This is a genomic window from Kordia sp. (assembly GCF_022447245.1).
Classification (GTDB): domain Bacteria; phylum Bacteroidota; class Bacteroidia; order Flavobacteriales; family Flavobacteriaceae; genus Kordia.
Map to the genome: position 1 here is coordinate 1 of NZ_JAKVBC010000016.1, position 57,671 is coordinate 57,671.

The 57,671-nt window shown below is 33.1% G+C and carries 58 protein-coding genes and 2 pseudogenes (1 of these 60 running past the window's edge); 29 read left to right on the plus strand and 31 right to left on the minus strand.

The features are described 5' to 3' along the window. The 3 genes and pseudogenes from MK119_RS12170 to MK119_RS12180 all read right to left on the minus strand — a co-directional run. A pseudogene (locus tag MK119_RS12170) lies at positions 1-3,580 on the minus strand (CUB protein); the annotation flags it as partial. 306 nt (positions 3,581-3,886) lie between these two features. Next, entirely contained in the window at positions 3,887-4,717 is an 831-nt protein-coding gene (locus MK119_RS12175; RefSeq protein WP_290679039.1) for an ABC transporter permease subunit, read from the minus strand. A gap of 18 nt (positions 4,718-4,735) precedes the next feature. Beyond that, entirely contained in the window at positions 4,736-5,647 is a 912-nt protein-coding gene (locus tag MK119_RS12180) for an ATP-binding cassette domain-containing protein (protein ID WP_290679042.1), read from the minus strand. Between the two features lie 293 nt (positions 5,648-5,940). Between MK119_RS12180 and MK119_RS12185 the strand changes: the two genes are divergently transcribed. The 3 genes from MK119_RS12185 to MK119_RS12195 all read left to right on the plus strand — a co-directional run bounded on the left by MK119_RS12185 (position 5,941) and on the right by MK119_RS12195 (position 7,744). Continuing rightward, positions 5,941-6,129, plus strand: coding sequence for a hypothetical protein (locus MK119_RS12185; RefSeq protein ID WP_290679045.1), 189 nt, complete (start codon positions 5,941-5,943; stop codon positions 6,127-6,129). Positions 6,130-6,282: 153 nt separating this feature from the next. Continuing rightward, the gene (locus MK119_RS12190) at positions 6,283-7,332 is read left to right on the plus strand and encodes a hypothetical protein (RefSeq protein WP_290679048.1); all 1,050 of its coding nucleotides are present in this window, start codon (positions 6,283-6,285) and stop codon (positions 7,330-7,332) included. A gap of 169 nt (positions 7,333-7,501) precedes the next feature. Beyond that, positions 7,502-7,744: a hypothetical protein gene (locus MK119_RS12195; RefSeq protein ID WP_290679051.1), complete on the plus strand. Its 243-nt coding sequence runs from the start codon at positions 7,502-7,504 to the stop codon at positions 7,742-7,744. A gap of 42 nt (positions 7,745-7,786) precedes the next feature. Here MK119_RS12195 and MK119_RS12200 read toward each other — a convergent pair whose 3' ends face one another. Beyond that, positions 7,787-8,845, minus strand: coding sequence for a nucleoid-associated protein (locus MK119_RS12200; RefSeq protein ID WP_290679054.1), 1,059 nt, complete (start codon positions 8,843-8,845; stop codon positions 7,787-7,789). A gap of 257 nt (positions 8,846-9,102) precedes the next feature. Here MK119_RS12200 and MK119_RS12205 point away from each other — a divergent pair, with 257 nt between their 5' ends. Together MK119_RS12205 and MK119_RS12210 are read left to right on the plus strand one after the other, a co-directional pair. After that, complete coding sequence (locus MK119_RS12205; RefSeq protein ID WP_290679056.1) at positions 9,103-10,065, plus strand: hypothetical protein; 963 nt, start codon at positions 9,103-9,105, stop codon at positions 10,063-10,065. Continuing rightward, positions 10,065-11,228, plus strand: coding sequence for a radical SAM protein (locus MK119_RS12210; protein ID WP_290679059.1), 1,164 nt, complete (start codon positions 10,065-10,067; stop codon positions 11,226-11,228). The genes MK119_RS12205 and MK119_RS12210 overlap by 1 nt, the downstream gene beginning before the upstream one ends. Before the next feature lie 44 nt (positions 11,229-11,272). Here the strand turns inward: MK119_RS12210 and MK119_RS12215 are convergent. Beyond that, positions 11,273-11,781, minus strand: a pseudogene (locus MK119_RS12215) (hypothetical protein). A gap of 309 nt (positions 11,782-12,090) precedes the next feature. Between MK119_RS12215 and MK119_RS12220 the strand changes: the two are divergent. Further along, complete coding sequence (locus MK119_RS12220; protein ID WP_290679062.1) at positions 12,091-12,366, plus strand: hypothetical protein; 276 nt, start codon at positions 12,091-12,093, stop codon at positions 12,364-12,366. Here the strand turns inward: MK119_RS12220 and MK119_RS12225 are convergent. Continuing rightward, positions 12,363-13,403: a COX15/CtaA family protein gene (locus MK119_RS12225; protein ID WP_290679065.1), complete on the minus strand. Its 1,041-nt coding sequence runs from the start codon at positions 13,401-13,403 to the stop codon at positions 12,363-12,365. The two genes, MK119_RS12220 and MK119_RS12225, sit on opposite strands and share 4 nt — an antisense overlap. Then, a complete protein-coding gene (locus tag MK119_RS12230; protein ID WP_290679067.1) occupies positions 13,404-14,828 on the minus strand; it encodes an HD domain-containing protein in 1,425 nt (474 codons plus the stop codon). Between the two features lie 356 nt (positions 14,829-15,184). Between MK119_RS12230 and MK119_RS12235 the strand changes: the two genes are divergently transcribed. After that, the gene (locus MK119_RS12235) at positions 15,185-15,703 is read left to right on the plus strand and encodes a hypothetical protein (RefSeq protein ID WP_290679069.1); all 519 of its coding nucleotides are present in this window, start codon (positions 15,185-15,187) and stop codon (positions 15,701-15,703) included. A gap of 71 nt (positions 15,704-15,774) precedes the next feature. On the opposite strand, the gene MK119_RS12240 is transcribed toward MK119_RS12235, so the two are convergent. Together MK119_RS12240 and MK119_RS12245 are read right to left on the minus strand one after the other, a co-directional pair. Then, positions 15,775-16,269 (minus strand): L-threonylcarbamoyladenylate synthase, encoded by a 495-nt coding sequence (locus tag MK119_RS12240; protein ID WP_366512806.1) that lies wholly within the window; start codon positions 16,267-16,269, stop codon positions 15,775-15,777. Further along, the gene (locus tag MK119_RS12245) at positions 16,266-17,174 is read right to left on the minus strand and encodes a glycosyltransferase family 2 protein (RefSeq protein ID WP_290679072.1); all 909 of its coding nucleotides are present in this window, start codon (positions 17,172-17,174) and stop codon (positions 16,266-16,268) included. Before MK119_RS12245 ends, MK119_RS12240 begins: the two co-directional genes overlap by 4 nt. A 126-nt stretch (positions 17,175-17,300) precedes the next feature. Here MK119_RS12245 and MK119_RS12250 point away from each other — a divergent pair, with 126 nt between their 5' ends. Continuing rightward, positions 17,301-17,846 carry a class I SAM-dependent methyltransferase gene (locus MK119_RS12250; RefSeq protein ID WP_290679075.1) on the plus strand — a complete coding sequence of 182 codons (546 nt, stop codon included), beginning with the start codon at positions 17,301-17,303 and terminating at the stop codon, positions 17,844-17,846. Positions 17,847-17,852: 6 nt separating this feature from the next. Then, positions 17,853-18,803, plus strand: coding sequence for a hypothetical protein (locus MK119_RS12255; RefSeq protein ID WP_290679078.1), 951 nt, complete (start codon positions 17,853-17,855; stop codon positions 18,801-18,803). Between the two features lie 52 nt (positions 18,804-18,855). Here the strand turns inward: MK119_RS12255 and MK119_RS12260 are convergent, their stop codons facing one another. The 5 genes from MK119_RS12260 to MK119_RS12280 form a co-directional block, all read right to left on the minus strand. Next, complete coding sequence (locus tag MK119_RS12260; RefSeq protein WP_290679081.1) at positions 18,856-19,242, minus strand: hypothetical protein; 387 nt, start codon at positions 19,240-19,242, stop codon at positions 18,856-18,858. A 201-nt stretch (positions 19,243-19,443) separates the two neighbouring features. Further along, on the minus strand, positions 19,444-19,605 hold the full coding sequence (locus tag MK119_RS12265; RefSeq protein WP_290679085.1) for a hypothetical protein: 162 nt from the start codon (positions 19,603-19,605) through the stop codon (positions 19,444-19,446). Positions 19,606-19,858: 253 nt separating this feature from the next. Beyond that, positions 19,859-20,461, minus strand: coding sequence for a hypothetical protein (locus tag MK119_RS12270; RefSeq protein WP_290679088.1), 603 nt, complete (start codon positions 20,459-20,461; stop codon positions 19,859-19,861). 139 nt (positions 20,462-20,600) lie between these two features. Further along, positions 20,601-21,668: a glycosyltransferase family 1 protein gene (locus MK119_RS12275; RefSeq protein ID WP_290679091.1), complete on the minus strand. Its 1,068-nt coding sequence runs from the start codon at positions 21,666-21,668 to the stop codon at positions 20,601-20,603. 99 nt (positions 21,669-21,767) lie between these two features. Next, complete coding sequence (locus MK119_RS12280) at positions 21,768-22,523, minus strand: glycosyltransferase family 2 protein (RefSeq protein WP_290679095.1); 756 nt, start codon at positions 22,521-22,523, stop codon at positions 21,768-21,770. 254 nt (positions 22,524-22,777) lie between these two features. On the opposite strand from MK119_RS12280, the gene MK119_RS12285 reads away from it, so the two are divergent. From MK119_RS12285 to MK119_RS12305, 5 genes are all read left to right on the plus strand, one after another. Continuing rightward, the gene (locus tag MK119_RS12285; protein ID WP_290679098.1) at positions 22,778-22,921 is read left to right on the plus strand and encodes a hypothetical protein; all 144 of its coding nucleotides are present in this window, start codon (positions 22,778-22,780) and stop codon (positions 22,919-22,921) included. A 164-nt stretch (positions 22,922-23,085) separates the two neighbouring features. Beyond that, positions 23,086-23,400, plus strand: coding sequence for a linear amide C-N hydrolase (locus tag MK119_RS12290; protein WP_290679101.1), 315 nt, complete (start codon positions 23,086-23,088; stop codon positions 23,398-23,400). Between the two features lie 45 nt (positions 23,401-23,445). Further along, a complete protein-coding gene (locus tag MK119_RS12295; RefSeq protein ID WP_290679104.1) occupies positions 23,446-23,724 on the plus strand; it encodes a hypothetical protein in 279 nt (92 codons plus the stop codon). 216 nt (positions 23,725-23,940) lie between these two features. Then, positions 23,941-24,663, plus strand: a complete 723-nt coding sequence (locus MK119_RS12300; protein ID WP_290679107.1) for a polysaccharide deacetylase family protein — start codon at positions 23,941-23,943, stop codon at positions 24,661-24,663. A gap of 10 nt (positions 24,664-24,673) precedes the next feature. After that, entirely contained in the window at positions 24,674-25,390 is a 717-nt protein-coding gene (locus tag MK119_RS12305; protein ID WP_290679110.1) for a hypothetical protein, read from the plus strand. Between the two features lie 354 nt (positions 25,391-25,744). On the opposite strand, the gene MK119_RS12310 is transcribed toward MK119_RS12305, so the two are convergent. Continuing rightward, positions 25,745-26,482 carry a glycosyltransferase family 2 protein gene (locus tag MK119_RS12310; RefSeq protein ID WP_290679113.1) on the minus strand — a complete coding sequence of 246 codons (738 nt, stop codon included), beginning with the start codon at positions 26,480-26,482 and terminating at the stop codon, positions 25,745-25,747. Positions 26,483-26,546: 64 nt separating this feature from the next. Here MK119_RS12310 and MK119_RS12315 point away from each other — a divergent pair, with 64 nt between their 5' ends. Continuing rightward, positions 26,547-27,368 (plus strand): glycosyltransferase family 2 protein, encoded by an 822-nt coding sequence (locus MK119_RS12315; RefSeq protein ID WP_290679364.1) that lies wholly within the window; start codon positions 26,547-26,549, stop codon positions 27,366-27,368. 240 nt (positions 27,369-27,608) lie between these two features. Here the strand turns inward: MK119_RS12315 and MK119_RS12320 are convergent, their stop codons facing one another. Both MK119_RS12320 and MK119_RS12325 read right to left on the minus strand, forming a co-directional pair. Beyond that, positions 27,609-28,199 (minus strand): class I SAM-dependent methyltransferase, encoded by a 591-nt coding sequence (locus tag MK119_RS12320; protein WP_290679116.1) that lies wholly within the window; start codon positions 28,197-28,199, stop codon positions 27,609-27,611. Position 28,200: 1 nt separating this feature from the next. Continuing rightward, positions 28,201-29,265: a glycosyltransferase family 9 protein gene (locus tag MK119_RS12325; RefSeq protein WP_290679119.1), complete on the minus strand. Its 1,065-nt coding sequence runs from the start codon at positions 29,263-29,265 to the stop codon at positions 28,201-28,203. A 99-nt stretch (positions 29,266-29,364) separates the two neighbouring features. Between MK119_RS12325 and MK119_RS12330 the strand changes: the two genes are divergently transcribed. Beyond that, positions 29,365-30,126 (plus strand): lipopolysaccharide kinase InaA family protein, encoded by a 762-nt coding sequence (locus MK119_RS12330; RefSeq protein ID WP_290679122.1) that lies wholly within the window; start codon positions 29,365-29,367, stop codon positions 30,124-30,126. 213 nt (positions 30,127-30,339) lie between these two features. Here MK119_RS12330 and MK119_RS12335 read toward each other — a convergent pair whose 3' ends face one another. The 5 genes from MK119_RS12335 to MK119_RS12355 form a co-directional block, all read right to left on the minus strand. Then, on the minus strand, positions 30,340-31,155 hold the full coding sequence (locus MK119_RS12335; RefSeq protein WP_290679125.1) for a 2,3,4,5-tetrahydropyridine-2,6-dicarboxylate N-succinyltransferase: 816 nt from the start codon (positions 31,153-31,155) through the stop codon (positions 30,340-30,342). Between the two features lie 104 nt (positions 31,156-31,259). Further along, a complete protein-coding gene (locus MK119_RS12340) occupies positions 31,260-32,039 on the minus strand; it encodes an SDR family oxidoreductase (protein ID WP_290679128.1) in 780 nt (259 codons plus the stop codon). Between the two features lie 74 nt (positions 32,040-32,113). After that, positions 32,114-32,635, minus strand: a complete 522-nt coding sequence (locus MK119_RS12345) for a helix-turn-helix domain-containing protein (protein WP_290679131.1) — start codon at positions 32,633-32,635, stop codon at positions 32,114-32,116. A gap of 84 nt (positions 32,636-32,719) precedes the next feature. Then, complete coding sequence (locus MK119_RS12350) at positions 32,720-33,886, minus strand: acyltransferase family protein (RefSeq protein ID WP_290679134.1); 1,167 nt, start codon at positions 33,884-33,886, stop codon at positions 32,720-32,722. A gap of 208 nt (positions 33,887-34,094) precedes the next feature. Next, complete coding sequence (locus tag MK119_RS12355; RefSeq protein ID WP_290679137.1) at positions 34,095-34,451, minus strand: hypothetical protein; 357 nt, start codon at positions 34,449-34,451, stop codon at positions 34,095-34,097. A gap of 126 nt (positions 34,452-34,577) precedes the next feature. On the opposite strand from MK119_RS12355, the gene ruvX reads away from it, so the two are divergent. From ruvX to MK119_RS12370, 3 genes are all read left to right on the plus strand, one after another. Continuing rightward, positions 34,578-34,985, plus strand: a complete 408-nt coding sequence (gene ruvX, locus MK119_RS12360) for a Holliday junction resolvase RuvX (RefSeq protein ID WP_290679140.1) — start codon at positions 34,578-34,580, stop codon at positions 34,983-34,985. Between the two features lie 8 nt (positions 34,986-34,993). Further along, entirely contained in the window at positions 34,994-35,584 is a 591-nt protein-coding gene (def, locus tag MK119_RS12365; protein ID WP_290679143.1) for a peptide deformylase, read from the plus strand. A 132-nt stretch (positions 35,585-35,716) separates the two neighbouring features. Continuing rightward, a complete protein-coding gene (locus tag MK119_RS12370; RefSeq protein ID WP_290679146.1) occupies positions 35,717-36,130 on the plus strand; it encodes a DUF5606 domain-containing protein in 414 nt (137 codons plus the stop codon). Positions 36,131-36,211: 81 nt separating this feature from the next. Here MK119_RS12370 and MK119_RS12375 read toward each other — a convergent pair whose 3' ends face one another. Both MK119_RS12375 and MK119_RS12380 read right to left on the minus strand, forming a co-directional pair. Continuing rightward, positions 36,212-36,697 carry a hypothetical protein gene (locus MK119_RS12375; RefSeq protein WP_290679149.1) on the minus strand — a complete coding sequence of 162 codons (486 nt, stop codon included), beginning with the start codon at positions 36,695-36,697 and terminating at the stop codon, positions 36,212-36,214. A gap of 197 nt (positions 36,698-36,894) precedes the next feature. Continuing rightward, positions 36,895-37,338 carry a DUF1572 family protein gene (locus MK119_RS12380; protein WP_290679152.1) on the minus strand — a complete coding sequence of 148 codons (444 nt, stop codon included), beginning with the start codon at positions 37,336-37,338 and terminating at the stop codon, positions 36,895-36,897. A 144-nt stretch (positions 37,339-37,482) separates the two neighbouring features. On the opposite strand from MK119_RS12380, the gene MK119_RS12385 reads away from it, so the two are divergent. Continuing rightward, complete coding sequence (locus MK119_RS12385; protein WP_290679154.1) at positions 37,483-37,797, plus strand: hypothetical protein; 315 nt, start codon at positions 37,483-37,485, stop codon at positions 37,795-37,797. 69 nt (positions 37,798-37,866) lie between these two features. Further along, a complete protein-coding gene (gene mazG, locus MK119_RS12390) occupies positions 37,867-38,640 on the plus strand; it encodes a nucleoside triphosphate pyrophosphohydrolase (protein WP_290679157.1) in 774 nt (257 codons plus the stop codon). A 147-nt stretch (positions 38,641-38,787) separates the two neighbouring features. Here the strand turns inward: mazG and MK119_RS12395 are convergent, their stop codons facing one another. The 7 genes from MK119_RS12395 to MK119_RS12425 all read right to left on the minus strand — a co-directional run bounded on the left by MK119_RS12395 (position 38,788) and on the right by MK119_RS12425 (position 48,907). Further along, positions 38,788-40,860, minus strand: coding sequence for a DUF349 domain-containing protein (locus MK119_RS12395; RefSeq protein ID WP_290679160.1), 2,073 nt, complete (start codon positions 40,858-40,860; stop codon positions 38,788-38,790). Positions 40,861-40,981: 121 nt separating this feature from the next. Beyond that, positions 40,982-41,743: a shikimate dehydrogenase gene (locus tag MK119_RS12400; RefSeq protein ID WP_290679163.1), complete on the minus strand. Its 762-nt coding sequence runs from the start codon at positions 41,741-41,743 to the stop codon at positions 40,982-40,984. Beyond that, a complete protein-coding gene (locus MK119_RS12405; RefSeq protein WP_290679166.1) occupies positions 41,733-42,734 on the minus strand; it encodes a DUF368 domain-containing protein in 1,002 nt (333 codons plus the stop codon). Before MK119_RS12405 ends, MK119_RS12400 begins: the two co-directional genes overlap by 11 nt. A gap of 18 nt (positions 42,735-42,752) precedes the next feature. After that, positions 42,753-43,700, minus strand: coding sequence for a DUF368 domain-containing protein (locus tag MK119_RS12410; RefSeq protein ID WP_290679169.1), 948 nt, complete (start codon positions 43,698-43,700; stop codon positions 42,753-42,755). A 78-nt stretch (positions 43,701-43,778) separates the two neighbouring features. After that, the gene (locus tag MK119_RS12415; protein ID WP_290679172.1) at positions 43,779-45,179 is read right to left on the minus strand and encodes a tetratricopeptide repeat protein; all 1,401 of its coding nucleotides are present in this window, start codon (positions 45,177-45,179) and stop codon (positions 43,779-43,781) included. A gap of 188 nt (positions 45,180-45,367) precedes the next feature. After that, entirely contained in the window at positions 45,368-46,549 is a 1,182-nt protein-coding gene (locus MK119_RS12420) for an aspartate aminotransferase family protein (RefSeq protein ID WP_290679175.1), read from the minus strand. A gap of 618 nt (positions 46,550-47,167) precedes the next feature. Then, complete coding sequence (locus MK119_RS12425; RefSeq protein ID WP_290679178.1) at positions 47,168-48,907, minus strand: OstA-like protein; 1,740 nt, start codon at positions 48,905-48,907, stop codon at positions 47,168-47,170. 276 nt (positions 48,908-49,183) lie between these two features. On the opposite strand from MK119_RS12425, the gene MK119_RS12430 reads away from it, so the two are divergent. The 8 genes from MK119_RS12430 to MK119_RS12465 all read left to right on the plus strand — a co-directional run. Further along, positions 49,184-52,033, plus strand: a complete 2,850-nt coding sequence (locus tag MK119_RS12430; RefSeq protein ID WP_290679181.1) for a pitrilysin family protein — start codon at positions 49,184-49,186, stop codon at positions 52,031-52,033. A 161-nt stretch (positions 52,034-52,194) separates the two neighbouring features. Then, positions 52,195-52,965 carry an AAA family ATPase gene (locus MK119_RS12435; RefSeq protein ID WP_290679184.1) on the plus strand — a complete coding sequence of 257 codons (771 nt, stop codon included), beginning with the start codon at positions 52,195-52,197 and terminating at the stop codon, positions 52,963-52,965. A gap of 5 nt (positions 52,966-52,970) precedes the next feature. Continuing rightward, positions 52,971-53,876, plus strand: a complete 906-nt coding sequence (locus MK119_RS12440) for a ParB/RepB/Spo0J family partition protein (protein ID WP_290679187.1) — start codon at positions 52,971-52,973, stop codon at positions 53,874-53,876. Next, a complete protein-coding gene (locus tag MK119_RS12445) occupies positions 53,866-54,501 on the plus strand; it encodes a DUF5683 domain-containing protein (RefSeq protein ID WP_290679190.1) in 636 nt (211 codons plus the stop codon). Before MK119_RS12440 ends, MK119_RS12445 begins: the two co-directional genes overlap by 11 nt. A 28-nt stretch (positions 54,502-54,529) precedes the next feature. Then, a complete protein-coding gene (dapB, locus tag MK119_RS12450; RefSeq protein ID WP_290679193.1) occupies positions 54,530-55,231 on the plus strand; it encodes a 4-hydroxy-tetrahydrodipicolinate reductase in 702 nt (233 codons plus the stop codon). An 89-nt stretch (positions 55,232-55,320) separates the two neighbouring features. Further along, positions 55,321-56,892, plus strand: coding sequence for a signal peptidase I (gene lepB / locus MK119_RS12455; RefSeq protein WP_290679196.1), 1,572 nt, complete (start codon positions 55,321-55,323; stop codon positions 56,890-56,892). Positions 56,893-56,962: 70 nt separating this feature from the next. After that, entirely contained in the window at positions 56,963-57,583 is a 621-nt protein-coding gene (locus MK119_RS12460) for a WbqC family protein (RefSeq protein WP_290679199.1), read from the plus strand. Beyond that, positions 57,583-57,671, plus strand: the start of a protein-coding gene (locus MK119_RS12465) for a DUF6122 family protein (protein WP_290679202.1). The gene runs 220 nt beyond the window's last position; only the first 89 of its 309 coding nucleotides appear in the window; the start codon lies at positions 57,583-57,585; its stop codon lies off the right edge, out of view. Before MK119_RS12460 ends, MK119_RS12465 begins: the two co-directional genes overlap by 1 nt.

Sequence of the window (57,671 nt, forward strand, 5' to 3'; positions counted from 1 at the left end):
TGAAACATCCTGTAAGTACATTTTCTACACGTACATAGATCGTTTGGTTGTGTGGGTTAATGTTTCCATAAGCTGTTGCATTTGGAATTTCGTTCACATCATTATCAGCATCTTCTGGTGTTTCGTGATAAGTAACTGTTACCTGTCCTGGCAATACACCTCCTGTAATCTCACTCTCTGCATTGGTTAAATCAAAGATTCCGATTCCGTCATTGTCCGTATCACAGTATTCTAATGAAGTAGGAGCGTTTGAAATAGGAGCTTCACTCACAACGATATTAAAATTTGTTGTACTGAAACAACCAGTAATTCCATGCTCTACACGTACATATATGGTTTGTGGATTACTTGTATTTGAAAAAGGAACAGCTAATGGATTTGTATTATTATCCGCATCCGCTTGACTAAGGAAGTATTGTACAGAGACATCCGTTTGAGTTCCTGAGATAGCAGCTGACTGAGCGTTTAAATCTACAGAAGTAAGGCCATCAAAAGGTGTTTCATCACAGACAATTAAATCTGCAGGCATAATGGCTACAGGATTTTCATTGATGATTAAATCAAAGTTCATTGCAGTATTCACACAGCCAGTAATTGTATTGACTGCACGTACATATATGGTTCTTGGAAATGTAGTATATGGACTCACAATAGCAGCTGTATTTGTATCAGCATCTGCTTGTGATTCATGATAGGTGACATCAATATTGGCTTGTCCGTTGATTACTTCTGGATCTTTGGTTGTTAAATCGAAAGTAAATTGGCTCGCAATGTCACTACAAACCACATAGTTAGTCACAGGATTTAGGTCTGGTAAAGGATTTACGGTGAGCGTAATATGTTCTCCTAAACCTAAACAAGCATTGTTAGCGTCGCTATCCACACGAACAACAATATTTTGAACATTTGGAGAAGCATCATTTCTGTGATTACTAATATCTACAATGGCATTTTCTTCAGCTAAAGCATCTGCAAAGTTTTCGTAATAAGTGATTGTAAGTGTTTGACCTGAGGCCGTAAATAAAGCATTGATTTGTGCATCAGCATCGCTAAAGTCAAATGCAGCTATTCCATTGGTGTTGTCTCCATCGACTACATCATCATCACAAATTTCATAATTCACTTGAAAAGTATCTGGAATTTGTGTTGCTGCAACAATTAAGTTTACTTCCGCAGTACGGAAACAACCATTTACAGTTTCAATTCTTGCAAAAACTTGTCCGCCATTACCACTATTATACGCAGTGTCATTTGCAATTGGACTCGTAGCATTTTCGGCATTTGTTAAACTTGTGTAGTAAGTAAATGTTTCGTTGGCTGCATCTGCTGAAAGTAAAGTATTTGCTTCTGTAAGGTTGAAATCAGACAAACCATCCGTATCATCATCACATTGACTTAAAGCAACAGGTTGCATGATTACAGGAAGTGGATGTGCAATTACATTAAAAGTTACGGTATCAAAACAGTTTGGATTTTCAATATTTTCTATACGGGCTACAATTGAATTTCCTCCAGCAGTAGTATTTACATACATAGTTGGTAATACATTCATAGAATCGTTTGCATCTGCTTGATTGGCATAATAGGTAATATTGAATTGCATATTGTCTTGTCCACCAAGAACTTCTGTATCTATTGTAGAAAGATCGAAAGTAGTAAAACCATTGGTATCGTCTCCATCAGCGGTATCATCACATAATTCATAATTCATTACCGTATTAGCTGTTGGTTGATCAAACACGTCAAAATCAAATGAAGTTGTATCAAAACAAACAGTGTTATCATTATTTTCAATACGAATGAAAATAGTTTCCAATCCATAAGCAACTTGATTTGTATATGGAGTAGTTAGAGGATTCATGTTCATGTCTGCATCCGCTTGATTTCCATGATAGGTTACTGTAAATTGCATCCCATCTTGTCCGTTTAGTACAGTTGAAGTAAACGAGTCTAAGTCTAAAGTCCACGAACCATCATTGTCATCATCACAGATTAGCTGATCTTCAATTGGATTTGCTGTAGGTGATGTAAATATCATAACATTGGCTTCTCCCATCAAAGGACATTCACCATTATTTTGTTCAATTTGAACTTCATACAATCCTGCATCAGCTAAAGTTACATTCGTTAAATCTAATTGAAAAGTAGTTTCCGCCAAAGGATTTCCATTGAGAGTCCAAGTGTAAGTAGCTCCTGGAATATCATCGGCCATCAATGTATAACTTTGCGTTGTACATAAGGATAGTTCTGTGGAAGAGACTCCATTTCGTATAATATCAACTGGCGTTGCAAATAGTGATTGGATAAAAGGAGGTAATCCAATTCTAGACAGATTTGTGTTTGTATTGGTTATATCTAGCAATATACCATTTTCATTATAAACAACTGCGGCACCAACAGCTTCAGGATTTTCAATTACACCTAAAAAGCGTCCTGTATTGTTGATATCATTAAAGTCAAGTAAAGCTCGATAAATTCTTCCATCGATTCCTACTTGGATGGCCCCAGCAGAAAATGTAGAGGAATTATCTACAGTAAATTGAGAACCTGGGATATCTGCTGCTAATAAGTCATATTGTAAAAGTAAGCTATTTCCTGCTCCACTATTTCCCAATCCAATAGTTGCATATAGTTTTGTTCCTTCTGGAGAAAATTCTACACCGTAAGGAGCATCACCGTCATACAATTCTAACTCATTACTAACAATTCCTGTATCATTGTCAAAGTTATATAACATCACTTTTCCAGGACCATTTCCTCCTTCAACATTTGTCAATCCTAAATGTGCAGCGGCTAGTTTGTCACCTTGAGGAGATGCTTTTAAATACCCAAGTGCATTTCTACGATATCCTGAAATAGGAATTTCAGTTGGTGTAGTACTGATAACAGGAGTTGTAACAACTCCTGTGCCTTCGATTTTGTATGCATAGAAACTGTCAGAAAAATGAGTTAACACCCAAAACGATTCACAATCAGCACTTTTTATAGCAGTGATTTTTTCAGAACATTTATAAGCAGCTTCAAGAGGGTTGTTAATGTCATAGGAAATTAAGGGAGTATTTCTTTCAATAACATCACCAATTGATCCATTAGAACCAATTACCGAAATATCTACAACAGAATAATTTAAACCGTTGTTTTGATTGTCATCTTGCTCTAGAGGAAAGTTGTCAATATTATCCAAGTTTTCGTGATGTGGTTCATCAACCGTGAAAATATAGTAAATATTTGGGTCTTGCGGGTTTGGAACTATGAGAGCAGAAGAAGTGCTAGATGGATCTCCAAAAAGACCAGTAGAATTTCCAGTAACTCCAAAATAATCTCCATTGGGCATTACTGTGTGATTTCTATCCCAAACTGTCCTTCCGTCAGTATAAAATAATAAGTTTCCATCTGGAGTGGATATTGTAGCACAACCTTCTAAGGTGTCTAGACTTCCGTCTGTAACAGCAGTTACATTTCCTGTGTCAGGATCAAATTGCAAGCCAGCATTTTGACCAAAATACCAGTTAGCGGCTTCACCTTGTGCAAATAAGATTGTTGGAAGGGTAATAAGAATGAATAGTAAAATTTTTTTCATCTGTAATTGATATTTTCTAAAACATTTAATGCTCAATAATCCAGTTTAATAACTCTTTTGTGGAGTTATTATTTTATATTTTTGAGAATTGTTCTTTTTTAAATGCGAGTATGATTGAAATAACAATTTATAAAAGTTACCAGCTTTTACGTATTATATGGGGAAACGATGGTTTTTTTTATAGTGAGATACTTCATAGCAATTTTTCCATACTCAATAGCCGTCAAATATAATAATTACCAACTAAAAAAAGAGCGAATTGCTTCGCTCTTTCTGTAAAATCTACTTGATTTATATACTATTTTGTTATAAATCTCTTTTCTTGAGTAATCTGTAGGATAAAAAGATATAAATGGCAGTCCACGAAAGCGCTATGACAATTTCATACCAATGTACAGCATAATCTGTTGCCATAATCTCTGTTGGATTGTTTACGTTTGCCATTCGTATTACAGGTTGATCTATCAAATTCCATAAAGATGTATATGGCATGAATTGAAAGATCGTATTGGCAGTTTCTTCATTTGCCCATTCGAATTTTGTCAACGCATAAAAGATCATTTCAGCGATGTACAAGATGAATAGGAAACCTAATGAAAATGCAGAACGCTTGATCAATACTCCTACAAATAAACATAAACTAAAAAATGTGAGGAGTTTTGCAAAGTAGCCTAAGATAAATTCGGAACCGTTAAAAATGGTATCAAAATATAAGTCAGCAGAAGGAGAATGCATTATTCCTAAAAATAAGGTAATTACAAACACAAGTGCCGTTACAACAAGACTATATGCTAGAATGAAGTAAAACTTTGAGAGAATGACATCTTTTTTGCTCATACCATCAATAAGGTTTTGCTTCAATGTCCGATTGCTGTATTCGTTTCCAATCATGGAGACGACGACAATGGCAAAGAAAAACTTGAAAAAGGCAATAAAAAACGTTGTAATATGCCAAATATAAGGAAATTCAAATATTTGTGTTTCAGATAAGTCAATAGTGAATAATCCGAAGAAGTTAATTTTTATTGAGGAAAGGATTAATATAGATAGAGGAAAAACAAACGAGATATAAATTAATATTCTACTGGTTCTGTTTAACCATAATTTTTGGAATTCTATTTGTAATAAACGTAACATAGTCGTAGCTGGATAAAATTAGTTAGATTGGTTTTCAGTAAGCATCAAGAATTGTTCTTCTAAACTTTCTTTACGATTTACTAGGTGCGATAACACAATACCTTGATCGAACATAGCTTTGTTGAAATCGGCTGCATTTAAGGGTTTTGTAAGGAAAGCTTTGATAATTTCTCCTTCTTTAGTTACTGTACCAAAAGCCTCATGCTTTTCTAAAAAAGCAATGAGTTCAGCTTCTTTATCAGCTTTTACCTCAAAAAATCCTTGACTCGCCACCATTTCATCTACGCGACCCGAATAGATTTTTACGCCTTTGCGTAAAATTACCACATGCGAACATACTTTTTCAACTTCATCCAATAGGTGGGAAGCCAATAGTATCGTGGTTCCTTGCGTTGCGATGTCTTTAATAATCTCTCTAATTTGATGTATTCCTTGGGGATCCAATCCGTTTGTAGGTTCGTCTAAAATTAAAATTTCTGGATCATTCAATAGAGCAGAAGCAATAGCCAAACGTTGTTTCATTCCTAAAGAAAACGTTTTAAACTTACTGTCTTTACGATCGATAAGACCAACGATTTTTAGTTTTTCATTAATCTTATCTTTAGATACGTTTTTAATTTTACAAACCAGCTTTAAATTGTCATAAGCCGTCATATATGGGTAAAAATTTGGACGCTCAATAATTGCTCCGACACGCTTTAAAGCATCATGTACAGCAACTTTGCCATTAAACCAATTAAAGTTTCCAGAGGTTTTATTTACAACATTTAAAACCATTCCTAACGTAGTAGATTTTCCACTTCCGTTTGGTCCTAAAATACCGTAAACATTGCCTTTTTCGATGGTAAATGATAAGTCTTGTACCGCTTTGACGTTCTTGTAATTCTTACTCAGATTTTGTAATGTGAGGATGGTATTTGCATTTTTCAAAGTGATATAGTTTTTTGATTGATATATACTTGACGACTGATTTTTAAAATTGTTACAAAATATACAGAAAGCTTTTTAAAAACAATATCTTATTGAAATCTTAATTTAAAATTAGATTTTTCTAAAAAGCTGTTAAATCACGTATGAATGGGTACAAACAAACCAATTCTAGCTTGAAATTAGCTTAATGATTAAAATTCCGTATTACTTTAGATTCACTAATACGTACTAGTAATGGTGAAAGCTGAAAAACCGAATCGTAAATAGAGTAGGCAAATTAAAATTAGAGAATTATGTTAAAAAGTATTTTAAAAATTCAAGGAGTTTCGGAATTAAACAAAACTGCACAATCAAAAATTACAGGAGGCAATGGCGGTGTAAGCGAAGCTGATTGTAATAGATGCGATGGTTTTTATGTAGGAAATGGTTATTGTGTAGTTGATTCTTCGCGCCAAGCTTGTTTGGATGGATTTCCCGGCTAGGAAGTATCTATTATACTCAATAAAAATATAAGATGAAAGCCTTTACTGTTGAAGTAAAGGTTTTTGTTTTGAGTTTTTAAACCGTAACGCAAGTTTTTTTGATAAGATACTGTATTTTTAAATCTGAATACAAAATCAAAATACAATCCATCAATGGAAGAACCAATAATATCCAAAAAAAAACCTGCATTTCCAGTAAATACATTACTTAGTGAATATTTGTCTGAACATGGAAGAACCATAAAAATCCCCATATTTTATGACGATTTACTGCGGTTTCAAGGCTCTATTGTTTTGCATGATGCAAAAGGAAATGATACACTTTGGGTACGTACCTATTACAATGAATTTGAACGTGAAGAAATAGATTTAAGCCTGAAAAAGGTGTATTCTATTCTACATTCCGATGGAAATGAAGATATTATTCAATACCTAAATGTAGATGCGATCGATTATTGCACGTTTGGAAATTCAAAACCATTCCGAGTTAAAATTCGAAATATTATAAATGATAATTACATCTATTTTTATGTAAAAACCGCTGATGCTTCTAGAATTTATGGTTTGGAGTTGGAGCATATTTTATCTCCCAATAACCTGAATTTTTTAGTGTATAAAAATACATTGATAGAAGAGCATATAGCAGGAATTCCAGGGGATGTTTTTATTGAAAATATGCTCAATGATTGCACTACCTCCGAAAAGGCACAAATTGCGAAAGAGTTTGTAAAGTTCAACGAACGTTGTATGATTCGATTGTTAGGAGACATGCGTTCCTATAATTATGTCATTGTACCGACACATGATTTTGACAATGTTGTTTTTAAAATCAGAGCGATTGATTTTGATCAACAATGTTATGAAGGGAAATTTAAAATTTATATGCCGCAGTTTTTTAAAGAAAACTATAAAATGGTCAAATTGGTTGGAGAAAAATTGCAAGCAGATTCCATAGAACAATACAAAGCAGAAGAACGTTCCATCATTGCAAAGCGAATGTTGAGTTCCGAAAATCGTATTCAGGAATTATTGGCATGTATGCAGCAAGATACCTTATCGACCAAAGAAAATGTAGCAATGCTTACACAACGCGTTTTTGAAGTTACCAGAGATGTAAATTTTAAAAATCTAACTTCTATGGGTAATATATTAAGTGAAGCATTGCATTTTGTGCGTAGAAATTATGAGAATGTGAAACGATAAAATTAACTTTTGAACGATCATTTTATGAATTGATAAAATAGTAAGTTTCTCCGAGTGCAAACGTACAAATCCAGCAAATATTCTTCATGTAAAGCTCGTTTATTCAATAATTTAGTACCTGAAAATGGCAAAGGCCAAAAAGATACATTAACAATTAAAGTTTTAAATTATGAAGAAACGAAGTATTAAGAATTTGAATTTAAATAAAAGGTCTATTGCATCAGTTAACGAGATTAATTCTAGAAAAGGAGGAAATCATAGTGAAGATTTGTCTTGTTACTCTCCCTGTGGAGGATATTATGCTACAACGGGTTGTTATCCAAATCCATTAACAACACTACCACCAATAACAAGAATCGATCCTCCTCAACCACTTATTATTCTTATGGATGAAGAAGATGATATGGCGTAAGTATAAAAAAGCCTTTACTGTAACAGTAAAGGCTTTTAATTTTTATCCTTTTTGTTCTTTATTAAAATAGACTAAGTAATAATACATTTGCTTTTCTTCATCCCAACCTTTTTCTACATACTTCTCTGCAGATTCTGGATTGATAAAATCCTTTTTAATTTGAATATTGGTATCTAAGCTGATTGTATTTTTGATACTTTTACGCGCAGAAGAAACCGCTTTGTTGGCAATTGGAAATTCTGAAACATCTTCAATGCTATATTTTGGACCTTTTTCTACTTTATAATGTTTAAACTCTGGAATTAAATCCGGGTTTTCAATCACATCATTTAAAAATTCAGTTTCTTCAAAGGTATCGTTTTTGGCAAAGTGATTTACCGCACGGTTCATAAACATTACTTCTTCCTTTTTGTCTTCCGCAGGGAAAACTACGTCTTTAGCAAAGTTTTGACAGAACTTTAGGTATTTTTTTGTGTAAAAGTTTTCATCCTCGTATACATCTACACCTAAGAAATGATCTAACCAGTATTTTGTATCGTATTTGTTGCTGTCAATAGAAAGGATTTTATAACCTTCTTCTTTGTTTACGTTAAAAATGATGCAACCTTTATCTAATTTGTTTAATGAAATCCCTTGTTGTAATAATACTTCTATATTGCTTCCATTTTCTTCAAATTGCAAGAAATCGTGTTTAATCTCTGATTTGAAAATACCAACTGCATCTACTTTTTCATTGTCGATCACTACATTTTCAAAATGTCCTACATATACTTCACCACTTTTAATATGTGGATGTTGTGATTGTTCAAAAAGTAAAGAAGTAACTTTCTTTGAATTTTCATGAACTGTAGAAGGATCGTTAAAAATATCAGTTACAATAGTAAATAATTGATTGAACTCTAAATCAACTTCATTGGTAAATTGAAAATAATTTTCTTCTTTTTCTCTGAATGGTTTAAAGAAGTATTCTTTTAATAGTGGAGTAATTTCGTCCGTTAATTGATACGGCTCTGAAGAAAGAAACACATTTTCGTTTCTACTTTTGTTTCCTACCTTGTGAATAGAAATCGTATTTACTTGTGCACTGTATAAATTGATCATTTATTAGGGTATTGTATTTTGTTTTCTGAGAATAAAAGCATCAAAAGCAAAATCTGATTTGTACAGAAGCTTTTGTTGCTCGGCAAAAGTACTAGAAAAAAAGTTATAAAATGACTTGCCGTAGCTTGTTTTTATTCACAATGAAAGACAAATAATTTTAGATGATACTGACAAAAAAAATTAAACACTTGTTTTAGTTTTCTATGATAAAACCTGTTTTTGGTATCTTTATTGATGCAAAAAACAAAAGCATTATCATGAAAAATCGACTAAAAGTTACACCAATACGAAAGTATAAGACACCACGTTATCCTTCTTATCTTGATGAGAGCCCTTTATTAATGTCTCGAAAGGTTACCAAAACGGGATACTATGCAACTGCACTTTTAGGTGCTTTTGGGCTTTTTGCGTTTTCAACAAATTCTAATGCTACTGCAGAATTAAAGGAAAATCCAATAAAGTTTAAAGAACTCGGTTTCCCACACACATACGCGATGTATGGTACAGGTTTACCTGATAGGCTTGATCGTGAAACCGCTGTAGATATTATAGATTCTATATTTTTGGCCAATAAAATTGAACTTTCAAAAGAGGTTCCAATTTCTAAAAATGGATTGAGTTTTAATGCAACAGGATACAATGAAAAACACAATATAGGCTATGTTTGGCTCGATCATCAAAGTACTGCTTCTGATTGTTTTAATTCATGGAGAAGCAGCTTAAATAAGTCTGCTTTATTGCCACAAGATTTGGATGCCCATAACAAATTAATGAAAGAAGTAGGAGATAGTTATGAGGGTTATCAAAAGGAAAAGGACTTTTTTGAAAACTTAATCAAGCAAAGAGGTTATTATAAATTGTTGAAAATAAAAAGATACTTGTGGCGAAATGATGCTCTAGAACAAAAAATAGAAACATATCTAAGAGAAAATAAAAATTATTTAGATGTAGACTACGGAAAAGAAATTTTAGAACAATATGATAATGAAAAAGTTGATTTGAAAGAGATGGAGCAAATTGTAGATGAGAAAGATACAAGCATTGCTACATTTTCAAAATATGATAGTCGATTTGCATATAATTCGTTTGGTGTTTATGAAAAAGATGAAAATGGGAAGTTGGTTTTAAAAGAAACTGATACAAAAAAAGAAGCCATAAAAGATTTAGAAAATCTCGTTCAAGAATTTATAGATTGGGCAAAATCAGAAGGGAGATTTTAATGAGCAAAGTGATTAAATATACAGTGAATTTTCATATTACTCACGACTGTAATATGCGTTGTAGCTACTGTTATGCTGGCGATAAAGTTAAAGCATCTATGTCGCAATCAACTATTGAAGCTTCTATTGATTTTGTAGTAGGAGAAGTACAACGAAAAAAAGCAAACAAACTAGTTATTGCGTTTTTAGGAGGTGAACCTTTGATGGAAAAACAACAACTTTTTTACATACATGATACATTTAAAAAAAGATTAGGAGATGAGGTGAAAATAGTAGGTCAATTGTCAACAAATGGTTTGTTACTTACCGATAGTTTGATGAAAGAACTTACGGAAAGAAATATTATGGTGTCATTGAGTTTAGATGGAACTCCTGAAACCATGCAAAAACAGCGACCTACGATTGGGAATTCCGATTATTCTAAAATCATGCAACGCACCATTAAAAGTGTCTTAAAATATAATCCTTTTACAAATGCCTTTTGTGTAGTTACACCTGAATCTTCAAAAGAATTATACGATAATATCACTTGGATTTATGACCAAGGACTACATTTTATTAATTGTACATTGGATTATTCGGCACAATGGACGTATCAGGATTTTGAAGTTTTGGCCACAGAATACGAAAAGTTATCAAAATGGTATGAAGAAAGATGCAATAATGTAGAGCATTTTTATTTGAGTAGTTTTGATGAAAGAATCCAAACACATACAAAGAAACCTGTTGCATGTGGGAATAAATGTAGCATAGGAAACAATCAAATTTCAATTGCTCCAAATGGAGATATTTATCCATGTATGCAATTTGTAAAACCAGCACATCAGGCAGATAAAAGTGTACAATTAGGAAAAGTTAAGGGAGGTGTTGTTGCTTCTAAATTATTACAACTACAATCAGATATCATAAAAGATAAACCTGAATGCTCTGGGTGCAAATTAAAAGATCGTTGTTCTACTTGGTGTTCGTGTATTAATTATTCTTCTACAAAAAGTGTTTCAAAAGCAAGTCCAGTGGCATGCCACCACGAAAAAATGTTAATTCCTATTGTAGATAAAATGAGCGCTAAACTTTGGAAAGAGAAAAACCAATTATTTATTCAAAAACATTATAATCCGTTGTATTCTTTTGTAGCGCAAGCAATGACAACTTATAAAGGATAACTATTTAGAGAACTTGCTGAAAACTTATACTGAGCTTGTTGGAGCTAGTTCCAGTTTTCATCAAAGTTTAAACTATCGTAATCGTTGATGTCTAAATCGTCATCACCTTCCAATCCATACGGATCTTCCTCGGCTTCAAACTGCTTGTCAGGCGCACTATCTGGCAAAATTCCGTGAGAGAATAATAAATTTGGGTACGATATTCCCTGAATAGGTTCTGCAATTTCTGCCAATTCTACCAAAAACGTCCACATATTTAGAAAGTCATACACATAAATCATACGTGTTTGATCTTCTGAAAAAGCACTGTCTAAACTTGTTTCATTCATCAAACGAACCGAAGCTTGTCCTTCGCTCATATCAAATTGTGAAATTTCCTCACCTTGATTCCATTCATCATCACTTACATAAAAAGACGCCATTTCCATTCCGTCAAAACCGAATGCTTGTGTATAGCATTACTGAAGTCTTCAAGCGTTGCATCTTCCTGAATCTCAATATCTCTAAAGATATCTTCAGTTGCGTCTAATATTATTCTAAATCTAAAAATCATGCGCGTTAAAAAATTGGGATTGCAAATTTACAAAGTTTTCTTTGTTAAAGATACGCTTTGTTAAAAATTATTCTTTTTCTAATTGTTAGGAAGAAAAATAAACAGTTTGAAAGCTTTTTTATCCTACATTATAATTTTATATTTAGGGTGACTATACTATTAAGAAAAACTAGCTTTTACACTTAATCCTTTATGAAACATTTAGTAACCATTTTCACATTCTTTCTATGTTGTTCATTTTCAACGACCAGTCTGCAACAAAAAACTGATTTAACACTTTTGTGTGCTACAAAATGGCATATGTCATACATGGAAGTAGATGGAGATAAACGTGATTTTGCTTCAGTATCAGATGAAGAAAGTTGGATGATTTTTCACGAAGATGGTGAACACGAAATCATGTCAATTGGTGTAAAATATTCAGGAAAGTGGAAATACGAAGAAGATACTAACGAACTTCATTTAACTGATGAAACAGGATTAACCATACAAAAAATAGAAAAATTAACCGTTAAAGAACTGATTCTCTCCTTCAGTTTTGAGGGGAAAAAAGGCAAATTATTTCTTATTAATAAAGAAGGTTAAGCAGTTTTTATGGCTTGACTATTTCGTGCTTTGTTAGCTTCTAAGATCAAATAAAATTGAATTCCGAATAATATCGTGGCTAAGACAATGTGTATGGTTTGTGTTCCAAATGGGAAGTCAAAATAATACATGGCAATTCCCGAAAGGATTTCTAAGGCTAATAAAACCATTACCCAATATACTTTTCCATACCCTAATTTTAGCTTTCTGAAACGGTAAAACAACCAAACATTTACTAACAATACAACAATAGAAAATGTACGGTGAATATAAAAATCGAGTTCAGGATTGGCTAACCATAACGATTGTCCAGTTTCACCAATAGCTTTGATTTGTTCGTCTACAAACTGTCGAACTTGTGTTCCTAAGATCGTTTGGATCATTGTTAATACTATGGAAGCGTATAATAGTTTTTTAAATAAGCGATCGCTTTTATGTGCTTTTGTTTTGCTAGATGTAATATGTACAATGTATAATAGTGCAGCTACAATGATTAGCGCCATGATCATGTGAATGGTAATTTTAAATGGTGCTAAATTTGAATCAACTACCGTTTTTCCAAGCCAAGCTTGGAATCCCATACCAGCTACGGTAAAGAATGATAAAAATGTAATGATTTTTTTTTCGTTCCAGTACCAACATGAACCTACGAAAAGTAGTAACGTGGCTAAGCCAGCTAAAGCTCCAAACAAACGATTGATATACTCAACCCACGTATGAAACGCATTAAAGGTTGCATAATCATGCTCAGTGTATGGTTCCCAATTTTCTTGTTTAAACGTTGTGGAAGTTGTAAAATCTTCTTTGGCCACTTGCAAAGCTTCATCTACAATAATCACCATTCCGTCTTCATAGGTTTGATTTGGTTGCCATTGTAATTGTGATTCTTCTGTTGGAGGAATAAAGTATCCAAAACATTTTGGCCAATCTGGACAACCCATTCCGCTTCCTGTCATACGCACAAATGCGCCAGCAATAATAACTAAGTATACTAAAACTAAAGTAATTTTGGCAATGTTGTGAAAATGTTTCTTCATTTATCTTTCGGTATTTTCTACGAGTCCTAATTCTTTTCCTTTGCGGATCATATATGCATGTGCTGCTTCGTATTCATTTGGAATATCGCCTTCCAGAATTGCTTCTTTAATGGCGTGTTTTATGATTCCGATTTCTCGGGAAGGTTTTAAATTGAAAGTTTTCATAATTTCTTCACCAGAAACTGGCGGTTGAAAATTACGTATATGATCGCGTTCTTCGACTTCAATAATTTTTTCACGAACGATTTTGAAATTATTGTGATAACGTTCAAATTTTCGCGGATTTTTCGTGGTGATATCTGCTTCACAAAGTGTCATTAAATCTTCAACATGATCACCTGCATCAAACACCAAACGGCGTACAGCAGAATCCGTCACACCATCTTGTGATAGTACAATTGGGCGCGAACTCATAACAACCATTTTTTGAACAAATTTTACTTTTTCATTCAACGGCATGCGCAAACGCTTGAAGAGTTTGAACACCATTTTTCCACCGACAAATTCGTGTCCGTGAAATGTCCAACCTACTTTTTTGCTAAAACGTTTGGTTGGAGCTTTTCCTATATCATGTAACAATGCTGCCCAACGCAACCAAACATTGTCAGTATGTTCAGAAATGTTGTCTACAACTTCTAAGGTATGGTAAAAATTGTCTTTGTGGCGTTGCCCTTCAATTTCGTCAATACCTTTTAGTGCTACTAATTCTGGTAATATATAAGGTAATAGCTGTGTTTTTTCTAAAAGTATAAACCCTATAGAAGGTTTTGTACTCATGAGAATTTTATTCAACTCTACTACAATACGTTCTTTTGAAATAATTTTAATACGATCACAATTACGTGTAATAGCTTCTAACGAAACAGGATCGATTTTAAAATCCAATTGCGTTGCAAATCGTATAGCACGCATCATACGTAGCGGATCGTCTGAATAGGTAATATCTGGATCAAGTGGTGTTACGATTCGTCTATTTTCCAAATCTTGTAAACCATTGAATGGATCGAGTAAATCCCCAAAAGTACTTTCATTCAAACTCAACGCCATGGCATTGATAGAAAAATCGCGACGATCTTGGTCGTCTTGAAGTGTTCCGTTTTCTACCGCAGGATTTCTACTGCCACGTTCATAACTTTCTTTACGAGCGCCTACAAACTCTACTTCAATTTCCTTGGTTTTAATCATGGCAGTACCATAATTTTTAAACACTTGGACTTTAGGTTTGTTTGGTAGGAGTGAAGCGACTTTTTTTGCCAAATCAATTCCACTTCCTACTGCCACTACATCAATATCTTTTGCATCTCCACGTTTCAACAAGAAATCGCGTACAAAGCCGCCAATTACATAGGTTTCCAATTGTAATTCGGATGCTGCTTTTGAGATGGTTGAAAATATATCGAGTTGTAAGGCTTCTTTGTAATTCATTAATTCTACTACTTGGAGCGTTTTTTGAAGTCTAGAAGTTGAAAAGTTTAGAAGTTTATTAGTGTAAAGATTGCTAACAACTAATAACCAGCAACGAGCAACAAAACTACGCTCAAATTATCTTAATTTCTCCATTTGATCACAATTGAACGATTGCTGATGGTTTGGAGTTATTTTTTTGCTGTGCAAATTTACGAATGTTTTCGGGAATTTTAGTTAGATATGAGCATTCAGTATTGAGAATTGAGATTTTTTCAAAGAACAATTAAATATTCATCATCCAAAAGAAAACTAATAATTGCAACTTTGATTGAAAATAAGTAAATTACTTTGAGTGAAAGTAAGTTGTTTATTACATGTTTGAATTTTTAAAGAAAAAGAAATCTATACAGCCTAATGATATTAAAGGTTTGTGGTTAGGATATTTTAAAAATGACCATATAAATTGGAATACTAAATTTCCTTTTTCAATGGATATTGTTAAAGTGCAAAGTTCACACGAAAATAATATTATAAAAATTGAAGGTTTTATCCTTGATAAGCATAATAAATTGACTTCTGATTTTTATGGTTCTATCGATTTAAAGAAAAATTCTTTAGAGTTTGTGAAAAAGTATTCAAAATTGGCAGCAGAAAGAATTGATTACTCAAAAGGGACAGTAGATACAGAGTTTTATGACTTTGATTTTTATGTAAAATATCATGGAAAGTTAGTAAAAAGAGGAAAGCGGATGAAAGGAAAATGGAAGGTTTCGGATGATACTATTATAAGATTTCACCAAGATGAATACTTAAGAGAAAAATCAATAAGATTGCCAGAAGATTCAGGGAAATGGGAAGCTGTTAAAATACATTCAAAAACCAGCAATGAATAGCAAAATTACACTCGAATAATTTTTATATCTCAATTAGAACGCAATTGAATGATGGTTGAAGGATTTACTGTTTAAGCAGTATCTTTAAGATTCACTACGTAATCTACGTTCGTTTTTATTGCGCTACTAATTTCTTTAAAACTTTTCGGTGTTGGTTGTCCACTAATATTCGCAGAAGTAGAGACAATAGGACGTTTGAATTTACGAATGAGTTTTTGGCAAAATTCATCATCAGGAATACGAATCGCTATGGTATTGTCGGCAGCGACTAAGTTTTTTGCAATTCCTATAGGATTGTCATAAATAATCGTAGTGGGTTTGTCAGAAGCTTCGAGTAATTCGTAAGCAACTTCAGGAATGTTTTCTACAAAGCGTTCTAACATTCGAATATCACTTACCAAACAAATTAGTGCTTTGCTTTCTTCGCGTTTTTTTAAAGCATAAATTTTTGCAACAGCTTTTGGATTTGTAGCATCACAACCCAATCCCCAAACCGTATCTGTAGGATACAGAATGGTATTCCCCATTTGCAATTGATCTAAAGTGTTTTGAATTTCTTCTGTCATGAGTCAAAACGAATTTGTTGTTTCTGTTTTAAGGATTTGGATAAATGTGCACCTTTCCAAACGAGTGAAAGCATGAACCATTTTTTAGGTTTGATGAGAAAACTTATACAAAAGTAACTTCTGATAAATATATATTTAGCGTACGAATAATTCTTTTTAATCACATATAAATGCGAAATCATGCCTTCTTTGCTAATAGCTTCGGAAACACCTGTACTTACGCCTTGATAGTGCAAAATTTTTGCTTCTGGAATTAACACACTTGAATAGCCTTTTTGTCGTAAGCGGAAACAAATGTCCATTTCTTCAAAGTAGAGAAAAATATTGCTGTCAAATCCACCAACTTTTTCAAAGGCTTCTCGTCTAAAGAACATAAAAGCTCCATTGACAAAATTTACACTCACAGGTTCTGTGTATTCTTTTTTACGTTTTGGAAATTTACTAGACCAATTCTTTTCTAAAAAACTGCGTCCTAACAACAACTTACGAATGCCTTTATCATGATCAAATGAAATCACATGTTTGTTGTGTTCATCATAATTCTGAGCTGTAGTTACACCAACTTTCGGATGATTCTCCATGTAAGTATGCAAAATCCCTAAACAATCATTTAACAACATGGCATCATTGTTCAAGAATAAAATATACTTTCCATTGGTAAATTGAGCTCCAAACATATTTCCACCGCCAAAACCAGTATTAATCACACTTCTATGTAATGAAATATGATCGTGTTTAGGGAAGTTTTCCTGTAAATGAGCAAAGTCTTCAGGATTAGAATTATTATCAATAACTACAATTTCATAAGACAACGATTTGTCTGTAAAAGTAACGACTGAATTGATACAATCTAATGTGTATTTTGCCGTGTTATAATTGATGATAACTATAGAAATGTTTTTCATGCGATCAGTTGTTGCGCAAAATTACACAATTTTATATTGAATTTTATACTTTAGCCTCAAACACAAACCACAATTATGGGACTTCGTTCAAAATTTAAAAAATACCTTTTACATAAAAGATTACCGATGGAAACATACGAACCTATCAAAAAGACTAGACCGGAAAAGATTAAAGAGATGGTCACGGCTTGGGCAGGTTTAGAATTGATTATTGAGGATATTTTAGAGCGTTTCGATATTGGTCGTGATTCTTGTATTGAATTTGGTGTTGAATTTGGCTATTCTTCGGTTGTATTCTCTAACTTTTTTAAAGAAGTAAAAGGAGTGGATATTTTTATTGGTGATGAACATACAGATCACAAAGGTGATCATTACGAAAAAACGAAAGCTTCTTTAGCAGGATATACAAATATTGAATTGATCAAGTCTGATTACCGCGATTGGATCAAACAAGATGATAAACAATACAATTTTTCACATGTAGATATTGTACACAATTACAAAGAAACCTACGAATGCGGATTGTGGGCAGCACAGCATAGTGAATGTACTATTTTCCACGATACAGAAAGCTTTCCAGAAGTACGTAGAGCTGTAATTGATATTGCGAAAGCTACAGGAAAACGTGTTTATAACTATCCACATTGTAACGGATTGGGAATTATCGTATAAATTGTATTGAAGTCTCCTAAAAAAATACTCATTATTGCGCCTTTTGCTTTTGGATATACAGCACATATTCAAAAGGCATTACAGCAATATGAATCGGTTGAAGCTAAAATTTTATACTTAGATCAACCAGCATTTCATTATAAAAATACGTTTCATAAGGCGCAGAATTTCTTTTCAAAACTATTTTTAGGAAAGAATCTAAAAAAGACTTTTGTTACCGATCGTATTAAAGCATCCTTACATGAACTTGGTGCACATGATGAAATTTTTATCATTCGTCCAGATATGTTGAATGATGAAGTTTTACAATTTATCAAAAGTTTTACAAAGAAGTTTATCGCGTATTATTACGATAGTACACGTCGTTTTCCTCGAAAAGTAGAAATCATTTCTATGTTTGATAAAGTGTATAGTTACGATTGTTTAGACGTCTCAACATACAACTTATCTTTTTTAACGAATTATATTTTTGAAGAAAGCAAGCAGACTGATGTTGACTATCAGTTTTTTAATATTTCTACGAATGATTATCGTTTTCCGTTGATAGAAAATTTGGCAAAATATCTCAAAGAAAAAAACTGGACGTACAATATTCAAGTCTATAACGGAAGCGAGATGCCTGCAGAACATGTGGAGATTATTACCACGCAGAAGTCTATTCAACAAGTATCTGAATTGATACAAAAAGCCAAGATTATAGTAGAAATACAACGCACCGAGCAGGTAGGTTTATCATTCCGAATCTTTGAAGCTTTGGGACATCATAAGAAGTTAATTACAACGAATAAAGATATTGTGAATTATGATTTTTTTCATCCACAAAATATCTTAGTTGTGGATGAAAATAATATTGAGATTCCAGAAGAATTTGTGATGTCTCCCTACAAAGAAATTGACGAAGGAATTCTTTCCAAATACAAAATAGAAAATTGGGTGAAACCTATTTTTGAATTGTAAAAAACACCATGATTACCCATGTAATAATGATGTTTTTTGTAGGAGACCTATTTTAGATTGCAGCTTTGTAAATTTCCTTTTCCAATTCTTTGAATGCTTTTTCTTGTGAGCTTTGTAATACGGCTTCTTTTATTTTGCTCGTAATAATCTCTATGATATTTCTTCTTGCTTTTACACTTTTTCCAAAATATGCATTCATGACTTTGTTAGGGATGATGTGATTGATTTTTATAGTGTTTTGATTTACAAAAAATGCTTTTATAGCATGCATACCACTTTTTTTAAGGACGATGCATTGTTCCATTTGTCCATTACTGTCTGTTCTTTGTTCCCAAATATCATACTCTTTTGAACATGCATGACCTGATGTTTTTTCTAAAAACTGATGTAGTTTGTCCAAAGAGTTGTAATCATTTTTGATTTCGATTAAGTTTTCCATTGTTATTTTATGTTTAGAATACAGTTTGTTTGAAACAAAGAAACTCTTTCGTAAGCAAAAAATAAATTGTTACAATTGATGTTTTATAAAAAATCAGCTATAAATAATGCGTGTTTGTAAAGTGATAGTGAAGGTTTTTAGATGTTGAGATCAATTTTTATTTAACTAAAAAAACACCCTGTAAAATGATTCATTTCAAAGTCAATTTGCAGGGGAAATCTTAATGATCTCTAGGCATGCAATTACATTTATGATCTCCAGTTTCAGATACACATAATGAAGTAGCTCTATTACAGCAACCAGTCCTCCTCGGCAAGGACCTTCGCAAGTTGCTCCTATTCCTCCCAAGATACCTCCGCTCATATTAGCTACTGATTTTTTGTTTAATCTTAACGATTTAATCTGTTGTCTTTTCATGATAAATATGTTTTTAATTAACTATGTAATAGTTTTTCAATACATATTTTGTTATCCATGATTTAAACCAAAATAAAATACCATTATCACAATGTAATAATGGTATTTTCTCTTAAAAAACTAATAAAATTAAGGCATGTGCATCTGTGTCAAGCAGTTAAGAAAATTATTAATTAAATGTAACAATATCCTTTTTTCGTTATTGTAGCGTATATGTAACAACGGCGCCGCCTTCATATTCTAAGACGCTTCCATCTTGAAGCAATATTTCATTTCCTCCAGTATTAAAGTTAAATCCAAATAGAAGTTCATTTGGAAACTCAAAAGTAATTGTTGTTTCATCTTCAGAAAGTGTTCCAATAAATTGCAATTCATTTTCATTATAGAAAAACTTAATAGTGTCGCCAACTTGCATGTATGTATTTGCCGTTCCATCTGCATGCCAACATTGCATTCGTTGTGATAAATTTCCATTACCGTCATTATCTACATATAATGATACAAAATCAAGTGTTGGATTTGAAACTCTAAAATTATCACTAAAACTAAAAGATAGATCAGAACATAGTTGTTCCTCCATCAAATTTGTTGAGTATACACCATCTCCATTTACATCAACAGGCGCGTCAATTACAAATCCACTTCTAAAATAGGTTCGTCCTAAAATGGATGGCGGATTGTCAGGTACACAATCGGTATTGTTCTCCGTAGCTTGTACAGGTATTAAATCAGAGTTAACATCATCTACATTGCAAGCGGATAGCATTCCTAATAGAATTGAGGTAATCAATAATTTTTTCATAGCGGTTTTGGTTTAATGTTTACATCTTAGATGTTTATGTATGAAAAAGGTTGCGTGGTGTTTTTTACTAAATGCTGAATGCTAAATAAAAACTTCTAATGCCTATTACCTAATCTCTAATTCCTGATATTCAAAAAGCTTACAACAAGCAACGATACACTTTTTCGTATTGTTTGGCAGTTGCATTCCAGTCAAAGCTTTGTGCGCGTTGAATGTATGCGTTTTTGTAAGATTCTTTGTTGGATTCAAACGTATGCATTCCTTTGTTAAAAACTGCTGCCATATACTCAGCGTCGTAATGATCCCAAAAGAATGCATGATCACCACCAATTTCAGGTAAGGAAGTTTTGTTGGATAAAAATACAGGTTTTCCAAAACGCATTGCTTCAATAGGAGGAATTCCAAAACCTTCTCGCAAGGACGGAAATACAAATGCACTACAGTTTTGTAAATAATATTGCTTGTCAGTGTCACCAATTTTTCCAGTAATCAATACACGATCTTGTAGTTTGTGTTTTTGAATGGTTTCTGCAAGCTTTCCATTTGCGTATTCTGTATTGTTATTTCCCGAAAGGATTAAATTAAAATCAGGCAATGAGGCTAACATTTCCACTAAAGTATGGAAGTTTTTTCGAGGTGTAAATTCGCCAATACTAAATATATACGGTTTATCAGAGGTAACTTTTGGCTGATAGTTTTCAGGAAGCGTCACTTCACGAATTGGATTCCCATTATAAATTACATATTCAGGAACATCAGGAACCTCAAAATATTTATGAGTTGAAGCTTTAGCAAAGTTTGAAATGTATGTGATAGCGCTGCTTCGCTCTAGTTTTTCACGAAAACGTACATTTCGTTCATGATGCATGTCACTCGATTCTTCCTCAATGAAATTAACATCATGAACTGTTAGTAAATATGGAATATTATGATACGGTTCAATTTTGATATTTTGGTTTAGCGAATGCCACAAATCGTATTTTTTACGAATGCGCATCAAAGGATACCGGCGAAAGGATTGATACTTTTTATAATCAAAGTAATTTCCAAACTCATCTTTAAGTACGTTGAGGTTTTTCGCGTGAAGCGTCATTTTAAAATCGTTAATTTGCGCTTCATACAATCCTTTTATCAAATGATAATTAAATTGTCCAAAGCCAAAATGCAAGTTCTTGATATTATGCGATTCTAAAAAAACGTTTTTCATGTGTTCGAATTTATTACTTTTTGGTGGTCATATGCAACTTCACATGAACCATTTTTCTTAATGAATAGACATTGTAACATTTCGGTTTCATCTCGTAAATTATTCAATTTTTCTGTACATGGTCCACAATTGCAAATAGCGCTTAAATACTGAAAAAGCATGTACATAACATAAAATAAAACCTTCTTTTCCATCTAAAATTCCCAAGCGTAAAAAGTATTGATGCACAAAACGATAGAAAGGGCGAAAGAAGAAATGATATGCATTCGGACGTACATTTTTTTTATACAAAGCTTCTGCTTGCAAACGACTGTAATGACTCAGTTTTTCATTGTAATTGTCAAAACTCTTATACGTTTGATGTGCAACGGCATTTTTAAGTTTCCAAATCTTTTCACTAGTTTCAATGGTTTCATGAACAGGTTTTCCGTTATAACGGCAGTAATTTTTATTGAATAAGCGCACTGAAATATCTGTTTGAAAACCGCTGAATTTCATGCGTTTTCCCATGAAATGAAAATCGCGCTTTACATGATACGCTTTCATTGGATTGTTTAAATTTACAGTCGAAATAATTTCATCCGCTAAAGCTTTTGGAACTTCTTCATCCAAATCAAAAAATACAATCCAATCGTGGGAAGCTTGATCAATAGCATAGTTTTTCTGTGACGAAAAATCATCAAATTTTCGCTGAAGCAAGGTTACATCATGTTTCTTAGCAAGTTCTACAGTAGAATCCGTGCTAAACGAATCTACAATAATAATTTCGTCAGCAAAGGAAAGTTGCTCAATATATTTCTCAATATGAGCTTCCTCGTTATACGTAATTGCTAAGGCACTAATTTTTGTGTTCATATATTGATGAAGCTACTTTTTTCTTTGAAAGTAATGTAATCGCGACAAAAGTAATGATTTTAGGAAGAATATATAGCTGTAAAGTTTTACGTGTTTTTTCTTTATATCATGAAAAGGTGTGTTTAGAACATTTTTCATTAAACATATAACATTAAAAATATGAGTTTACAATCAATTTACTAATATGATTGAAATTAATTACTTACAAAAAGAAGGGGAAATAAATTGTTAGCCTCAAATTAAACCAAATTATTATGTGTGCACGAGTTATGTATACGCCGATTGAAAAACAAAGTTATGTAGGACGAAATATGGATTGGGCAGACAATCCAACGCCCCAATTATGGGCATTACCCTCCAAGATGAAAAGAAAAGCTATGGTAAAAATATCGGGCTGAGAAGAGTTTAAATGGACATCAAAATATAGCAGTGTTATTGTATCTAATTTTGATATTTCAAATACCGATGGATTGAATTCTAAAGGACTGACCGTAAATTTATTATTCTTGCCTTCCTCTGAGTATGCTGAAGGACCACATCACGAAAATGCATACCAATAAGCATGAGTATTTGGGCGCAATACATACTAGATGTTTGTAATAATGTAAAAGATGCTGTTAATGCAATGCGAGATATTTACATTCAAACTACTAAAATTCCTGGTAGCACAAAACTAGTTACTTACCACTTATCAGTAGGAGATAAAAAAGGAAACTCTGCTATTTTTGAATATATGAAAGAAGAATTGCATGCTTTTACCAATGTGAGAGTATTTAAAGAGTATCCACACAAAATACATTATTATAATTTAGATCAGAGACGTGTTATGACAAACGATCCGCAATTCAATGTACAAATAGGATCGTTGGTGTATTAGGATGAACTTAATAAAAAATATGAGCAAAATGGAGCTCCAGCATTATTGCCAGGATCAAATTTAGCTTTAAGTCGATTTGTAAGAGCAATCTATTTTACAAGACAATTGCCTGTAGGTATTACAGATAGTTCACTAGCTTTAGCAAGATTGGCATCTGTTATCAATACTGCAGCCCAACCAGCTACCAAAAATGAAGGTTCTGGTACTGACGATTTAAGCAAAACACAATACATTTTTTGTAGATTCAACAAGTTTACAATACTATTTCCGTTCCACGTATGGTCCGTTTTTAATTTGGATAAACCTAACAGATGTCAACTTTGATAAATTAAAAGGTAAAAAAGGATATGCCTTCAAACTGGAATTAGATGAAAATGAAGTTTTAAAGATTGCAATAGAGGTTATGTAAGTGGAAATATGAATCAATACTTGAAAATAGAAAAATTATTTACGTTTTTACCAAAACCGTAACCTGTTATACTTTTAGTTGTTGCAAGTTGAATAAGTTTAGTAGTTTTGTTGTGAATTTATATTAGACAGATGCCAAACTTACCTATTTTAATGTATCATGCCGTAACTGCAGATGCTTCTCAAAGTAAAGGACTCACCATTTCTATTGAAAAATTAGAAGCACAATTTCAATACCTGCAAAAAAACGGGTATACAAGTTTACATTTTGGCGACTTGCAACGATTAAAATCACCTGCCGATTTTCCAAAAAAAGCAGTCATTATTACGTTTGATGATGTCTATATAAATCAACTCGAATTGGCGTATCCATTGCTTCAAAAATATAACTTGAAGGCGTGTTTCTACATTCCATTTCAATATGTTGGTGGTATTGATGAATGGAATACAGGAAAAGAAGAAATTATGTCTGTAGCGCAACTCAAAAGCATGGACCAAGCAACAATTGAACTTGGTTTGCATTCGTTTGCGCACAAAAAATACGATCAACTATCTGTAGCAGAAATCAATGAAGATTTTGAAAAGTGTGAAGCATTTATTGTTGAAAATCAATTGAATGTAAGTAATGTGTTGGCATATCCATACGGAAAGTTTCCGCGAAAAAATCCAGAACAACAAACATTTTTTGAAACCTTGTATGAGCATAAAGTTGCGTTTGGATTGCGTATTGGAAATCGTATCAATAAATATCCTTTCAAAAATAATTACGAAGTACAACGCCTAGATATTAAAGGAGAAGATTCTTTACGAAAATTTGTGTCTAAGTTGCGTCGTGGAAAGTCACTTTTCTTCTAATACAGAACGAATGAAAAAAGTATATCTCATACTGATTCTTGCTTGTTTATTCAGTTGTAAAAATGACCAAACAAAGTTTTTGACAGAAACAGTTCCTGCAGAAAAACCATTACTTTTTAAAGAAGAACTTACACCTAAAAACAAGTTAATTCACAAAGGAATATTCAGTCCAGATTTCAAAAACTACTACTATACATTATCAAACAAAGATTACTCACAATTTGATGTATATGTAATAGAAAAAAGAAAAGGAGATTGGTCTATCCCTGAAAAAGCTTTTTTCAATAGTGAATACAATGACCATGGAATGAGTTTTTCTCCTAATGGAAATACGCTCTATTTTAGTTCTACCAGACCAACAAATGTAGAAGGTGTTGCTAAAACGTGGCATATTTGGAAATCAGAAAAGAGCAACGGAAAGTGGAGCAAACCTGTATACGTAGATATTCCTAACTTAAGAGACAAAGTAGTTTCACATCCTATATTGACGAACGCTGGAAATTTATATTTTCATGCTAGCAATTTAGATTATAGTAAAATGGATATATATCACTCTAAAAACAATAACGGTACATTTGGAAAAGCACAGAAAGTTTTAATGGCAACAAATTTAAATGGAGATAAATGTACACCGTATGTTTCTTATGATGAAGAGTATATGCTATTTGCTACCGTAGGAAATCAACTGGATTTATATATTAGTTTTAATGATGGTACAGGAAATTGATGTAATCCTAAGAAACTAAATAGTACAAAAAATACGTCTGGAAAAGGAAATCCTTTTGTAACTCCAGATCATAAATGTTTATTCTACACAACTGGAAATCAAGAAGGTACTCATTGGAATGTTAAGTGGGTAGATATAGCTTCGGAACTCAAGAAAAAATAAACGCTTAGCTATTGTCTTTACAGGCAAAAGAGTTCTTAGGGAAGAACTCTTTTGGTAGTAATAAAAAAGGGGTAATGCATTTAATAAAATACACTATTTAAAAGTACAATTTATTGCTAATTGGTTTAGTTTTTTTAGATAAATGAAAGGGATTTTATAGATGAACGGCATTAAAATCTGACAAACGACAGTTTAACGAATTCCTTTTTTGAGAAGCATCAATTTTACATAACGCGAAAATACGCCATAAGCATTAATTCCGGCAACAGCCAAACCAGGAACGCCATCCATAAATCCACGTTTTACAATATACTCATGGAAAAAGCGATACATCGGTTTAAAAGCTAAATGAAAATAAGTAACTTTTTTACCTTTTTCTAACATGCGCTCAGCTTGAAACCATGCATAACTATCTTTTTTGCTGATGTAATGCAGTAAGCCTTTATATGTGTAGTGTAAGACTTTGTTTTTTAACTTTCCAACAGTTCCATCCACAATGAGTTTTTCATGTACATTTCCTTCAAAATGACACTTTTCACGCTCTACCAATCTCGTAACATCATTGTTGTGATAATACAAAAAACGATTCATATAAAAGTGCGGAAAGTTCAATTTATACGCCGTATGTTTTCCAGAATTCATTGCGGCAATGATCTCTTTTTGAAGCTGATATGTAATGCGTTCGTCACCATCTAAAAATAGTACCCAATCGCAAGTAGCAAATTGCAAGGCATGATTTTTTTGATTGGAAAAATTATCAAACTTTCTAGAGAGAACTTTGCAACCATGAGCTTCTGCAATCGCAACGGTTTCATCGGTACTGAGTGAATCTATCACAATAATTTCATCAGCAAACTGTACCGAATACAAGGCGTCTTTCAAATACAAAGCTTCGTTATACGTAGGAATTATGACAGATAGTGTTAGCATGATAAATTTAAAGCACAAAAGTACATATAATTTTTTCATTGAAAACTTTATCTTTGCAATCTATATGACAACAATAGACACTTCCATAATTATAAGTACGTACAACTCTCCTGAGTGGTTGGCAAAAGTTTTACACGGATATAACAATCAAACCTATCGCTTGTTTGAAATTGTAATTGCAGACGATGGTTCCAAGCAAGAAACCTTTGATTTGATTGAAGAAATTCGCAAAGAAGTTTTTTATCCAATTGTACATGTGTGGCATGAAGATAACGGATTTCAGAAATCGCAAATCCTTAACAAAGCCACTGTAAAATGTAGTACACCTTATATCATTATGTCTGATGGCGATTGTATCCCGCGAGCCGATTTTGTAGAACATCATGTAAAGCTGCGTGAAGAAGGTTTTTTCCTTTCGGGAGGATACTTTATGCTACCAATGAATATTTCGGAACTCATTACAAAAGAAGATATTTACGAAGGCAATTGTTTTGATGTGTCTTGGTTGAAGAAACACGGTTTAAAAGCTTCGTTTAAGAACAATAAATTGACTTCAGCAGGATTAAAATCGCGTTTTTTGAATGCGGTAACACCAACAAATGCAAGCTGGAACGGACACAATGCTTCTGGTTGGAAAAAAGATATTGTAGCTATTAATGGTTTTGATGAGCGCATGCAATACGGTGGACAAGATCGTGAGTTGGGAGAACGTTTATTCAATTATGGCTTAAAGAGTAAACAAATTCGTTACAGTGCAGTTTGCGTACATTTAGATCATCCACGTGGATATAAAAATCAAGAATCGATCAATAAAAACTTAGCCATTCGTAAAACGACCAAAGACGAAAAACGCAAGTGGACGGATTTTGGTATTGAGAAAAAGTAGTACACTTCGGCTTTGCTCGGTGTACGTTTTTTGACTTGTTAGAAACGGCTTACGCCTTTAGAGCTTTAGACTCGTTTCTCTTTTAGATTTCTGACACTACTTTGCGAAAGTTATTCATATTGAGCTTGTCGAAATGGAAATTTACGGCAATCTGTGTCTTTAAAAGAAAAATGAAAAAGATATAAAAGGTTACTTCGTCATGCTTTCTCGTAATGACTTTTCAAAAGAATACTTTTATATTTAAAATCTAGCATTCAACATTTGTAATTTATAAGCTCCAATCTTCCAATAGGTTTTCTCTTCGTCGGTTTTTACGGTTGTAAAATCGAGTTGTTTTAGTTTATCAAAATATTCCCAACAACCAATTCCTTCACGGTAAATAGAGACAATTAAAACTCCATCATCTGTTAAGTGCGCCAACATTCTGTCTAACACATTTTGCTTTTCAGATTCATGCACATAATAAAAGGCTTCATTAAAAATGATGACATCAAATTTTTGCTTTGGTGTATAATTATGAATATCGGCTGTAACAAATTCAGCCTTTGGAAAGTTTTTTGTTTTTGCCTTTTGAATAGAAACGGCAGAAAAGTCCATTCCTAAGAAATAACTGAAAACTTCAGGAGTTATATATTCGTTCAAAACACCTTCACCTGCACCTAAATCAAGAATGCTAGGTTGTGCTTTCCCATAAGATTTGATAAAGTTGATAATTGTTTGGTAGCGTTCTGCTTCAATCGGATTGCGCAAATTGTCCCAACGACCTTTGCGATATTGTTTGTTCCAACGAAGTTTTCGTCGCCAATTATGAAATTTATCAAGTAGATTCATGTTATTTTTTTAAATGTAAAGCTAAGAATTTTTCTAGCTTCGTAATAATCATTTCTGGTGTTAATTGCTTGTATAAATCATGCGGATTTTCTTCAATTTTCTTACGTTCTTCAAACGTAAACGTATCAAATAAATCAGGCTTCTCTTCTAATAAGTGAATCGATTCATGTTGCTTTCCATCTTCAAAACTAGCCCAATGATCTTTGTTTACATAGGGTGAAAATATTGTAAATGTTGGTTTATTCAAAGCCTTTGCAATATGTACAATACCACCTTCATTGGCAACCATTAAATCACATGCATACATCAGTCGTACAAAACCGCGAATACTATCTTCATAGATATCTAAAATGATACTTTCCTTGTTTTGGCAAAGTGCGTAAATTTTATCCGCTTCTGCTTTTTGTTTCGGTGCATAGTTGAATAAAATATGAACCTTATGATTTGATGTAATGTAATCTACAATTTCGGCAATATATTCATACGGCATCGATTTTTGCGGTGTGCTTCCCAAAATTCCCAACATTAATACAGGATCTTTGTATTGATCTAGTTTGGGATAGTTTTTTTCGCTTTCTTTTAAGGTGATTTTAGGTTCAAAATCTGGATTCTCCAATGGAAAAACACTTGTTATTAAATTGATTCTGTCTTCAATTGCTTTTCCGCAAATCTGCGTTTTTTCATCTAATAAATTAATCGGATGCGAGTAGAAGCGAAGCGGTAATTTTTTATGCTTGCGTTTATTCCCAATACGATATTCAGCTTTTGAAAAATAACAAATCAAACGACTTTGCAGTTTAGAATACGGATCAAAAATGATATCGTATTTCTCTTTACGAACTTTACGAATCATTTTGATCAAATTTGGAATCTTTTTTAGTTCCTTTTCATTGATGGGAATGATTACATCTATATTCGGATTGTTTTCAATAACACCATTCGTAAAATCATACGCCATAAAATCAACGCGACTTTCGGGGAATATCTTCTTAATATTATTGGCAATTACAGAACTTATCAGGACATCTCCAATACGTTTGTTCTGTATAATTAATATTTTTTTCATTGCGTGCAATTATGAATCTAGGCGTTCTGCGCAAAATATTATTTTTTCAGCTTTTATTAAAATTTCAATTAACATATCTTTGAAAAATATCCTCGAACTATGCAAACGGTACATATTCATCCAAATTACAAAGATCAGAAAGAAGCAATTTTGGCTTTTATCAACGGATTTGAATCACAAGGGGAATATGTGACCAAAGGTGAGCGAAACGTAATCAAGTCTTTTGATTTGAATGGAGAAAAGATCAATATTAAATCGTTTCGTGTGCCCAAAACGTTCAATAGTTTTGTGTATAAATTTATACGACCTTCTAAAGCAAAACGTTCGTTTGAATATGCTGAAAGGTTACTATCATTTGGAATTAAAACGCCGTTTCCAATTGCATACTTTGAAAATCACACTGCTTTGGGTTTAAAAGAAAGTTATTATGTCAGTGCACATATTGACTATGATTTTGATTTTCGAGCGTTGATTCACGATCCGTTGTTTGAAAATCGCAGATACATTTTAGAACAATTTGCAGAATTTTGCTTTCAACTGCATGAAAATAATGTCAATTTTTTAGATCACTCTCCAGGAAATACTTTGATTGTTCAGGATGGAAAAGAATACGAATTCTATTTAATCGATTTAAACAGAATGAAGTTTGAAGCGATGGATTTAGAGAAACGTATGGAAAATTTAAAACGTTTATGGTTATCCAAACTAATGATTCATATCATAAGCAAACGTTATGCAGAACTTGCCAATAAAGAATTGCATGAAGTACAAGATGTGTTACTCAAATATAGTCAAGCTTTCAAGCGTAAAATCAATCGTAAAAAATATTTGAAGAAGAAGTATTTGAAGAAAAAGAAGTGATTTTTTGAAACGTCATTGCGAAAGTTTTGAAAAAAACTTATGGCAATCTGTTACTTAAAAAACAGATTACTTCGTCATGCTTTTTCGTAATAACGCTTCACAAAAAATGTCAAATAAAAGGCGAACTGAAATTTCAATCCGCCAATTATGTTTTATCTTCTAACAAGTCTAACAAGTCTAACAAGTCTAACAAGTCTAACAAGTCTAACAAGTCTAAACCGCTACATCATGCTCACGCAAAGCATCGTTTAAAGAAGTCTTTTTATTGGTACTTTCTTTACGTTTTCCAATAATTAGCGCACAAGGAACTTGATAATCTCCAGCAGGAAATTTTTTAGTGTAACTTCCCGGAATTACAACAGATCGTGCAGGAACGCGACCTTTCATTTCAATTGGTTCATCACCTGTAATATCAATAATTTTCGTGGAAGCAGTCAATACAACATTGGCACCTAATACAGCTTCTTCTTCTACGCGAACACCTTCCACTACAATACATCTTGAACCAATGAATGCATTATTTTCAATAATCACAGGAGCTGCTTGCAATGGTTCTAACACACCACCAATTCCAACACCGCCAGACAAGTGTACATTTTTACCAATTTGAGCACAGCTTCCAACTGTTGCCCAAGTATCAACCATAGTTCCTTCATCTACATACGCACCAATATTTACATAACTTGGCATCATAATTACACCTTTAGAAACATACGCTCCATGACGTGCAATTGCATGTGGAACCACGCGAATTCCTTTTTCTTTATAACCGCGTTTTAAAGGAATTTTGTCATGAAATTCAAAAATCCCAGCTTCTAAGGTTTCCATTTTCTGAATTGGGAAATATAACACCACCGCTTTTTTAACCCATTCGTTCACTTGCCAACCATCAGCAGTTGGTTCTGCCACACGTAACTCTCCAACGTCCAATAAATCAATTACCTTACGAATGGCTGCTTGTGTATCTTCGTTTTTTAATAAATCTCGGTTATCCCAAGCATTTTCTATAGTTTCTTTTAATGCGATCATGTTTTTAATTTTTTACGATCACAAAGATAAAATCTTCCTATAAATATTTCATGAAAATTTACAGATCTAACAGATTCTATCAGTTTAAAACAAATTGTAAGTTTTTAAGAAACAGTTTGCATTTTTCGCACACGTTTTAAAATTGACTTTTTAGACATAAATGGCAACATTTTCATCATAATCTTTTGTGAAGTTGTGAGTCCTGAAATGACATCCAAATCGCCTTTTAACATGGCATTATAACCATCTTCAGCCACACTTCTTGCGCTTGCAGTTTTGTCAAAAAGTTCTGTTTTGTCCATTCCAGAAACAGCCGCAAAATCGGTTGCTGTAGCGCCTGGCATTAAATTGGTAACTGTAATATTGGTGTCATGTAATTCTTCTGCAATCGCATTACTAAAAAAGGTTACATAGGCTTTTGTAGCATAATACACTGCTTGTAATGGTCCAGGAAGAAAGCTTGCTGTTGAAGATACATTCAAAATCTTACCATCATTACGAGCCACAAAGTCTTGTAAAAAATGATGTGATAAAGCTGTAAGCGCACTGATGTTTAATTGAATCATGTTTAAATCGGTTTGTAAATCACGCTGATCAAATCGACCTAAACCACCAAAACCTGCGTTGTTGATAAGGTAATCTACTTTGATGTTAGAAGCTGTTACCGCATCATAAATTTCTTTTGGTGCGTTTGGATCTGTTAAATCTTTCGCGATGATAGTAACGTGTATCTTATGAGCTGTTTCTAATTCTGTTTTTAATGTTTTCAATTTGTCTTCACTTCGTGCGATAATGACCAAATCACCGCCTTTTTCTGCATGAATCTTTGCAAATTCTTTTCCTATTCCGCTACTTGCGCCTGTGATTAATGCTGTTTTTTTCATTATTTCTTAGTTTAATTAGTGAGTACTTACTTTTTTTATGAATAAATTTTTTTAGATATGATTTATAATTTAGGTTATAGTTTGTATTTGAGTAATAAAAATGACTTGTATGCTTCTTGTTGTTTTAAATTTCCTTTTAAAATTTCTGAGGAAATACTTTCTACGATTTGATTTAATAAAATTGCTTCCAAATTAGGGTTTTCATATTCCAAGGCTTCAAAAGCAGTTGCTAGTTTATCTATTAAGGGTTGCATTTTTTGTGGATTGTTATATGCCACTTCCCACTTTAGTTTAAACTGCAAACGCCAAAAATCAAATTCACTTTCCTTGACACCAAAGGGAAGTTCAATAGCTTTTTTAAGTACAGTTTTAGCATCTGTTTCCATGATGATAGGCATGATTACTTCTGCAATTCTTACTTCTGCATCTTTAATGATGGCATCGAGCAATCCTTGTTTATTTGTAAAATGTCTGAATATTAAGCCTTCGGAAACGCCAGCTTTCTTTCCAATTTTACTGGTAGAGGTAGCATTGTATCCTTCATTAGAAAATAATTCTAAGGCAGCATGTAATATTTTTTCTTGTTTATCAGTCATTTAAAATAAATAGTGAGCAATCACTTACAAAAGTAAATCAAGTTTTTGAAATGGCAAAATTATGATTTGTTAAAGCTTTTTTAATCAGTTTCTTGGGTACTTTCGTCCATTTAAAAATTTACCTATAAAAGTATTACGAACACCGTAATGATAAGTGATAAAGCATACAATTGCTGTCATCGCAGTAACCAATAAAAACTTTAGAATTCCGCCAATTGGTAATTCCCTTAAAAGAATTGGAAAGAGTGCGGTTAAAGGTAAATGAATTAAATATACCCAATAAGAAGCGTCTGAAATATATCGCATCCGTTTTGAATGGTGACTTCCGTGACGAATAAATAATCCTGTGATTCCAAATATAAAGAGCCAGACAGTCAAGGAACTTAATGTGATCAATATGGGAGAATTGCTATTTGGTTTTAAACCGAGATCCATAAACTCAATTAAAACACCTTGTGTCATCACGAGAAAAATTGCTGTTATTACAGTAAGCCAATCATATTTAATCAGTGTTTGTAAATGTTGTTTTGAAGTGTATAAAATCCATCCTACAAGATAAAAAGAAGTGTAGTATAAAAACGTAGCAATATCTGGCGGTAGTGAAGTAGATGAAGCTACCATTGGTGTTTTTAAAAGTGTCAAAACAACAAAGGTCATTCCTGAAAATATGAGAATTCGAGCCAATGGTCTTTGAAAAATCCAATTTCCTATGAATTTAATTTGTTGTGATAATTTTGGAATTTTTCTTAAGATAAAAGCTAGTATAACTGCAAATCCTGTGGCATATATCAAATAATACAAAAACCACAAATGTGAAGTACTTTTAGGAATGTAAAAGTTGAACTCAGAAAAAGGAGCTAAAGTCGTAGTCAATGCATGTTCATTTCCTTGCAAAGTCAAACTAGCATAATCAAAAGAAAACTGAACAATAGGAGCGAGGATGATTAAAAATAGTATAAATGGAAATACAATTCGAGCAATTCTGTTTTTAATCATGCGTTTTGGGCTTCGTTCATAAAATAACATCGCACCAAAAAATCCAGCAATCAAGAAAAAGATGGGCATCCGAAACGAATGAATCATCAGTACTAAAAAGTCAGTGGTGATATTAGTGGCAGCTGTATCTTTTATAATCCAAACATTTCCATGATTTGTGACATTGTATGTAAGTGCTGAATGCAAGACCAAACCTAACATCATCATGATGGCGCGTAAGGAATCGAGTGAATGTATGCGTTGTGTTTTTTCCAAAGAAGTTAGTGTGTAATTTGTATGCGTCTGTAAATCGTATTTTCTTCTGTTTTATAAAGGTTCATAGCGTTACAATCCAATCCATATGTCAAACTCAAACATTGGTCTGAATCATAAAATTCAAATTCAATCCCAACTAAGTCATAATCATTCTCGTTTAAAGGTTCAGTAGTCTCAGGAGAATTGTGAAGAAAAAAATTATATTCAATCAAAAAAATATCATTAATTTTCCTTTTAAGACATTAAATTGCTCGAAAGGAGCTTCTTTCCAGATTAAAGGTATTTCATCATCAGCACCATACCAATCTAATTTTTTAGAAAGATCAATTGTGTTGATAGTCATGCCATATTCTGAAAGTTGAAAAGCAGTAAATTCAAATTGAATGGAGTCAATAACTATTATAATTGGTCCGTCGTTATTCCACTCATTAAATTCGGTATTCCATTGTACATAATACGTGCTAAACGTTTTGTGTAATGCGCTTTCACAATAATGTTTGTTTATATTTAAAAAAGAAATTGCATCAGAGAAAAATTGAGGTTTGTATTTAGGAATGCCAAGCATGGTGATTTTTAATAAAATATGTGTCTAAGATACTATAGAAATCTAACATTCCCATCATTACAACAATAATTCACAACAATTTATATACACATTGAAATATAAAGCTTATTTTTGCCAAAAATTTATATGGCGCGTATTCTAGCGATTGATTACGGGAAGAAACGAACGGGAATTGCCGTTACTGATGAGATGCAATTAATAGCTTCTGGTTTAACGACAGTTCGCACGCATGATTTGATCAATTTTTTGAAAGAATACGTTAGTAAAGAAAATGTGGAATTGTTTTTGGTAGGAGAACCCAAACAAATGAACAATGAAGCTTCTGAAAGTGAAGTGCTAATTAAAGAGTTTATTCGCTTGCTAACCAAAGCCATTCCAACAATCCCGATAAAACGAGTTGACGAGCGTTTTACCTCAAAAATGGCATTTCAAACCATGATTGATAGCGGATTGAAAAAGAAACAACGTCAAAATAAAAGTTTAATAGATGAAATAAGTGCAACAATTATATTGCAATCTTATCTATACAAATAGTACAAAATATGATATTACCAATTGTCGCTTTTGGCGATCCAGTTTTACGAAAAGTAGCGAAAGATATTACGCCTGAGTATCCAAACTTAGATACGTTACTTGAAAATATGTTTGAAACCATGTACAATGCGTATGGTGTAGGACTGGCAGCGCCACAAATTGGACTTCCAATTCGTTTATTTATGGTAGATGCTACAGGTTTTGCAGAAGATGAAGAACTTGATGAAGCACAAAGAAAGCAACTTGAAGGCATGAAAAAGGTATTCATCAATGCGAAAATTTTAGAGCGTAATGGAGAACCTTGGGTGTTTAATGAAGGTTGTTTGAGTATTCCTGATGTACGAGAAGATGTATTTCGCCCAGAAAGTATCAAGATCGAATATTATGATGAAAATTTTGAGAAACATGTAGAAGAGTTTGATGGTTTGGCAGCAAGAGTAATTCAGCACGAATACGATCATATCGAAGGGATTTTGTTTACTGATAAACTATCTGCTCTTAAAAGACGTTTATTAAAAGGAAGATTGACAAATATTTCACGTGGTCGTATCAAAGTAGATTACAAAATGCGTTTTCCAGATGCAAAGAAAATGCGCTAACTGATTCAATCTATATTTTGACCAGAATCTGATTGCATTGTCAAAATTGAATTTCAATAAAAATAACGTTAAAAAAAGTGATGGAAAACCTACAATCTGTATATTTGCCATCCTTAGTAGAAAAAATACAATATGAGTTTAGAAAAAATATTAGCTATTTCTGGAAAGCCAGGACTTTATGAATTAAAAACACAAACACGTAATGGTTTTGTAGCAGAATCTTTATCTGATGGAAAAAAAATCTCAGTAAGTCTGCGTCATAATGTAAGTTTATTATCTGAAATTGCCATTTATACATACACGGAAGAAATTCCTTTAGGTGACGTTTTAGAAAAAGTAAAAGAAAAAGAAAACGGAGCTGCCACTTCGATCAATCATAAAGAATCAAAAGCTGTATTAACAAACTACTTCTCAGAAGTTTTGCCAGATTACGATCAAGATCGTGTGTATCCAAGCGATATTAAAAAAGTAATTCAGTGGTATAATTTATTACATTCAAAAGGAATGACAGATTTTACTGCAGCAGTTTCCTCTGAAGAAGAATAACACATATATTACCAAAGTCTAGTCATAAAAAAATCCAGCAATCGCTGGATTTTTTTTGTAGTTTATGTAAAAAGTAGTTTATTACTTTTTTATAACTGAGTTTGCAGCTTTTTCAATAGCGTCAAGATATTTTTGTGCAGTTCCAGTTCCAGACATTCCCATAAACATTGTACATGTTTCTGGATCACGTTTCATGCAATATACAACACAGTCAATAGTTCCTTGTGGTGTTTCACTAGTTCCTTCTAAAAAGATAACTTTTACACCATTCATCATTTTTTCACCTTTATCGGAAACTTTAAAATCTGGCGGTAAATTCTTTTCAAGTTCGTTTTTCGCATTTTCATAAGTTGAAGGAACAACCATACCCATCACCATTACTTGCGGGTTTTCTGAAAAATACATGTTCGTAGACATTTTTTGTAATAGATCAGTATCGATGTCCATTTTTAAATCAATTTTCATCAATTCCATTGCTAATGCTTGCTTTTCAGCTTGATCTTCTTGCGCTTGCACTGTAAACGTAGCTACAAAAAGCATACATAGTGCGATCAGTGTTTTTTTCATTGTTATATTAAGTTTGTGACTTCAAAAATACGGAATAGTTTTGAGCATTATTGCAAATCCGTACGTTATTTGTGTTTGTATATGCATAAAGTGTGCCACATTTCGACTTGGCTCAATGTAACACTTCTACAAGCTGAGTATGAACATTGAGCGGAGTCAAAATGTGAATTCTTCTAATTAGTTCTCTCGTGTTAAATCTAAATATCTAACAATCTACGATGATAATTGATCTGTCCTACATGATAACTCAAATGCCATAATAAATGCATTAACATAAATTCATTAGTCAGAACTTCTCCATTTTTTTTAATAGGATAATTTTTTTTTAATTGGGCATCTGGGAAATTTTTCAAGGCTGTCAGGACAACTTCTTTTACTTTGTTGACTTCTGAAACTAAAGTAGCTTTCGGAACATCTTTAGTATTAAATTCCGCATTACGTTGGCGTACATAATCTATATTTCCTATATATCTGCCAATAAAATGGTTCAGATTTCCAACTAAATGCAAACACAGGTTTCCTGCGCAGTTAGAAATATTGTCTGTGAGTTTCCACAACGAAGTTTCTTCTTTGTATTGCTCTATTTCAGACGCAAGTCGGTCAATTTCTCTAGAATATAATTGTATGATGGCAGTTTTCATGAAGTATAATTTTGGTATACTAAAAATACGATTATTGTCTGCCTTCTCCAATCAAATATAGTGTAGAATAGTTCTAAAATACCCGTAGTTTATACAATAGAAATTCCATCGTACATTTGTCACGTAGTATTCTAAATAATAGGAATGGAAGATGGTGTAAAATATACGATTGAATATGAAACTCATGAAGAGCCAGAATCTATTACCAAGCTGTCCTCAGAATTTAGACTAAGGAAATTAGTAGGCTGGGCGATAAGAACTTTAATAGCGGTTATTTTGTTTATTTCTTTTTGGGAATATACTTGGATAAAATGGTTGTTAGCCTTTTATATTCCATTAAATGTATTTGGTTTGTATTCTATTTTTAAATTTACCAATAGTGTCGATAAAAAAATAGAGGAAGTTATACAGAAGATTGATGAATTGGAAGAAACATTTGCAGCAGAGGAAGAAGAATAAGCTTTTGATTAATTATATAAAGAACTCATATTAAATACCTAGCTTTGTCATTCTTATAGATTACAACTTATGAATTCCAGAAAAGTACAATTAGAAGCCTTCGATCGTTTGTTAACCATTATGGATGAATTGCGTGAGCAATGTCCGTGGGATCGCAAACAAACCTTGCAAAGTTTACGTCATTTAACGATTGAAGAAACCTATGAATTAGGTGACGCCATCCTTGAGAATGATTTAGATGAAGTGAAAAAGGAATTGGGCGATTTGCTTTTACATATTGTATTTTATTCAAAAATAGGTAGTGAAACAAACGATTTTGACATTGCTGATGTTGCGAATGGAATTTGTGAAAAACTCATCAGTCGTCATCCGCATATTTACAGCGATGTTGAGGTAAATGATGAAGAAGATGTAAAGCGTAATTGGGAAAATTTAAAGCTAAAAGAAGGAAAAAAATCTGTTCTAGAAGGAGTTCCCAAGAGTTTACCGGCTTTGGTAAAGGCTAATCGTATTCAGGATAAAGTCGCAGGTGTTGGCTTTGATTGGGAAGAACCAAATCAGGTTTGGGAAAAGTTGCAGGAAGAACTTTCTGAATTCCAAGAAGAAGTTGCGAAAGGCGATCAAAAAGCAATGGAATCTGAGTTTGGGGATGTTATGTTTTCTATGATCAATTATGCACGCTTTTTAAAAATTGATCCTGAAAATGCTTTGGAACGTACGAATAAGAAATTCATTAAGCGTTTTCAATACTTAGAAGAAAAAGCTGCTGGTCTCAACAAAAAACTGGCAGATATGACATTGGCTGAAATGGATGTTTTTTGGGAAGAAGCTAAGAAACTCTAATTAGGTATTTGGTTTCAGGTGTTGGGTCTTAGGATAAATAATATAACAAATGAGTATATAAAAAGAAAAAAGCCGTTTCAAATTGAAACGGCTTTCTATGTTTTAAAACTCGAGCATTGAGCGGAGTCTAAATGCAGTACAGTATATCTATAGCGATCGCAACTGTTTTAACTTCGCTTTCCAAGTATCTAAAGCTCTTTTGTGTTTTTCTATATCTTGATGTACTTTTTTCAACATCGGACTACTAGATGATGAATTTGAGAAGAATTGTAAGTTATTTTCCAACTGACGCATTTCTGCTGAAATCTCATCAATTTTTCTACGAATAAAAATACGTTCCGAATTTATTTTTCCGTGGTCTAAATTCTCTAAACGATTGCTGTATTTGATCAATTCAGATTCTTGTTTGTCAATGTTTAATTGATTAAACAATCCATCAATCAATTTGTTGAATTTGTTGTCAATATTCTTTTTGTTATACGGGACTCTGCCTATTGCTTTCCAAGCTGCAATTTTAGACTTTATAACATCAATATCTACTTTTGTATCACCTGATAATTCTAAAGCCTCTAGTTCTGTTAAGAAGGCTTCTTTTTTTGCTAAAGCTTCAACTTCTCCCGCATTGGCAGCATTTTTCTGAGCGTGTAAGCGATCGAAATAGTGATTGCAAGCATTTTTAAACTGCTTCCAAATCTTATCAGAAATTTTCTTTGGTACATGTCCAATCTTTTTCCAATCGGCTTGTACTTTCTTCATTTGTGGCGTCACAGCTGCCCAGTCATCGCTATCTTTTAAAGACTCTGCCAATTCGATCAAGGCCATTTTTTTGGCTAGATTCTCTTGTTGTTCTTTCTTTAAAGACTTGTAAAATGCGTTTTTATTAGCATTAAACTCACGAACAGCTTGTTTGAACTTAGCCCAAGTTTCTTCATTTACTTTTAGAGGAACTTTTCCAGCATTGAAGAAAGCTTCGCGTAGTTTTTCAACCTCTTTAATTTTATTTTGCCACTGATTGTGAACTTTATAATTTCCAGCAGAGACTTCTTTGATTTTAGCAATGATTTCTTCTTTTACGACTAAATTTTGCTCGTAAATCTGATCTATATTTTTGAAATATTCTTGGCGTCTGTCATGAATTACCTTCGTGGCAGCACTGAATCGATTCCAGATTTCTTCACGTAAATCTTTTGCAACTGGTCCAACATCTTCTTTCCAAAGTCTGTGCAAGTTTTGCAATTCACGGAATGCATGAATTACATTTTCTTCTTGTGCCAATTCTTCAGCACGTGCTACAATCTTTTGTTTTTCTTCGTAATTACGCTTAAAATCTAAATCACGAAGATCTCTGTTTAAGTGTAAAAAGTCATAAAAACGCTCAATATGATGGTGATATGTACGCCAAACATTATTGTATTGTGTTTTTGGAATAGAACCTGCATTGCGCCAGTCTTCTTGAATTTGTTTGAAATGCTTGTAAGTCGTATTGATGTTTTCTTCAACATTTAACAGTCCTTTCAATTCCTCAATAATGGCTAAACGACGTTCTAAATTGGCGTTTAAATCTTTCTCTAGATTTTTATAGTATTCGTTTCGTTTGCTACGGTATTCGTTGTAAGCAACATTGAAACGTCCTTTGATTGGTAATGAAAAATGGAAATCGATGATGTTTCCGCCTTCTGCTAAAAACTCTTCTTTGCGTTGCTCTAAAACTTCATTGAATTTTTGGTTGAACTCAGCTTTAATTCCATCTACATGTTCTTTTATAGCTTGAACTTTCTCGTTTTTCACAAGTTTTTCCAACTCTTCGACTAAAGCTTCTTTAGACATGGAATGATAATCCAATACTGGAATTTCATGGCGTTCGTTTGCGCTTTCATCTTCAGCATCTTCCGCCACATTATCATGCACTTCGTTGACAGCTTCCTGATGTTCTTCAATAGTTTGCTCTGTTTCTTCCGTAACTTTAACTTCTATTTCTGCTGTAGTTTCTGTTTCGCTTTCAGCCTCAACTTGAGTTTCAAGTTCTTCGTTTTTTACCTCAGTCTCAGGTGTTGCATCATTACTAGTGCCGCTTTCAGCTTCTACTTCGTTTTCAGTTGCAGTTTCAACTTTAGCCTCAATTTCAGCGTCTTGAGTAGTTTCTTCCGTAGGATCAGGAGTTGACTGATCTTCTAAATTTCCTTCTGCATCATGCAGGTTATCATCTTTTTCTTCTAACATCTTATAAATGTTTGGGTTCTTTTTCAAGCTTTAAAGTACCGAATATACTAACAAGAAACAAAACGACAAAGTTTTACAGATGAGAAACTGCTATAATTGCAGTAAAATTTTGTGATATTTCTTAAGAATTCCAGATTTTCCAAGCTTTTTCTGCCTGATATTCTAACATTTTGTAGCCATTTACAATTTGGGCTCCTTGCAAACGTCCAAGTTTTAAAAAGGTAGTTTCAGACGGATTGTAGATTAAATCAAAGAGTAAAAAATCTTTAGAAACATATTTATACGGAATGTCTGGACAATCTTCAATTTTTGGAAATGTTCCTAGTGGTGTACAATTTACAATGATTGGATGCGATTTCATGATTTTTTCACTCAAGTCTTGATAAGAAATCGATTTGTTATTTTTTGGCTTTCGCGAAACGTATTTATAATCAATATTCAATTCTTCGAAAACAAAAGCAATCGCTTTGGAAGCGCCGCCAGTTCCGAGGATCAATGCTTTTTTATGATGTTTTTGTAAATGTGGTTTGAGCGATTTTTTAAAACCGTAGCAATCCGTATTGTATCCTTCTAAAGAACCATCTTCTAGCACTTTTATCGTATTTACGGCTCCAATTTTTTTGGCTTTTTTGTGTAATTTATCTAAATATGGAATAACAGTTTCTTTGTATGGAATTGTGACATTCATTCCTCTGACATTGGGATTTTCGGTCAGAATCTTTGGAAAATCTTCAATCGTAGGAATGTCAAAATTCGTGTAAAAGTGATCGTTTAAATGTAGTGCTTTAAATTTATTGGAAAAATAACCTCTCGAAAACGAATAGGCAATGTGTTTTCCAAGCAATCCAAAAAGTGATTTATAATTATTTAGTTCATTTTCCATACCAATCAAGTGCTAATACAATTGTAATTCCAAAAAAGATAAAAAATACAGCAGTCCACGTTTCGCTAGAAACAAAATCTGGCGCAAAACGTTTGTAGTTCTCAATAATTTCCCTTCCATTGGAGTCAAGTAGCTTGTTGCCAGCCTCATCCATTTTACAGCCTTCTTCTTTCCAAGGCCAAATAACACCAAGCGAACCAGAAATGAAACCTATAATTACTGCTGTTGTAATATGTTTAAAATGTTTTAAAACATAGTTCAATAAATGCGATAATGTAACCAAACCAACTGCAGAACCAGCTGTAAAAACGCCTAACACTTTTAAATCGTGAATACGTTCTGGATTGCTTGTAAATTCAAAATTTCCTTGAACTATTTCGGAAATGGTATCATACAACGCGTTAACCGAATCGACCAGCAATAGTACATAGTTTTCAAGCAAGATTAAGATAAACGAACCCGAAAGCCCAGACAGCGTCATTCCAGAAACACTAATGATTCCGCAAATAAAAACAAAACCTAAGTGATCGTTTTCCATGGCAGGATTCATCAAACTGATTGAAATTCCTATTCCAGCTCCAACTAGTAAACTGATAATTGTTCTGCGATTCCAATGTTTAAAACCTTTTCCGACATAGTAAATTGAACCAAGAATCATCCCAAAAAAGGCAGCCCAAACATAGAGTTTGTAATGTTGAATGAAATAATCTAGAATTTTAGAAACACTAAAATAACTGATCATCATTCCTAGAATTAGCAATCCTAAAAAGCGCCCATTAATGTATTGAGAAAAACTTTTAAAGTGTCCGCTGAAAATAAATTTAAATGCTTTGCCATTAATTCGCTGTAGCGAAAAAATAAATTCTTCATAAAAACCTGCTACGAATGCTATAACGCCTCCAGAAACTCCCGGAACTCTGTTAGCTGCGCCCATTGCCAATCCTTTAACAATAAGTAAGATTTTGTCTTTGAGCGTTCGTGTGTTTTCCATGCAGTGCCTTCCTAGTTTTTATGCGTGCTTTTTATCTTTTCCAGTGGCGAGTTTTTCCATGATGAAGATGGTTAAAAATCCAATGACCATCAATCCGATTGCGAATAAAAGTTTTGGTTCTCCTAAACCTAAGTTTTCAAAAGTGTTTGGTAAGATGCTTTTTTCTAAAAAGGGAACTTGTTCTCCATGTGAATTTGGACGTGTTGTAAGTACTTGTTTCCAAGGCCAAATTTTGTTTAAAGAACCCAAGATGAAACCAGTTAAAATGGCAAAAGTCAAATTTTTATAGTTATTGAATAACCATTTTAAAAGTTTTGAAAATAATAGTAAACCTACAATTGCACCTACGGCAAAAATGGCAATAAGTTTTACATCTCTACCATCAATGGCAGCCAATACAGGTTCATAAGCACCCAAAAGCACCAATATAAATGCTCCTGAGATTCCTGGAAGTATCATAGCGCAAATTGCCAAAGCTCCTGCAATAAACATAAACCAAGTTGAACTAATATTTTCTGTACTTCCTGGTAAAGTTGTAATGTAGTAGGCGAGTACCGCAGCCAATGTAAAACCTAATATTGCTTTCCAATCCCATTGTTTTATTTCTTTTCCAATGAATAATATACTCGCAATGACCAATCCAAAGAAAAATGACCATAGTAAAATTGGTTCAGTGTTCAATAAAGATTTGATGAGTTTTGCTAAGGATAAGATACTGATTCCTATTCCTAGTATCAAGGCTACAAGAAAATTCCCGTTCAACTGTTTCCAAGCCGCATTTACACCATCTTTTCGAAGCGTTTTGAGCAATCCGAAATTGATGTTATTGATAGAAGTAATGAGTTCTTCGTAAATTCCTGAGATAAAAGCAATAGTTCCTCCAGAAACACCTGGCACTACGTCTGCTGCGCCCATGGCTAATCCTTTTAAGGTAATGATCAAATAATCGAATAGATTTCTATTCATGTGTAGCTAAATTATACGTTTTCTTATTGATGAGTTCATAACATTTTCATTATAAACGCTACACGCAAAAGTATGGAATTATGTGTACGGATTTTTAAATTCTGAAATAATATTTTTTACAGACATACGCATTACAACACTAGGAAATAATTTTTTAAATAATAAGTGTTCTTTAAAATTATTTCGCAATGCATTTTTTAAATGAAATGTTCCTTTACTTTGTTCGCCAAGAATGAAATATATTCCAGCTAATCTGTATTCTATTTTAGAGTTATCTGGATAAAATTCTAAGGCTTGTAATAATACATGCGTACTATTGCTATATTCACCTAAAAGTTTTAAAATATCTGCCCAAGCAATCCATGTAGAAAGTTCGTAGTTTCCTAATTCTACAGTTTTTTGATAGGCAATATCAGCTTCTTCATACAATTGTAAGGCACGATGAATCTCAGCGCTACGCTTCCAATACGCTACATTTTCTGTATCAATATTGATGGCTTTGTTGATGTAGTATAATGCCTTTTGATAATTGTCTTGTCTAATATAAAAGTCAGTAATAGCTGTCCAACCTTTATCTAATAAAGGATCTTCATGAACCGTTTTGTAATAAAATTTTACAGCTAAATCCTTGTTGCCCAATTTTTCATGACATTTTCCCATGCGCAAATAGGCAAACGAAGTAGGATCGTCCAATTTGAGCGTTACTTCATAATTGTGTATTGCTTCGTTGTATTGACCTAATTTTTCCAGTACTTTTCCTTTTTCTAAATAGGCACCAATAAAGCGATCATCAGCAATAATAGCAAAATCGAAAGAGGCTAATGCTTCTTGAAATAAATTTTTAGAATAGTATTGCTTTCCTAATTGATGCCAAGCAACTTCTGAATACGGATTTTTATCTATGTATTCGTTTAAATAACTAATAGCGCCATCAATATCTTCTAAAAATTCAAAACAATAAATGATGTTGTATAAAGAAGAATAATCATCAATATCCAACTCTATACATTTCATAAAATGACGTTTTGCTTCTTTAAAATCGTCAATAAAAAGATATTCCATTCCAATCAAAGAGTTTACATCTCCTAGATCATTACTGAATTCTAGCGCCATTTTTAAAAGCTCAATAGCTTTATAATGTTCGTCTCTTTTGGAATAAATATTTGCTTTCTGTATATAAATTTCTGCATTAGATGGTTCTAAAGTGTAGAGTTCATCCAACAATTTTTCAGCTTCATCCAATTTATTTTCAAACACCATCAGTTCAATTCCCATCAATTTTAAATTTACAGAGCTTGGATGTTGTTCTAGACCAATCTTGATTGCTTTTTTTGCCAAAGCAACTTTTCCGGCATCCAGATAATGGTGTGTTATATCTTCAAATTCTGCAGAGTCAAAAAAGAATACGTTGTTTGTTTTTAACATCGATTCAAACCTCGAAAGTGCAAAATTTTGGTCTTCATTAGAGCTAAATAGCATAGGCAATACGTGCTTTTAGATTTCTATTACATTAAATGTAGTCGATGTAAGTGTTGATTTGTTAGCGGTAAGCCAATTGTTTTCAACAAAGTAATCAACAACTACGATTGTTCAATGGTTTGATTTTTAGTTGATTGTATTAGGAGTTTGTAGGCTGTGTAGGATATTCTAACGTTTAATTTTGTTATTTAGTCTTTAATTTTTCGTAAAACTTTCATAATTATTTCACAACCTTCTCTAATTTCTGTTTCAGAAATGGTTAATGGAGGCGTAATTCGAACAGCTTTGGGTTCAAAAAGTAACCAAAATAGAATTAATCCTTTTTCCAAAGATTCTAAAATGACCTGATTGGCAATGTCGCTACTTTTCATTATGAGAGATAACATTAAGCCTTTTCCGCGAATTTCTTCTATGTAGTCATGTTGTAATACTTCTCTAAATATCGCTTCTTTTTGTAGCGTTTCAGCCATTAAATTACTTTCTGTAATTTCCTGTAAGGTAGCTAAACACGCAGCTGCAATTACAGGATGTCCACCAAAGGTTGTAATGTGTCCTAACTTCGGCTGATCGTTCAATGAGTCCATGAGTTTTGCAGAAGCAGTAAAAGCTCCAACAGGCATTCCGCCGCCCATTCCTTTTCCCATCACTACAATGTCTGGAACTACATCATAGTTTTCAAAACCAAATAAGGTTCCAGTTCTACCAAATCCAGGTTGAATTTCATCCAAAATCAATACCGCACCAACTGCTTCGCAACGTTGTTTTACTTTTTTTAGATAATTGTTTTTGGGTTCAATAAATCCTGCGCCACCTTGAATGGTTTCTAAAATAACTCCGGCAGTTTTTGTATTGATTTTTTCTAAATCAGCTTCGTTGTTGAATTCGATAAAGTGTACATCTGGCAATAACGGTCTAAATGCACTTTTACGTTCTTCAAATCCCATCACACTCATAGCACCTTGGGTATTTCCATGATACGCATGTTTTGCTGCAATCAGTTCTGAACGTCCTGTGAAACGTTTGGCTAGCTTCATAGCGCCTTCAATAGCTTCGGTTCCAGAATTGGTTAAATATGTTTTTTCAAGTGGATCAGGTAAATGAGCTGCTAATAATTTCGTGAGCTCTACGGGTGATTTTTGCACATATTCTCCATACACCATTACATGCAAATATTGATCTAACTGATCTTTGATTGCATTGACAACTCTTGGATGTTTATGACCCAAACTACATGCAGAAACACCAGCTACAAAGTCTAAATATTTCTTTTGATTGGTGTCGTAAATATAGCTTCCATCCGCATGCGATATTTCCATCGCCAACGGATGTGGTGTTGTTTGTGCTTGGTATGTGAAAAAATCTTCTTTCATCAGTTAAAATCTCCTTCAAAATCCTGTCGGCAAAGATACGAAGTTAATTGCGGTAAATGAATATGTTTTATTGTTGGATTTTTGTCTTTAGAGTTTTTTTATTTAGCAATCTTACTTGATTTTCTATGTACTCTAAAAGTTTCGTATATGTTGAAAATAAACACCATTGTATGTATTGCTTGTAAAATTATGATGGTTTTTATAATCAAAAGAATATATAGATCCATAAAAGAATAATCCACATGCTGATAAAAGATGTATGATTGAATACCGTAAACTTATCTTCACAGTTTTGAGCGTATAAATATAGAGGTAGCTAAGTAAACTCAAAAAAACAATTGTGAAAATATGAAAAAGATAAGCTACTTCAGAACCTGTAAAGACAAATGAATTATTTGTTCCAACGATTTGAGATGTTAGTTTGCCTTGTAACAGAGAGACTGTGATTCCTGCGGCAAAAATAAACAAATCTATATTAAAGAGAATACTTTTTGTCTTTTATGATCTTTTTTGTCATTTAACAATGTTTATAATTGTTAGTCAACGGCAAAAAATATTTTTTACATAAGTGATAAAGAATTGAACTATGATGGGATCAGAAATAATACTAGCTACAAATTATTCTTCTTCTTTCACAAGATTCTTTTTCTTCTTTTTTGAAGCTGTTGGTTGTGCTGCCATTTTTTTCTTCTTTTCAGCTAATTTCTTTTTCTTATCGTTTGGCAATGCTTTTATGGTAGATTTAAAAATTTCCTCGTCAGGGTCTTGTTCTTCTTGTGGATCTATCGGATTGTCTAAGCCGCGAATGACTGGCAATACAAGATTGTTATCGTCTTCGTCAAAAATATCATCTTTGGAATACATGCGTTCATTTCCACGCCAAATAAAACCACGTAGTTTTCGTGCATTCTTTGGTAAATCAGCATCGGGATAAATGACACCATCAGGTCGCGTAAAGAAAGTAATATCTTCTATTTGATTATTGTTTAAAGTAAGATTGATGGCACTACAGATGGTTTTGTTAATTCCTATAAATTCATTACTGTCGTTATACATAAAATAAACGACTTCTGTGTTTTTGATCACATCTACTTCATACAATTTGTTGTCTTTAAACTTACCGTATAAATTTTGACCTTTTACCTGATTGTAATTGTTTTCACCGAGTGTGTCTTTTTGAACAATGAAAGCATTATTAATCACTTTTAAAGAGTCTAGTTTTTCCGTTTTTACATTTGAAATTAAGAAAATAGTATCTCCAGTCATTTGACTATCACCATTCCACATTACTGGACGACGTAAGAGTTTTGTAACTCCCGATTTATTATCAGCAAACAATGAATCACATTTTCCGCTCATGTCTGTTTTGAAAAACTTCACATTATCATAGGCGCGAATGACTCTGTTTTGCTCAGGTCCAGTCACAACTAAGCGATCTCCGTGAATATACATTGAGTCTTGTTCCACCAAACTAATAGCTACAGCACGTTTGGTAATAAAAGCAGAATCTTTCGCTTTATATACTTCACCATAATGACCTTTTAGAATCATATTATTGATGGTGTCGGTAATTTTAATATTGTTGGTTGCAGAAGCAAAATTGGTGTTTTTTTCAAAATACAAACTGTCTCCATTAATGATTCTGTTGTCGTAATCAATGCGTGATTCTTTGACAAAATAGCCTCTTTCGGCAAGTGTATTGTAAAATCCACGTTTACAAAATATCGTATATTCTTTCCCTTTGATGGTAGATGGTCCATACATATATGCATGTTTGGAATCGGTGTAATAATCAAGTTGTGAAGAATTTACAGTATATTCTGGATTGTCAATTTGTACATCTTTTAGGAACTGATATTTATTCTTTTGCATAAAATAACGTCCTTCGATACTTGTTAGTGTAGAAGCACTATCTTTTACAATTCCTTTTGTATTAAAATACGCTTCTTGTTTATTTCTGTCAAAATACAACGTATCTGTAGTTAAGGTCATGTCAGGATTTTGCAAACGAACACTTCTTTTAGAAACGGCTAACTTTTCATTCCCATCATATTCAATATATTCACTTGACATCTCTAAAGAGTCACCTTGTTGAATAAAGACATTTCCATAGGCTTTTACCCAATTTCGATCTTGAAATAAAACCGCTCTATCACACCACATATCCATTCCTTCATGCTCAAATCGTACTTGACCTGTTTCGGTTTTAGAAAATATTTTTGCACCAGGGAATTTTTCTTCGTTCACATTCAAATTTCCTCCATATACGATTTTGATGATCGTTTTTTCACCAGTAGCTTTCTTATTTTGAGAAAACGCGATTTGTGCTAAAAAAAGTAAGACGAATAATTTCTTCATAAAAGCAATCCAAAGTTGTAATTATACAAACATCTTTTAGTAGATGTAAACAAGATACAACTGTTAAAAATTCGCTCAAAAATAAACTTTTTTACGAGCAAAATTCAAAAATTGTGAATTTTTAACTTCCAATACTTCAGATTCCTGCAAAGCCAGTTGTTCACAAAGATTCAAGCCGAAAACCTCACAATTTAATGTTAAAATTCAGTACGTTACACACTAAAGTGTAAGATTATCCTATATATTTAACATAATTAAATAATCAAAACACTAATCATGAAAAAATATATTTATTTTCTAGGATGTGCGTTGTTATTAGGGACAAGTGGTTTGCAAGAGGCTATAGCACAATCGCAACAAAGCGTTCCTAGTACTTCACATATGCAGGAAATGTTGACCAATATTCCTACAAATCCAAATGTGAAAATTGGGAAGTTATCTAATGGACTTACCTACTATATTCAAAACAATGGAAAGCCAGAAAACAAAGTAGAATTGCGTTTAGTTGTAAATGCAGGTTCTATCTTAGAAGACGAAGATCAATTGGGATTGGCGCATTTTATGGAGCACATGAACTTCAATGGAACGAAAAACTTTAAAAAGAATGAGCTTGTAGATTACTTACAAAGTATTGGAGTGAAGTTTGGAGCACATTTAAATGCATATACAAGTTTTGATGAAACGGTATATATATTACCTATTCCAAGTGACGATCCTCAAAAACTAGAAAAAGGATTTCAAATCATTGAAGATTGGGCACACAATGCTTTGTTAACGGATGAGGAAATTGATAATGAAAGAGGTGTGGTTTTAGAAGAATATCGTTTAGGGAAAGGTGCTAATGAACGTATGTTACAGAAGTATTTGCCTAAAATTATGTACGGTTCAAAATATGCGAAACGTTTGCCTATTGGTAAAAAAGAAATCATAGAAAACTTTAAGTATGAAAGCTTACGCCGCTTTTATAAAGATTGGTATCGCCCAGATTTAATGGCGGTAATTGCGGTTGGAGATGTTGATGTTAAAGTATTGGAAGAAAAAATAAAATCGCACTTCGGAAAAATTCCTGCAGCTGTAAATCCAAAACCTAGAGTAACATTTGATGTAAAGAATCATGATGAAACTTTAATTGCGATTGAAACGGATAAAGAAGCTTCTTTTACACAAGTTCAAGTATTATTTAAAGATTTAGGCGTTCCTGGAAAAGTAAAAACTACGGATGATTATAGAAAGCAAATCGTTCAGAATTTATTTTCACAAATGATCAATAACCGTTTGAGCGAATTGACAGAATCTGAAAATCCTCCTTTTGTTTTTGGTTCAAGCTATCATGGTGGAACTTGGGCAAGAACCAAAGAAGCATATCAATCTACAGCAATGACAGCTGCCGATGGACAGTTAACTGCATTGTCAGCCTTATTAGAAGAAAATGAACGTATTCTTAAATTCGGATTTGGAAAAGGAGAATTTGAGAGAGCTAAGAAGAGTTTAATGGCTAATCTTGAAAAAGCTTACAAAGACAGAGATAAAAGAGAATCTGCGCGTATTGCTGGTCAGTATGTGAGTAACTTTTTGTCACAAACCCCAATTCCGGGAATGGAATGGACATTTAATTTCTTCAAAGAGCAATTGCCAACAATTAAGTTAGAAGAAATTAACAAAGTCATCAATCAGTACTTAAGAGATACAAACACCGTAATTGTATTAACTGGACCTGAAAAAGAAGATGCACCAAAAATTACAGAAGCGCAAGTCTTGGAAATTTTAAAGTCTGTAAAGACGAAAGATATAAAGCCTTATGAAGACAAAGCTGTCGGAAATAGTTTAATTTCTGATTTGCCAGATCCAGGAAAAGTAATTAATAAAAGTACCAATCCAGCAATCGGGGTAACAACAATGACTTTGAGTAATGGTGCTAGAGTTGTATGTAAGAAAACAGACTTTAAAAATGATGAAATTTTATTTTCTGCTTATAGCTTAGGAGGAACCTCGTTATTTAGCGATGAAGAATACAAAGCAATAGGTTTTGCTAGTGGTGGCTTGTCAGAAGCAGGAGTAAATGGATTTTCAAAAGTGGACCTTCGAAAAATGATGTCAGGAAAAATGGCCAGAGTCAATCCGTATATTGGTGCATACAGAGAAGGTTTCAGAGGTTCCACAACTCCAAAAGATTTGGAGACACTTTTCCAAATGACACATTTATATTTTACAAAATTAAATAAGGATGAAAAGGCATATCAATCCTATCTAAAAAAACAGAAAGGATTCTTAACTAACATCATGAAAAGTCCACAGTTCTACTTTCAATTTGAAATGGGGAAATTCATGAATGAAAAAAATCCAAGGTATCAAGGATTTCCAACACCTGAAACGATGGATGCGAGCGATTACAATTTAGCGTATGAAAAGTACCTAGAACGCTTTGCCGATGCAGGAGATTTTAATTTTTATTTTGTTGGAAATGTAGACGAACAAAAACTTCAAGCCTTTGCTGAAAAGTATTTGGCATGTTTGCCAGGGAAGAATTCTAACGAAAAACCAAAATACTCATCTTTCAGACCTTTAACAGGAAAGCATACAAAAATTATTGAAAAAGGAAAAGATCCTAAAAGTTCCGTGCAGATTATCTTTAACGGAGAAGCAGAATACAATAGTAAAGATGCAAAAGCAATGCAGTTTTTAGGAGAAATATTAAGTATCAAACTCATTGAGAAATTGCGTGAAGAAGAAGGTGGAGTGTATGGAGCAAGTGCTTCTGGTAGTATGCGTTCGCACCCTTATGGATGGTTTAACATGCGAATCTCTTTCCCATGTGGGCCAGAAAATGTAGATAAATTGAAAGATGCTGCGTTGGCAGAATTACAATCAATAATTGACAATGGTCCAACGGATAAAGATGTAAGCAAAGTAAAAGAAACTGCTTTACTTGAAAACAAAGAGCAAGTAAAGAAAAATAGATTCTGGTTGCGTTACTTAGATAATACTGATTATATCAAAAGAGATCCGAATAGAATTCTAAAATTTGAAGAATCTGTAAATGAAGTTACTGCAGATGATATTCAAAATATTGCAAAAAAATATTTAACTAAAGGCTATATTTTAGGGATCCATAATCCTGAAAAATAATGTCATAGAACATGGTAAAACCGCTTAGATTTTTCTGAGCGGTTTTTTTATGCTCAATTTTAATTGAGATTTAACGAAACATTATCACGTTTGTTAATAATTTTCATTTCATTAACTCAATAATAATTGTATTTTTATCGCTTAAAATCCTCAAACTAACCATGGGCAAAATAATTGCTATAGCAAATCAAAAAGGAGGCGTAGGAAAAACAACGACTTCCGTAAATTTAGCGGCATCTTTAGGTGTGCTAGAAAAGAAAGTATTATTGATAGATGCTGATCCGCAGGCAAACGCAACTTCTGGGTTGGGTATTGATGTGGAAAGCGTTGAAAAAGGTACATATCAGTTGCTTGAACATACTGTAGATGCAGCAGATGTAGTGATGGAAACAAGCTCGCCAAATCTGAGCATTATTCCAGCACATATTGATTTGGTAGCTATTGAAATTGAATTAGTAGACAAAGACAGACGTGAATATATGTTGCGTAAAGCAATTGAATCTATCAAAGATCAGTACGATTATATTTTGATTGATTGTGCACCGTCTTTAGGATTACTAACACTAAATGCTTTAACAGCAGCAGATGCAGTAATGATACCAATACAATGTGAGTACTTTGCGTTAGAAGGTTTAGGAAAGCTATTAAACACGATTAAAAGTGTTCAAAAAATACACAATCCTGCATTAGATATTGAAGGATTATTGCTTACAATGTATGATTCTCGCTTGCGACTATCTAACCAAGTTGTAGAAGAAGTACAAAAGCATTTCAATGATATGGTATTTACAACCATTATACAGCGAAACGTACGATTGAGTGAAGCGCCAAGTTATGGAGAAAGCATTATTAATTATGATGCGAGTAGTAAAGGAGCTACCAATTATTTAAACTTAGCGCACGAAGTGATTAAGAAAAACAGTGGTAAATAAGATTTATGGCGAAGGCAACAAAAAAACAAGCATTAGGAAGAGGATTATCAGCATTATTAAAAGATCCTGAAAATGATATTACTTCAGTTTCAGACAAAAATGCAGATAAAGTTGTTGGTAATATTGTAGAATTAGCATTGGAAACGATTGAAGTCAATCCGTTTCAACCACGAACTTATTTCAATGAAGAAGCGCTTCGTGAATTGGCATCTTCTATCCAAGAATTAGGTGTAATTCAGCCTATTACAGTTCGTAAACTAGGTTTTGAAAAATACCAATTAGTTTCAGGAGAACGTCGTTTTAGAGCGTCGAAGCTAATCGGATTGGAAGCCATTCCTGCGTATGTGCGTATTGCCAACGATCAGGAATCACTAGAAATGGCCTTGGTTGAAAATATTCAACGTGCCGATTTAGACCCAATAGAAATTGCACTTTCATACCAACGACTGATTGACGAAATTAGCTTGACGCAAGAGCAAATGAGTCAACGTGTCGGAAAAAAACGTTCTACCATAGCAAACTATTTACGTTTACTAAAATTAGATCCAATCATTCAAACAGGAATGCGCGATGGTTTCCTAAGTATGGGACACGGACGTGCTTTGGTCAATATAGAAAATACCAACGATCAATTAGAAATTTATGAAACAATCGTTTCCAAGTCACTTTCTGTGCGCGATACAGAAGCCTTGGTGAAAAATTACAAGAAAGATAAAACGATTGATGCTCCAGAAACTGAAAAAGAAGAAATTCCAAAATTTGTCAAAAAAGGAATTCGCGACTTTTCAGAGTATTTTGGACAAAATGTTGATGTGAAAGTAGGGAAAAATGGAAAAGGAAAAATCACCATTCCATTCAATTCAGAAGCCGACTTTACACGAATTAAAAAATTACTCAAAGGTGGGAAATAAAATCATAGTAGCACTGTGTTTTATATGTTTTGCGTGTCAACTTTCGTGGGCTCAACAAAAAGAAGAGACTAAGAAAGAAGAAAAGTCGGAAAAAGCTGAAGAAGACACAGAAACTAAAAAAGATGAATCTGCTTTAAAAGTAGAGAATGCAGTTGTTGTAGAAGAAAAAAAAGCAATCAATCCATTATCACCATCCAAAGCCGCTTTTTATTCAGCAATCTTGCCAGGTTTAGGACAAGCTTACAATAAAAAATATTGGAAAATTCCTATTGTATATGCAGCATTAGGAACAGGAATTTATTTCTATGTAGACAATAATAAAAAATACAATCGCTACCGACGTGCATACAAAAGACGTTTGGCTGGTTTTAATGATGACGAATTTCAAAATATTGTTACAGATAACAATGCATTGATTGATGCTCAAGAATTTTACCAACGAAATCGCGATTTATCATTACTACTGACTGTTGTGGCGTATGTGTTAAATATTGTAGATGCCAATGTGGATGCGCATTTGCTTCAATTTAACGTAAGTGACGATTTATCTGTACGTCCACATATCGATCAAAATGATGTGGATTTCAATCGAAACTTAGGCTTGACACTCAATTTTAAATTCTAATCGATACACATTCTAAAACTCAAATTGTATGAATATTGCCTTACTAGGATATGGTCGAATGGGAAAGGAGATTGAAAAAATTGCACTTAACAGAAATCATGTCATCATTCATAAAGTTTCAGAAAATATTGCTTCTTACGACATCACAAATGTTGATGTCGCTATTGATTTCAGTATTCCGTCCGCAGCTTTTGAAAACATTTCCCATTGTATCAAACATCAAGTTCCCGTAATTTCTGGAACTACAGGTTGGTTGGAAAAATATGATGAGGTTGTGCAATTGTGTGAAACAGAAAAAGGCGCTTTTATTTATGCTTCTAATTTTAGTTTAGGTGTAAATATTTTCTTTGAGATGAATACCTATTTAGCAAAAATGATGTCTCAACTAGAAGATTACAATGTAAGTCTAGAAGAAATTCATCACACCAAAAAACTCGATGCGCCAAGCGGAACCGCAATTACATTGGCAGAAGGAATCATCCAACATACCAATTACAACGATTGGAAATTAGATACAACTGAAAATGAAAATGAAATTCCAATTGTAGCCAAACGTATTACAGAAGTGCCAGGAACACATGAAATTACATACGCATCAGCTATTGATACGATTTCTATAAAACATGAAGCACACAACCGACAAGGTTTTGCCTTAGGAGCCGTTGTAGCTGCCGAATGGATTCAAGGAAAAACAGGTGTTTTTAGCATGAAAGACGTGTTAAACATTTAATAAATATAATATATATTCCACTGAGGAATATATATTTGTACATAACCAACAAGGTTTAGCGTAAAGCTGAATCGATAAATAAACAACAAATGACGTTTACGCAAGGATTCTTAATATTTTTCCTAATCGTTCAACTGATACACTTTTTAGGAACTTGGAAATTATATATAAAAGCAGGTAGAAAAGCTTGGGAAGCTGCAGTGCCAGTTTACAATGCTTTTGTTTTAATGCGAATCATTAATAGACCTAAAGAATGGTATTGGGTAATTTTACTCTTCATTCCAATTGTACAGTTGATTGTATTTCCAGTACTTTGGGTAGAAACCATTCGTGCTTTTGGGCGAATCGAACGTACAGAAACAATATTGGTTGTACTAACTCTAGGGCTATATATTTACTATGTAAACTACATGTTGGATGTTGAATATGTACATGAAAGAAGCTTAAAGCCACGTTCTGCTTTAGGAGAATGGGTGGCTTCCATCTTATTTGCAGTAGTTGCAGCTACCTTGGTACACACGTATGTAATGCAGCCATTTGTGATTCCAACATCGTCTTTAGAAAAAACATTATTAGTTGGTGATTTCTTATTTGTTAGTAAAATACACTACGGCCCAAGAACACCAATGACTTCTGTAGCATTGCCTATGGTGCATGATGCTATTCCGTTCACAGGGATGAAGTCGTACTTAAAAGAACCACAATTGCCATATTTCAGATTTCCAGGTTTTGAAACAATTGATCGCAATGATATTGTTGTTTTTAATTGGCCAGTAGATACATTATCAGTTATTGATGATCCTAACAGTAAAACTTTATACAAGCCTTTGGATAAACGTTCTAACTATGTCAAGCGTTGTGTAGGATTGCCAGGTGATAAATTAGAAGTGCGAGAAGGTTATGTGTATATTGATGGAAAGAAAAATGTATTGCCAGGACGTGCAAAATTACAGTTTAATTATAGAGCTAAATTAAAAGGTAGGGGATTTAATGATCAATATTTGCATGATGCTTATGATATTACTGATGGGTATGGATATTTGAATCAACAAGGAACTGAGTGTATTTTTAATGCAGTTACTGATGAAGCTGCAGCAAAATTGAAGAATCATCCAAATGTGATTTCTTTAGAAAAATACCATCCTCAAAAAGGAGAGTTAGGAAGAAATATTTTTCCTCACTCTAAAAAATTCCCTTGGAATACGAGTTATTATGGGCCAATTGATATTCCGTATGCAGGAAAAACAGTTGAGTTGAATATGGATAATATTCCATTATACAAAAGAGCGATTGGAGAGTACGAAGGGAATAATATCACGGTAGAAGATAATCAAATCAAAATTGATGGTAAGGTTGTGACTTCGTATACATTTAAGCAAGATTATTACTGGATGATGGGAGATAACAGAGGAAACTCACAAGACTCTAGGAGTTGGGGATTTGTTCCGTTTGATCATGTATTAGGAAAACCTACTTTTATATGGTTCAGCTGGGATAGTAATGCCAAAGGTATTTTTAATAAAATTCGTTGGAATCGTTTGTTTACCACAGTTAGTGGAGATGGAGAACCAGTATCATACTTCAGGTACTTCTTGATTTTATTAGCAGGTTGGTTTGGATTTAACTATTATAGAAAGCGTAAAAAAGAAGCGAAGAAATAATGTATCAATGCAATAATTTGATAATAAAGTTGTAAACTATTCAACTTATAAACTCATAAACTTCAAAAAAGTGAGCATTCTAGTCCATCCAACATATTTTCCAAGCATTGCACATTACGTTTTATTTGCAAAAGCAGAAGGATTGGTTTATGAAATGGAAGATAATTTTCAAAAACAGACCTATCGCAATCGCACCTATATTTATGGAGCGAATGGAAAATTGATGCTGAATGTTCCTGTGCGACATTCTAAAATAGATAAACACCAAAAATACAAAGAGATTCAAATAGCAAACGAAACCGCTTGGCAACGTTTGCATTGGAAATCGCTAGAAAGCGCCTACAGAACGTCTCCATATTTTGAATACTACGAAGATGAATTGCAACCTTTGTTTGAAAAGAAATACACAAGTTTAATCGATTTGAATTTTGATACTATTCAAGTAATTAATGACTGTTTACAGTTAGATATTCCTATTTCTAAAACCAAAGAATATCAGTCAATAGTTGAAGGTATACAAGATTGTAGAAAACTCGTAGACGTGAAAAAAGAACCTGATCATGGTTTTGAGACGTATACACAAGTTTTTGAATCGAAACATGGTTTTATTGCTAATTTGAGCATCTTAGATTTGCTATTTAGCGAAGGACCAAATGCATTGACATATTTGGAACAACAAACCGTGCTGTAATGTTACGATTTTGTGTGCATTATGGATTGCATTTTGTCTTTCCGCTTCTCATAGCTTTATATTTCTATCGAAAAAAATGGAAAATGGT

Bases quoted from the DNA above. Each gene is read 5' to 3' on its own strand.
- MK119_RS12270 (WP_290679088.1), bottom strand. From the start codon at position 20,461: ATGAAAAAATTATTGATTACCTCAATTCTATTAGGAATGCTATCCGCT.
- MK119_RS12250 (WP_290679075.1), top strand. From the start codon at position 17,301: ATGGAAACATACGAACCTATCAAAAAGACTAGACCGGAAAAGATTAAA.
- MK119_RS12220 (WP_290679062.1), top strand. From the start codon at position 12,091: ATGGAAGTAGATGGAGATAAACGTGATTTTGCTTCAGTATCAGATGAA.
- MK119_RS12315 (WP_290679364.1), top strand. From the start codon at position 26,547: ATGACAACAATAGACACTTCCATAATTATAAGTACGTACAACTCTCCT.
- MK119_RS12190 (WP_290679048.1), top strand. From the start codon at position 6,283: ATGGAAGAACCAATAATATCCAAAAAAAAACCTGCATTTCCAGTAAAT.
- MK119_RS12410 (WP_290679169.1), bottom strand. From the start codon at position 43,700: ATGAATAGAAATCTATTCGATTATTTGATCATTACCTTAAAAGGATTA.
- MK119_RS12395 (WP_290679160.1), bottom strand. From the start codon at position 40,860: ATGTTAGAAGAAAAAGATGATAACCTGCATGATGCAGAAGGAAATTTA.
- MK119_RS12420 (WP_290679175.1), bottom strand. From the start codon at position 46,549: ATGAAAGAAGATTTTTTCACATACCAAGCACAAACAACACCACATCCG.
- MK119_RS12370 (WP_290679146.1), top strand. From the start codon at position 35,717: ATGAGTTTAGAAAAAATATTAGCTATTTCTGGAAAGCCAGGACTTTAT.
- MK119_RS12430 (WP_290679181.1), top strand. From the start codon at position 49,184: ATGAAAAAATATATTTATTTTCTAGGATGTGCGTTGTTATTAGGGACA.
- lepB (WP_290679196.1), top strand. From the start codon at position 55,321: ATGACGTTTACGCAAGGATTCTTAATATTTTTCCTAATCGTTCAACTG.
- MK119_RS12285 (WP_290679098.1), top strand. From the start codon at position 22,778: ATGTGTGCACGAGTTATGTATACGCCGATTGAAAAACAAAGTTATGTA.
- MK119_RS12260 (WP_290679081.1), bottom strand. From the start codon at position 19,242: ATGGAAAACTTAATCGAAATCAAAAATGATTACAACTCTTTGGACAAA.
- def (WP_290679143.1), top strand. From the start codon at position 34,994: ATGATATTACCAATTGTCGCTTTTGGCGATCCAGTTTTACGAAAAGTA.
- MK119_RS12375 (WP_290679149.1), bottom strand. From the start codon at position 36,697: ATGAAAAAAACACTGATCGCACTATGTATGCTTTTTGTAGCTACGTTT.
- MK119_RS12380 (WP_290679152.1), bottom strand. From the start codon at position 37,338: ATGAAAACTGCCATCATACAATTATATTCTAGAGAAATTGACCGACTT.
- MK119_RS12305 (WP_290679110.1), top strand. From the start codon at position 24,674: ATGAAAAAAGTATATCTCATACTGATTCTTGCTTGTTTATTCAGTTGT.
- MK119_RS12210 (WP_290679059.1), top strand. From the start codon at position 10,065: ATGAGCAAAGTGATTAAATATACAGTGAATTTTCATATTACTCACGAC.
- MK119_RS12205 (WP_290679056.1), top strand. From the start codon at position 9,103: ATGAAAAATCGACTAAAAGTTACACCAATACGAAAGTATAAGACACCA.
- mazG (WP_290679157.1), top strand. From the start codon at position 37,867: ATGAATTCCAGAAAAGTACAATTAGAAGCCTTCGATCGTTTGTTAACC.
- dapB (WP_290679193.1), top strand. From the start codon at position 54,530: ATGAATATTGCCTTACTAGGATATGGTCGAATGGGAAAGGAGATTGAA.
- MK119_RS12385 (WP_290679154.1), top strand. From the start codon at position 37,483: ATGGAAGATGGTGTAAAATATACGATTGAATATGAAACTCATGAAGAG.
- MK119_RS12330 (WP_290679122.1), top strand. From the start codon at position 29,365: ATGCAAACGGTACATATTCATCCAAATTACAAAGATCAGAAAGAAGCA.
- MK119_RS12345 (WP_290679131.1), bottom strand. From the start codon at position 32,635: ATGACTGATAAACAAGAAAAAATATTACATGCTGCCTTAGAATTATTT.
- MK119_RS12240 (WP_366512806.1), bottom strand. From the start codon at position 16,269: ATGACAGAAGAAATTCAAAACACTTTAGATCAATTGCAAATGGGGAAT.
- MK119_RS12415 (WP_290679172.1), bottom strand. From the start codon at position 45,179: ATGCTATTTAGCTCTAATGAAGACCAAAATTTTGCACTTTCGAGGTTT.
- MK119_RS12225 (WP_290679065.1), bottom strand. From the start codon at position 13,403: ATGAAGAAACATTTTCACAACATTGCCAAAATTACTTTAGTTTTAGTA.
- MK119_RS12300 (WP_290679107.1), top strand. From the start codon at position 23,941: ATGCCAAACTTACCTATTTTAATGTATCATGCCGTAACTGCAGATGCT.
- MK119_RS12245 (WP_290679072.1), bottom strand. From the start codon at position 17,174: ATGAAAAACATTTCTATAGTTATCATCAATTATAACACGGCAAAATAC.
- MK119_RS12405 (WP_290679166.1), bottom strand. From the start codon at position 42,734: ATGGAAAACACACGAACGCTCAAAGACAAAATCTTACTTATTGTTAAA.
- MK119_RS12200 (WP_290679054.1), bottom strand. From the start codon at position 8,845: ATGATCAATTTATACAGTGCACAAGTAAATACGATTTCTATTCACAAG.
- MK119_RS12280 (WP_290679095.1), bottom strand. From the start codon at position 22,523: ATGAACACAAAAATTAGTGCCTTAGCAATTACGTATAACGAGGAAGCT.
- MK119_RS12230 (WP_290679067.1), bottom strand. From the start codon at position 14,828: ATGAATTACAAAGAAGCCTTACAACTCGATATATTTTCAACCATCTCA.
- MK119_RS12290 (WP_290679101.1), top strand. From the start codon at position 23,086: ATGAGTATTTGGGCGCAATACATACTAGATGTTTGTAATAATGTAAAA.
- MK119_RS12335 (WP_290679125.1), bottom strand. From the start codon at position 31,155: ATGATCGCATTAAAAGAAACTATAGAAAATGCTTGGGATAACCGAGAT.
- MK119_RS12325 (WP_290679119.1), bottom strand. From the start codon at position 29,265: ATGAAAAAAATATTAATTATACAGAACAAACGTATTGGAGATGTCCTG.
- MK119_RS12440 (WP_290679187.1), top strand. From the start codon at position 52,971: ATGGCGAAGGCAACAAAAAAACAAGCATTAGGAAGAGGATTATCAGCA.
- MK119_RS12265 (WP_290679085.1), bottom strand. From the start codon at position 19,605: ATGAGCGGAGGTATCTTGGGAGGAATAGGAGCAACTTGCGAAGGTCCT.
- MK119_RS12355 (WP_290679137.1), bottom strand. From the start codon at position 34,451: ATGCTTGGCATTCCTAAATACAAACCTCAATTTTTCTCTGATGCAATT.
- MK119_RS12425 (WP_290679178.1), bottom strand. From the start codon at position 48,907: ATGAAGAAATTATTCGTCTTACTTTTTTTAGCACAAATCGCGTTTTCT.
- MK119_RS12185 (WP_290679045.1), top strand. From the start codon at position 5,941: ATGTTAAAAAGTATTTTAAAAATTCAAGGAGTTTCGGAATTAAACAAA.
- MK119_RS12435 (WP_290679184.1), top strand. From the start codon at position 52,195: ATGGGCAAAATAATTGCTATAGCAAATCAAAAAGGAGGCGTAGGAAAA.
- ruvX (WP_290679140.1), top strand. From the start codon at position 34,578: ATGGCGCGTATTCTAGCGATTGATTACGGGAAGAAACGAACGGGAATT.
- MK119_RS12310 (WP_290679113.1), bottom strand. From the start codon at position 26,482: ATGCTAACACTATCTGTCATAATTCCTACGTATAACGAAGCTTTGTAT.
- MK119_RS12275 (WP_290679091.1), bottom strand. From the start codon at position 21,668: ATGAAAAACGTTTTTTTAGAATCGCATAATATCAAGAACTTGCATTTT.
- MK119_RS12320 (WP_290679116.1), bottom strand. From the start codon at position 28,199: ATGAATCTACTTGATAAATTTCATAATTGGCGACGAAAACTTCGTTGG.
- MK119_RS12340 (WP_290679128.1), bottom strand. From the start codon at position 32,039: ATGAAAAAAACAGCATTAATCACAGGCGCAAGTAGCGGAATAGGAAAA.
- MK119_RS12195 (WP_290679051.1), top strand. From the start codon at position 7,502: ATGAAGAAACGAAGTATTAAGAATTTGAATTTAAATAAAAGGTCTATT.
- MK119_RS12400 (WP_290679163.1), bottom strand. From the start codon at position 41,743: ATGGAAAATGAACTAAATAATTATAAATCACTTTTTGGATTGCTTGGA.
- MK119_RS12235 (WP_290679069.1), top strand. From the start codon at position 15,185: ATGTTTGAATTTTTAAAGAAAAAGAAATCTATACAGCCTAATGATATT.
- MK119_RS12175 (WP_290679039.1), bottom strand. From the start codon at position 4,717: ATGTTACGTTTATTACAAATAGAATTCCAAAAATTATGGTTAAACAGA.